At 67.8% G+C, this 57,671-nt stretch carries 40 protein-coding genes (1 of these 40 running past the window's edge); 15 read left to right on the forward strand and 25 right to left on the reverse strand.

Features of this window, described 5'->3' with window-relative positions:
* Positions 1–103: 103 nt before the first annotated feature.
* The 6 genes from FBZ89_RS22020 to FBZ89_RS22050 all read right to left on the reverse strand — a co-directional run bounded on the left by FBZ89_RS22020 (position 104) and on the right by FBZ89_RS22050 (position 9,811).
* The gene (locus FBZ89_RS22020) at positions 104–712 is read right to left on the reverse strand and encodes an ECF-type sigma factor (protein WP_145752210.1); all 609 of its coding nucleotides are present in this window, start codon (positions 710–712) and stop codon (positions 104–106) included.
* 172 nt (positions 713–884) lie between these two features.
* A complete protein-coding gene (locus FBZ89_RS22025; RefSeq protein ID WP_145752213.1) occupies positions 885–1,898 on the reverse strand; it encodes a helix-turn-helix transcriptional regulator in 1,014 nt (337 codons plus the stop codon).
* A gap of 123 nt (positions 1,899–2,021) precedes the next feature.
* Positions 2,022–4,871 (reverse strand): serine/threonine-protein kinase, encoded by a 2,850-nt coding sequence (locus FBZ89_RS22030; RefSeq protein ID WP_145752214.1) that lies wholly within the window; start codon positions 4,869–4,871, stop codon positions 2,022–2,024.
* A gap of 145 nt (positions 4,872–5,016) precedes the next feature.
* On the reverse strand, positions 5,017–7,062 hold the full coding sequence (locus FBZ89_RS22035; protein ID WP_145752216.1) for an alpha/beta hydrolase domain-containing protein: 2,046 nt from the start codon (positions 7,060–7,062) through the stop codon (positions 5,017–5,019).
* 56 nt (positions 7,063–7,118) lie between these two features.
* Positions 7,119–8,303, reverse strand: coding sequence for an AGE family epimerase/isomerase (locus FBZ89_RS22040; RefSeq protein ID WP_145752218.1), 1,185 nt, complete (start codon positions 8,301–8,303; stop codon positions 7,119–7,121).
* Positions 8,304–8,584: 281 nt separating this feature from the next.
* Complete coding sequence (locus tag FBZ89_RS22050; RefSeq protein ID WP_145752222.1) at positions 8,585–9,811, reverse strand: ROK family transcriptional regulator; 1,227 nt, start codon at positions 9,809–9,811, stop codon at positions 8,585–8,587.
* A 390-nt stretch (positions 9,812–10,201) separates the two neighbouring features.
* Between FBZ89_RS22050 and FBZ89_RS22055 the strand changes: the two genes are divergently transcribed.
* From FBZ89_RS22055 to FBZ89_RS22075, 5 genes are all read left to right on the forward strand, one after another.
* Positions 10,202–15,067 (forward strand): alpha-2-macroglobulin family protein, encoded by a 4,866-nt coding sequence (locus tag FBZ89_RS22055; RefSeq protein WP_145752224.1) that lies wholly within the window; start codon positions 10,202–10,204, stop codon positions 15,065–15,067.
* Between the two features lie 56 nt (positions 15,068–15,123).
* On the forward strand, positions 15,124–17,169 hold the full coding sequence (gene pbpC, locus FBZ89_RS22060; protein ID WP_246172453.1) for a penicillin-binding protein 1C: 2,046 nt from the start codon (positions 15,124–15,126) through the stop codon (positions 17,167–17,169).
* Between the two features lie 73 nt (positions 17,170–17,242).
* The gene (locus FBZ89_RS22065; protein WP_246172456.1) at positions 17,243–18,904 is read left to right on the forward strand and encodes an alpha-L-fucosidase; all 1,662 of its coding nucleotides are present in this window, start codon (positions 17,243–17,245) and stop codon (positions 18,902–18,904) included.
* 171 nt (positions 18,905–19,075) lie between these two features.
* Positions 19,076–20,407: a beta-1,6-N-acetylglucosaminyltransferase gene (locus tag FBZ89_RS22070; RefSeq protein ID WP_186457506.1), complete on the forward strand. Its 1,332-nt coding sequence runs from the start codon at positions 19,076–19,078 to the stop codon at positions 20,405–20,407.
* Entirely contained in the window at positions 20,400–21,329 is a 930-nt protein-coding gene (locus FBZ89_RS22075; RefSeq protein WP_186457507.1) for a glycosyltransferase family 2 protein, read from the forward strand. The genes FBZ89_RS22070 and FBZ89_RS22075 overlap by 8 nt, the downstream gene beginning before the upstream one ends.
* Before the next feature lie 211 nt (positions 21,330–21,540).
* Here the strand turns inward: FBZ89_RS22075 and mgrA are convergent, their stop codons facing one another.
* The 4 genes from mgrA to FBZ89_RS22095 all read right to left on the reverse strand — a co-directional run bounded on the left by mgrA (position 21,541) and on the right by FBZ89_RS22095 (position 26,995).
* Positions 21,541–22,584, reverse strand: coding sequence for an L-glyceraldehyde 3-phosphate reductase (gene mgrA, locus FBZ89_RS22080; protein ID WP_145752229.1), 1,044 nt, complete (start codon positions 22,582–22,584; stop codon positions 21,541–21,543).
* Between the two features lie 150 nt (positions 22,585–22,734).
* Positions 22,735–24,435: a methyl-accepting chemotaxis protein gene (locus FBZ89_RS22085; protein ID WP_145752231.1), complete on the reverse strand. Its 1,701-nt coding sequence runs from the start codon at positions 24,433–24,435 to the stop codon at positions 22,735–22,737.
* 196 nt (positions 24,436–24,631) lie between these two features.
* Positions 24,632–26,314, reverse strand: coding sequence for a methyl-accepting chemotaxis protein (locus tag FBZ89_RS22090; RefSeq protein WP_145752232.1), 1,683 nt, complete (start codon positions 26,312–26,314; stop codon positions 24,632–24,634).
* Positions 26,315–26,527: 213 nt separating this feature from the next.
* On the reverse strand, positions 26,528–26,995 hold the full coding sequence (locus FBZ89_RS22095; protein ID WP_145752234.1) for a MarR family winged helix-turn-helix transcriptional regulator: 468 nt from the start codon (positions 26,993–26,995) through the stop codon (positions 26,528–26,530).
* A gap of 146 nt (positions 26,996–27,141) precedes the next feature.
* On the opposite strand from FBZ89_RS22095, the gene FBZ89_RS22100 reads away from it, so the two are divergent.
* The 4 genes from FBZ89_RS22100 (at position 27,142) to FBZ89_RS22115 (ending at position 30,583) form a co-directional block, all read left to right on the forward strand.
* Positions 27,142–27,525 carry a tautomerase family protein gene (locus tag FBZ89_RS22100; protein WP_145752236.1) on the forward strand — a complete coding sequence of 128 codons (384 nt, stop codon included), beginning with the start codon at positions 27,142–27,144 and terminating at the stop codon, positions 27,523–27,525.
* Positions 27,522–28,217 carry an SDR family NAD(P)-dependent oxidoreductase gene (locus FBZ89_RS22105; RefSeq protein ID WP_145752238.1) on the forward strand — a complete coding sequence of 232 codons (696 nt, stop codon included), beginning with the start codon at positions 27,522–27,524 and terminating at the stop codon, positions 28,215–28,217. Before FBZ89_RS22100 ends, FBZ89_RS22105 begins: the two co-directional genes overlap by 4 nt.
* Before the next feature lie 136 nt (positions 28,218–28,353).
* Positions 28,354–29,691, forward strand: coding sequence for an LLM class flavin-dependent oxidoreductase (locus FBZ89_RS22110; RefSeq protein ID WP_145752239.1), 1,338 nt, complete (start codon positions 28,354–28,356; stop codon positions 29,689–29,691).
* Between the two features lie 220 nt (positions 29,692–29,911).
* Positions 29,912–30,583 carry a hypothetical protein gene (locus FBZ89_RS22115; RefSeq protein WP_145752241.1) on the forward strand — a complete coding sequence of 224 codons (672 nt, stop codon included), beginning with the start codon at positions 29,912–29,914 and terminating at the stop codon, positions 30,581–30,583.
* A gap of 38 nt (positions 30,584–30,621) precedes the next feature.
* Here FBZ89_RS22115 and FBZ89_RS22120 read toward each other — a convergent pair whose 3' ends face one another.
* Complete coding sequence (locus FBZ89_RS22120) at positions 30,622–31,458, reverse strand: oxidoreductase (RefSeq protein ID WP_145752243.1); 837 nt, start codon at positions 31,456–31,458, stop codon at positions 30,622–30,624.
* A gap of 136 nt (positions 31,459–31,594) precedes the next feature.
* Here FBZ89_RS22120 and FBZ89_RS22125 point away from each other — a divergent pair, with 136 nt between their 5' ends.
* A complete protein-coding gene (locus FBZ89_RS22125) occupies positions 31,595–32,494 on the forward strand; it encodes a LysR family transcriptional regulator (RefSeq protein WP_145752245.1) in 900 nt (299 codons plus the stop codon).
* Positions 32,495–32,499: 5 nt separating this feature from the next.
* On the opposite strand, the gene FBZ89_RS22130 is transcribed toward FBZ89_RS22125, so the two are convergent.
* The 5 genes from FBZ89_RS22130 to FBZ89_RS22150 all read right to left on the reverse strand — a co-directional run bounded on the left by FBZ89_RS22130 (position 32,500) and on the right by FBZ89_RS22150 (position 38,981).
* Complete coding sequence (locus FBZ89_RS22130; protein ID WP_145752247.1) at positions 32,500–33,018, reverse strand: hypothetical protein; 519 nt, start codon at positions 33,016–33,018, stop codon at positions 32,500–32,502.
* The gene (locus FBZ89_RS22135) at positions 33,015–33,731 is read right to left on the reverse strand and encodes a hypothetical protein (protein ID WP_145752249.1); all 717 of its coding nucleotides are present in this window, start codon (positions 33,729–33,731) and stop codon (positions 33,015–33,017) included. Before FBZ89_RS22135 ends, FBZ89_RS22130 begins: the two co-directional genes overlap by 4 nt.
* Positions 33,732–33,826: 95 nt before the next feature.
* Positions 33,827–35,494 carry a 2-isopropylmalate synthase gene (leuA, locus tag FBZ89_RS22140; RefSeq protein ID WP_145752251.1) on the reverse strand — a complete coding sequence of 556 codons (1,668 nt, stop codon included), beginning with the start codon at positions 35,492–35,494 and terminating at the stop codon, positions 33,827–33,829.
* 557 nt (positions 35,495–36,051) lie between these two features.
* Entirely contained in the window at positions 36,052–38,202 is a 2,151-nt protein-coding gene (locus tag FBZ89_RS22145) for a TonB-dependent siderophore receptor (protein ID WP_145752253.1), read from the reverse strand.
* Positions 38,203–38,357: 155 nt separating this feature from the next.
* Positions 38,358–38,981 (reverse strand): TetR/AcrR family transcriptional regulator, encoded by a 624-nt coding sequence (locus FBZ89_RS22150; RefSeq protein ID WP_186457508.1) that lies wholly within the window; start codon positions 38,979–38,981, stop codon positions 38,358–38,360.
* 116 nt (positions 38,982–39,097) lie between these two features.
* Here FBZ89_RS22150 and FBZ89_RS22155 point away from each other — a divergent pair, with 116 nt between their 5' ends.
* A complete protein-coding gene (locus FBZ89_RS22155) occupies positions 39,098–40,081 on the forward strand; it encodes an MBL fold metallo-hydrolase (protein WP_145752256.1) in 984 nt (327 codons plus the stop codon).
* Between the two features lie 58 nt (positions 40,082–40,139).
* Here FBZ89_RS22155 and FBZ89_RS22160 read toward each other — a convergent pair whose 3' ends face one another.
* The 4 genes from FBZ89_RS22160 to FBZ89_RS22175 form a co-directional block, all read right to left on the reverse strand.
* Positions 40,140–41,096, reverse strand: a complete 957-nt coding sequence (locus tag FBZ89_RS22160) for a hypothetical protein (RefSeq protein WP_186457509.1) — start codon at positions 41,094–41,096, stop codon at positions 40,140–40,142.
* A 65-nt stretch (positions 41,097–41,161) separates the two neighbouring features.
* Positions 41,162–43,195, reverse strand: coding sequence for a S9 family peptidase (locus FBZ89_RS22165; RefSeq protein ID WP_145752259.1), 2,034 nt, complete (start codon positions 43,193–43,195; stop codon positions 41,162–41,164).
* Positions 43,196–43,322: 127 nt separating this feature from the next.
* Positions 43,323–44,894, reverse strand: a complete 1,572-nt coding sequence (locus tag FBZ89_RS22170) for a S10 family peptidase (protein ID WP_145752261.1) — start codon at positions 44,892–44,894, stop codon at positions 43,323–43,325.
* 155 nt (positions 44,895–45,049) lie between these two features.
* Positions 45,050–45,772, reverse strand: a complete 723-nt coding sequence (locus tag FBZ89_RS22175; protein WP_145752262.1) for an SDR family NAD(P)-dependent oxidoreductase — start codon at positions 45,770–45,772, stop codon at positions 45,050–45,052.
* A 96-nt stretch (positions 45,773–45,868) separates the two neighbouring features.
* Here FBZ89_RS22175 and FBZ89_RS22180 point away from each other — a divergent pair, with 96 nt between their 5' ends.
* Entirely contained in the window at positions 45,869–46,261 is a 393-nt protein-coding gene (locus tag FBZ89_RS22180; protein ID WP_145752264.1) for a winged helix-turn-helix transcriptional regulator, read from the forward strand.
* Positions 46,262–46,426: 165 nt separating this feature from the next.
* Here FBZ89_RS22180 and FBZ89_RS22185 read toward each other — a convergent pair whose 3' ends face one another.
* Complete coding sequence (locus tag FBZ89_RS22185) at positions 46,427–48,022, reverse strand: S10 family peptidase (RefSeq protein WP_145752266.1); 1,596 nt, start codon at positions 48,020–48,022, stop codon at positions 46,427–46,429.
* 82 nt (positions 48,023–48,104) lie between these two features.
* A complete protein-coding gene (locus FBZ89_RS22190; RefSeq protein WP_342780643.1) occupies positions 48,105–49,079 on the reverse strand; it encodes an NAD-dependent epimerase/dehydratase family protein in 975 nt (324 codons plus the stop codon).
* A gap of 97 nt (positions 49,080–49,176) precedes the next feature.
* Between FBZ89_RS22190 and FBZ89_RS22195 the strand changes: the two genes are divergently transcribed.
* The 3 genes from FBZ89_RS22195 to FBZ89_RS22205 all read left to right on the forward strand — a co-directional run bounded on the left by FBZ89_RS22195 (position 49,177) and on the right by FBZ89_RS22205 (position 52,096).
* On the forward strand, positions 49,177–50,076 hold the full coding sequence (locus FBZ89_RS22195; protein ID WP_145752269.1) for a LysR family transcriptional regulator: 900 nt from the start codon (positions 49,177–49,179) through the stop codon (positions 50,074–50,076).
* 104 nt (positions 50,077–50,180) lie between these two features.
* Entirely contained in the window at positions 50,181–51,032 is an 852-nt protein-coding gene (locus tag FBZ89_RS22200) for a 2,4-didehydro-3-deoxy-L-rhamnonate hydrolase (RefSeq protein ID WP_145752271.1), read from the forward strand.
* A gap of 236 nt (positions 51,033–51,268) precedes the next feature.
* The gene (locus FBZ89_RS22205) at positions 51,269–52,096 is read left to right on the forward strand and encodes an NAD-dependent epimerase/dehydratase family protein (RefSeq protein ID WP_145752273.1); all 828 of its coding nucleotides are present in this window, start codon (positions 51,269–51,271) and stop codon (positions 52,094–52,096) included.
* Here FBZ89_RS22205 and FBZ89_RS22210 read toward each other — a convergent pair.
* From FBZ89_RS22210 to FBZ89_RS22220, 3 genes are all read right to left on the reverse strand, one after another.
* Positions 52,093–53,523, reverse strand: coding sequence for a S41 family peptidase (locus tag FBZ89_RS22210; protein ID WP_186457510.1), 1,431 nt, complete (start codon positions 53,521–53,523; stop codon positions 52,093–52,095). The genes FBZ89_RS22205 and FBZ89_RS22210 overlap by 4 nt on opposite strands.
* Positions 53,524–53,675: 152 nt before the next feature.
* Positions 53,676–55,451 carry an ankyrin repeat domain-containing protein gene (locus FBZ89_RS22215; protein ID WP_186457511.1) on the reverse strand — a complete coding sequence of 592 codons (1,776 nt, stop codon included), beginning with the start codon at positions 55,449–55,451 and terminating at the stop codon, positions 53,676–53,678.
* Between the two features lie 209 nt (positions 55,452–55,660).
* On the reverse strand, positions 55,661–57,671 hold the 3' portion of the coding sequence (locus FBZ89_RS22220; RefSeq protein ID WP_145752278.1) for a class I SAM-dependent DNA methyltransferase. Its footprint extends 1,427 nt past the window's final position; only the last 2,011 of its 3,438 coding nucleotides appear in the window; its start codon lies off the right edge, out of view; its stop codon occupies positions 55,661–55,663.

Here is a 57,671-nt window from a genome sequence, read left to right on the forward strand (position 1 = left end):
GCCCCCGCAACCAAGCACAAACCCCCGCCCGCGTAAGCCGGCGGGGGTTTTGATTCTGGGCCCCTTGGGCGATCGGATCGGGACAAGAACCGGCCAGTGACGCTCAGGCCGGTTCCAGCCGGGCCTTGTCGCCAGCGCCAGCGCCCTCTTCGGCATCCATGGACAGGGTGTGCAGCAGCCACGCGCGGGCTTTGGTCCAGTCGCGGCGCACGGTACGGTCGGTGATGCCCAGGGCTTGGGCGGTTTCCAGTTCGCTATAGCCGGCGAAGAAGCGGCATTCCACCACCCGCGCCAGGCGCAGGTTCAGGGCGGCCAGACGGCCCAGGGCGTCGTTCACTTCCAGGATGCGGGCGTCACTCTCGGGTGACCCGTGTGCCAGCAGGTCGTCGTCCAGGGGCAGGGCGGCGGCCCCGCCGCCCCGCTTGGCCGCCAGGCGATCACGGGCGCGGTTCACCAGGACATGGCGCATGGCCAGGGCCGAGGCGCGCAGGAAATGGCCGTGGTCGTTGAAGCCGGCGGTCCCGCGCAGCTTCAGATAGGCTTCATGAATCAAGGCCGTGGTCTGCAGGGTGTCACTGGCCGGCAGGCGCCGCCGTTCCCGTCGCGCCAGGCGGTGCAGATCCTCATAGAACAGCGGCAGCAGGGCGTCGGCCGTGCGGACGACGTCGGGATCATCGCTGGGGACGATCAAATCCTGGAGGGTGTCGGACATCGGGTCGGTGGGGCAGGGCGGCAGTGACATTGGGATGCGAGGGACATGGGATGCGGCGGATAAACGCCACAGAACTAGCATAGCCACACTCTACTGCGGTGCGCCAACATCCGCGCCGCTTCCGATGGCAGACGCCCGTTTGGTCAAGCCCGCCCCATGATCCGCCCCCGTCTTACCGCAGGTCACGCCGCCACGCCCCGGGCGGCTTGCCGACATGCTGGGTGAAGACGCGGGTGAGGTGGGACTGGTCACTGAAGCCGCAGACCATGGCGATTTCCACCAAGGGCATGGCGGATTCCGCCAGCAGGCGCTTGGCATGTTCCAGCCGGCAGGCCGTCAGCCAGCGGTGCGGCGTCTCCCCCACCGACTGGCGGAAGGCCTGCAGGAAATAGCCGGGCGACAAGCCCAGCCCCATCGCGATTTCCCGCAAGGATCGTCCATCCCGGATGGAGGCCAGCAGCATCTCCTTGGCCAGCCGTTCCTGGCGCGGGCTGAGGCCGCCCCGCATGCGGACCTGCTGTTCCAATCCGCCATAGCGCTGGGCGATGTGGGTGCAGAGCGCCAGGATGACGTGTTCCACGAAGAACGCCCCGCCGGTGCTGTTCTTCAGGGCGGGCAGCAGGCAGGCACCCAGGCGCAAGGCATCCTCGTCCACCTTGCCGTCCGGGCAGGCCAGGGTGGAGATGAGCCGGGCGTCATAACGCCGGGACAACTCGTTCAGCGCCGCCCGGGGCACGCAGATCGCCAGCATGTCGAAGGCGGTGGTCATCAGCCAGCGCGGCTGTTGTTCCAGGTGGACGATGGAAACGCCGCCGGCGGCATAGGCGCCGATGGACGCCTCCCGCCCCTCCCGCCAGGCGCGGTGGTGAAGCAGGGGAACCAACTGCAGCAGGACAAGGAAGGTGTCCTCCGGATCGAACGGCAGGGTGGGACGGTGATCGTCAGACGGCGAGTGCAGGCGCGTGACGTTGAGGCTGGCGTCGGCGTGACGGCAATCCACCGACAGGCGGGGGCCCGCCGGCAGATGAAAGCGCCGCGCCAACTGGGCGATCTGGCCGCTGGTCTTGTAGCTCCCGAGGCCGGCGCTGTCGCTGACGGACAAGTCCGCGGCATCGTCGGCGGGAAAGGCGTGGGGCAAGCTCAAGGCGGCCGCGGGATAGTCGGCCTGAAGGGCGGGATACGACATGTCCGGGACTTCCTTCCAGGTGGCGCCGAGGTTTCTTTGCTGGGCACTCTGTTCGGCGGGTGAACACACCCGAAGGAAAACCCGGTGGCCGGATCAAACCGGACAGGGGGGCATATAAATTTTTTAATGCGGCTGGTTTTCCCTCCCGGCGGCGGCCATCGCGTCCTGCGCCTGGCGGATGAGCGGGCTGTCCGGCGCGTCGGTGCGCTGGGCGTCGGCCAATGCCGCGGCCGCGTTTTGCGCGGCGCCCGCCCGGTCGCCGGCGGCCAGGCGCACCGCGCTGCGGGTCAGCAGCAGGCGGGTGTGGATGCGGACATCGTGCGCCGCGCGCAGGCCATCATAGGCGGCCTGGGCGCGTTCGATGTCGGCTTTCGCCTCCGTGACCTTTCCTTGGCCCAGCATCAGTCGCGCCCGCCCGGTCCAGGCGAGGGTCGGCGTGATGGATGTGAGGCGCAATTGCGCCTCATCACGGATGGCGTCGTCGAACACCCGCGCCGCGTCCTCCGCGTTCCCCTGGGACAGCAGGTACCATCCCCACTGGCCGCGCAGATCCTGCGTGTCCTGGCCGTTGGGTTCCTTGGCCATGTTCTCCGCCAGCAGCTGGGACAGCAGCACGCGCGCGTCATCCCGGCCCAGCTGGGCGCTGGCCAATGCCAGCGCCAATCTCAGCCGCCGCATGTCGCGTGGGTCATCGGGCTGGCTTTCAAAGATGGGCCGTAGCCGTTCCAGGATGGGTAGCGCGTCGGCCGCCCGGCCTTCCGCCGTCAGGCTGTTGGCGTACAACAGCTGGACCTGGGCGGCGGTGGTGCGGATGTGGGGCGAATCCGGTGTGGGGTTGTCGCGGATTTGCGCCAGCAGCGTCTCGTAAAGCGCCAACGCCTCGGCGCGTCGGCCCAGTTTGTGCAATAACTTCGCGCGCTGGGCCAAGGCGAACCAGTAAGAGGGACCGACGCCCCCCGCCGCCAAGGCCAGGGGGCCGGCCCGCTCATAATTCCGCAGCGCTTCCCCGGTACGTCCCAGGCGCTCGAAAACGATGGCCTGGTTGACCAGGATGGGAGCGAGTCCGACGCCGTCCGCCCCGTCGGTCGCCAACCGATGATCAAGGGCTTTCTGATACAGCCCCGCCGCCACGGCATAATCACCCGTCTGCATGCGCAGGATCGCCGCGTTCTGCAGGGCCCGGATATAGTCGGGGTCGTCGGGCGCGCGGCGTTCATAGAGCGCGACCGCATGGTCCAGCGCCTGCCGCCGGGCCGACTGGCTGTCGGGTCCGCTTTTCAGCAAGGCTGCCTGCGCCATCCACCACTGGGCGCGATATGCCGTCTCGTCGCGGCCGGAGGTGCGCAGCATGGTGTCCAGGGTCGCCATGACCTGCCGCGCCTTGCCCATGTCGTAAGCGGTGATGGCACCCCAGGCCTCGTCAAACAGGGAGTCGATGACGACGGGATGATCGTTACCGTATAGCTTGCGGCCCAGGTCGGTTCGTTGGGCGGCAATCCGGGTGGCGCTTTCGGCGTCGTCCAGTGACTGATAAAGCTGACGGGTGATGCCATACAGCTCCAGGGCCAGGCCGGGGTCTTGCGCGAATTCCCGCGCCACCCGGCGCGCCCCCAGATCCACCAGCTTTTCCGCCGGTACGTCGCGTCGGCGCCGGTCGGTGGGGAAACCCGCGTCGGTGGCGCCGAACAGGCTGACGACGAAGGCCTTGATGGTCTCCGCCCGGGCCACAGCCTTTTGAGCGCGCGAATACTGCCAAGTGACCCCACCCAAGCCGCCCAGCACGGCCAGGGCAAGCAGTCCGGCGGCCATCAGGGGCAGGCGATGGCGCTTCATGAAGCGGCCCAGGATGTAGCGTCGGGAACCCGACCGGGCGGAGACCGGCAGGCCATCGCGCATGCGCTCCACATCGCGCGCCAGGGCATCGACGGTCCCGTAGCGCTGGGCCGGTTCCTTGCGCAAGGCCTTGGCGACGATGGCGTCCAGGTCGCCCACCAGCTTCCTCACCGGCACCGGCGGGGGACCATCGGCCCGCGCGGCGAATTGGGACAAGGGCGGCGGCACCTCCTGCAGAGCGGCGCGGACGGCCAGCGCCAGCGGCATGCCCTCCAGCGTCCACGGCCGCGCGCCAGCCAGCAACTCATAGAGCAGCATGCCCAGGGCGTAGGCATCGGTGGCGGTGCTGACCGGGCCGCCCAGCAACTGCTCCGGCGCGGCATAGCCGGGGGTGAGGGGGGCCAGCAGGGTTTCGGGGGCGCCCCCGTCGCCGGTGACGATGCGCTTGGCGATGCCGAAGTCCAGCAGCTTCACCTGCCCCTCGGGCGTCACCAGGACGTTGCCGGGCTTCAGGTCGCGATGGACGATCAGGTTGCGGTGGGCATAGGCCACCGCGTCGCAGACGGCCAGGAACAGCGTCAGGCGGCCGTCCAGCCCAATCCCGCGATCGCGGCACCAGGCGGTGATGGACTGCCCCTCCACCAGTTCCATGACCATGTAAGGCTGGCCGTCATGCAGTCCGCCGTCCAGGATGCGGGTGATGCCCGGATGGTCCAGGCGCGCCAGAATCTGCCGTTCCGCCTGGAAACGGTCGATGTGCTCCACCGCATCGCGCCGGATGAGTTTCAGGGCCACCTGCTGCTCGAAATGGCCGTCGGCGCGTTCCGCGCGATAGACCTCGCCCATGCCGCCGCGGCCGATCGGCGCGATCACCCGATAGGCGCCGATACGCTGGCCCGGCGACAGCCCGGTGAAGGGCAGCGGCGCGATGCCGTCGACCGGGCCGAGGCAGGCCGGCCGGTCCAGCCACGTCTCGTTCCGCCCCGCCTGCGCCAGCAGGGTGCGCAACTCGGCCAGCATGATGGCGTCGTCGCCGGCCAGGCGCAGCAAGGCCGCCGGGCGGTCGCTCGTGGGTAAATCCAGCAACTGATCCAGCGCCGCCTCGATCTGGGGCCAATGGGTCTTGGCGGTCAGCGACATGGATATCCCTTTCCGGTGAACAGCGGCAATTTTCCACCATATCCGGGTAGGAACATTGAAATCCCTAGATTATTCCGGAAATGAGCGTTGCGCCCGGCGAAGCGATTCTTACCATCGAACGCTCTGGTCGCGGCGAGGGGGCGGCTCATCCGGGAAAGAGATAGCCGCAGCCGGTATCGGCCGGATCGTGGGCCATGATGCGATCATAGAATGCGCCCTGGTCGGCCAGAAGGCTGTCCGCCTCCTCCGCCAGCACCCAGCCGGCGGCCACCTCGCGGGCGATGGCGGCCTGCGCCTTGGCCAGGAAATCCTGGCGGCTGGCGTAGCGGGCGGCCAGCGAGGGCCGGGGGTCATGCGCCGCCGCCCGCTCCGCCTCCGTGCGGGCGAAGGGCACGAAGGACCCGTCGAAGCGGGTTTGGTAGGCGCCGAAGCCGGTCTCCGGCGCCCGCAGGTTCCAGCCGGTGTGGGTGCCCAGCGGCACCTCCAGCTCCACCTGCCGGATGCCGCCCCGGTCGTTGCCGTCGGCATCGGGGGCGGGCACACGGGTGGGGTAGGGCTGGCCCCGCGCCGGGGGCACGGTGTCGGCGATGCCCTGGCCATAGCGCGGCCCGAAATCCAGGCGCGGTGGCATCAGGGGGCTGAGCGGCGGGGTGAGGCCGGGCACCTTGGCGAAGGCGGCCTTGTAGGCGTCGGCGGTGACGAGGGTGCCGTCGGCCAGCGTGGGCACGGCGCTGTCCGGCGGCGGCGCCTTGCCCTGCACCCAGTTGTCCAGCGCCACCACCAGCGCGCGTTCCACCGGGTAATGGTTGGTAGTGTTGACGCAGGCGGTGTAGGGCCAGCGCTCATGGCTGCGGCCGACATAGTGCTGCGATCCCGCCAGCATGTAGATGCGGGCGGACGGGTCGATGGCGGCGTCCGCCGTGCCGTCCGGCGTGATGTGCAGCAGGGAGGCCGAACGGTTCCAATATTCCGCCGAGGTGTTGGCGAAGATCATCTTGGGCAGCGGTCCGGCCGCCCGCGCGCCGTCCAGCAGGGAAGCTGTTTGTTTCGTTACCGGATCGGTCGAGGGCACGGTGGTGAAGGGGAAGGCGTCGGAGAAATAGATCTGCTCCACCAGCGGGCTGAAGTGGCGGGTGGCCATACCGAAGCGCTGGTTGAAGGCGCCCTTGCCGGCGCCGGGCACCTGGGCATAGGCGCCATCGAAGGCCGGGCGGCCCTCCTCATCCCGGTTCCAGCCATTGTAGAGCATGGTGTCGATGACGCGCCCGGACTGCGAAATGCCGAAGATCAGGGCCCGGTCCAGCGGCTGTTGCCCGGCGAAGGGTTGGGTCTTGAAGAAGGACAGCAGGTCACGGATGCCGGCCAGGCCCACGCCCACCACGTACGGATCGCGGGAGGGGACGACCACCTCATAGATTTTGCCGGTCTGGAAGCCGCCCTCCATGCGCACCTCCACCGGCAGGCCGCCATCGGGGTTTTCCACGAAGGCCCAGGCGTCGCGGGCGATGGCATGGCGGGGCGCATCGGGGGCATCCCGCTCCGTCAGCACCGCGTCGGGGGCGCCTTCGGTGGCGAAGGGGTAGGGGACGCCCTTCATGCCGACGTAAGCTGCGGTCTCGGCCGGCTTATCGACGATGAACTCATAGGCCGCCTTGCCCAGGATGGGCTTGCCGTCCTTCTCCCGGGCCACCGGCGGCTTCAGGATGAAGGGCTTGTCGCCTGGCCCGCCCCTTTGAACGTCCCAGGTCCAGCCGGACCACAGCAGGGTGTAGCCGCGCTTGAAGAAGAAGCCGTTGCCGGTATCGGCCAGGGTGGTGGGGTCGTTGTGCGCCGGAACGTGGCCATTAACCTGGCCCAAGGCCGCGATGCCGCCCCGGTTGTTGACGTCATAGAACAGGGCGCCGTTGCGGCCGGCCGCGTTGGCGGGACGCAGCATCAGGAAGTCGGTGGCGAAGACGACATGGCCGTGGCCGTCCTTGGGCGCCAGGCCCAGATCGGTGATGCGCGCGTTGGCGGGCAGGGCGGGGTCCAGCGCGATCCAGGCCGTGCCCCGGATCTTCTCATAGGGGCCAACGGTGCCGAAGGGGACCCCGTCGGCCAGCACCGTGCGCTCCGTGATCTCCACCCGCTCCACCGCCGCCAGGGCGGGCGTGGCCGTCAGCAGCCCCATCAGGACGATCAAATGCCGCATTGTCGCTGCCCCAGTTATTGCTTGTGGCGCGAGGCTAATGCGGCGCCCGGCCGGGATCAACCGGGATAGCCTGCCGCGGCCAGCGCCCGGTCCAGTTCCTGGATGGCGCAGACGATGTGGTAGAAACTGCTGGCGGGGGCGGCTTCCTCGACGAAGGTGCCGTCGGGGTTCAGGCGGTCGCGCCACAGGCCCTTCACCGGGGTGTCGAAGTACTTCATCAGGCCGCGCCCGCCGTTGGCGGCCATGGTCCAGTAGGTGTCGCTGCGGTCGGCGTCGTCGCGGGTGGCCAGTGCCGCCAGCACGGCGCACTTGATGCGCTCCGTCTGCGGCCACAGGCGGGCGACGGGATCGTGGGGGGTGAGGTCGTCCAGCAGGGCGTTCATGGCCACGCCCCGCGCCGGGTCCACGCCCGGCCCCTCGCCCACGGCGATCATGCGCCAGGCGGCGTCGGCGGCCGCCTTGCTGCCGGTCAGCGCCGCCCAGCGCAGCATCAGCCAGGACCATTCGAACTGGTGTCCCGGCTCGACGATGCGGCCGGACGTGCCGGCCTGGGGCCGCCAGTCGCCGTCGAAGAATTCCTTCAGCCCGCCCATGTCGTCGTCGATGAAGCGGCTGAGCGCCAGGCCCACGATATCTTCCGCCAGGTCGCGCCAGCCGCCGTCGCCACCCTGCTCCATCCAGGCCAGCGACGCCTCCAGCATGTGCATATGCGGGTTGGACAGCAGCGGCAGGGTGCGGGGATGGCTCTCCTCGAACCCGCCCTGGGGGTGGTGCAGGGTGTCCAGCAGGCGCTGGCGCAGGGCCACGGCCATCTCCTCGGGCGTGCGGCTCTCCGGCGTGGCGCTCTGCGCGGCGGCGAGCGCGAACAGGGCGAAGGCCTGGTCGTACAGCACGACGGTGTCGTCCAGCGCGGTGCCGTCCGGCGCCACCTTGGTGCGGAACAGGCCATCGGGCCGGCGGTAGTGGTTCAGGAAGAAGGTCAGGCCATGCTCCGCCGCCTCGCGCACCGGGCCGTTCCAGCCGGACTTGGCGGCTACGGAATAGGAATAGACCTGGCGGGCCTGCACCCGGGCGCGGCGCGCGTCGTTGGTCGGCTTGCCGTCCAGCCCCAGCTTCTCATGGAAGCCGCCGTTCACCCGGTCCGCCCCCACCTCCCACCACAGGGGATAGGCCCGCTCCACCAGCCAGGCCTTAAGCTGGCCACGCACGGCGGCGGCGTCGAGGAGGGCGGCTGAAGGCATGGGAACGCTCCTTGAAAACCTGGGATCGGCAAGTCTGGAATCTGGCGGACCAGAGGTGTGCGGCGCCGCGCACGCCCGATGAATCGCCCCAGCGGGCGGGAGCGTCTTTGGCGTCCCCCGGGTTGATGAGCAAGCGCCGGCGTACAGCCGCGCCGATCTCACTCATGAGGCCTCGGCCGGCCAACGGCCACACATGGGGGCAGGACCATAACGCGGCATTTTAAAGATGAAAATTGAAATATTAGTCCGATAAAACCTAGACCCCGCCCCGGTTGGTGCTGTCACGCGGCGGCCGTCTTCATCAGGGCGGTGCGCGACGGCAGCAGGCGGTCGTTGAAGGGCAGGATGGCGGCCCCTACCGCCGGCGCGTCCATGGCGGTGGCGGCCCGGTAGACCGGGGCGATGACGGGGATGGTGCCGGCATGGGCCTGCAGCCGGTCGGTGATCAGCTGGGCTAGGCGATCCAGCTGGGTGGTGGGCAGGCGCCCGCCCAGGAAGACGGCTTCCGGGTTCACCAGGCAGCTGACGGCGATGATGGGCACGGTCAGCAGCTCCGCCGCCAGGTCCAACCACTGATCGACCAGGGCCTGGCCGGCGGCATCCAGGCCAGCCAATTCGTCCGGCTGGCTCAGCGGATAGCCGTTGGCCTTGAGGAAGGTGAACAGAGCGGACAGCGATACCGCCTCCTGCAAAGAGGTCGCCGGCGTGCGGGGGGAGGAGACGGGCAGGAAGCCGATCTCACCGCTGCGGCCCTGGGCACCGCGGAAATACTGCCCATCGATGACCATGCCGCCACCCAGGCCCCGGCTGATCAGGATGTAGAAGAAGCTGGGATCGTGCAGGCCGTGCCCAAACTGCAGCTCACCCAGGGCCGCCGCCGCCGCGTCATTTTCCAGGAAGACCGGCAGGGGCAGGATGGCGGAGAACAGCCGGGCGACGTTGACGGTGTTCCAGGCCTCATAGCTGGCGGGGCGGTTGGGCAGGTTCACCCGCCCCAGATCGTCGGGCATGGCGACCCCGATGCCGACGATGCGGTCCTGCGGGAAGGTGCCGCCGGCCTGCAGGGCGTCCACCTGTTCCTTGAAAAAGGCGGCCACTGTGTCGGGCAGGGGAAAGTCCACGTCCAGGGTGGCGCGATGGCGCACCTGGCCCAGAAGGTCCAGCACCAGCACGGTGACATGGTCGCGGTCGATATTGACGCCGATGGAGTAGCAGCCGTCGGGGTTGATGGCCAGGCGCATGGCCGGCTGGCCGCGCGCGCCGTGCAGGCGCCCCACTTCCATGATCAGGCCGTCGTTCAGCAGGCGCTTGGTGATGTTGGCGATGGCCGGCGCCGTCAGGCCGGTGATGGTGGCCAACTCAGCCCGGGTGATGGGGCCGCTGACGCGGATGGCCTGCAGCATGACCCGCTGGTTGTGATCCCCCGCCCGCTCCAGGTTTGTGCCCGACAGGCTGGCGCCCAGCGACGGGTGCAGGTCGGCGGTGCGGGAGGGCACGAGCGCGGACATCCGGGCAATTCCTTATTTAAATTTACAAGTTTATGGGCCGGGATGGTGGGGCATCGTCCGTCTGGACACAATGCGCATTTTCAAGGACGCCCACATCGGGGGCGCTCACTGCGACTCCGTCCTGGAAGCCAGGGTGGGACAGGCCCCCGCCGTCACGTTTCCCACCCGCCAAGCCCGCTTTCGGACCGCCCAGGGCGACTTTCATGCGTTTAGGGTCGCGGCCCGCAGAACGGCAAGCTGGCTGCGCGTCATAACCCTGATGGCGATACCCTGATGGCGATGAACGCCATGATTGCGGATCCGCCTTGACGCCGCCACGAAGCCGCCGCAACGATCGAGCGGCGCGGCACTTCCGCCGTCCGCATCCTCCCTCATATCCCGGGGTCTCGCATGAGACGCTGTGCCGCGTTCGTCGCCCGCCTGGTCACCGCCGCCCTGGCCTTGGCCGCCCCCCTCGCGTGCGCGCCTGCGCTGGCCGCCGGGCCCCTGGCGCCCTCGGGCAACCTGGCGCAAAGCGACACCGACGCCACCGGCGCCTGCGTCTGGTTCAACGGCGCGCTGGCCGAGAACCACGGCGACCTGTCGGGCTTCGTGGCGGTGGAGCCGGCGGGGGACGTGGCTGTCACCGCCAATGACCGCCAGCTGTGCGTCAGCGGTCTGGAGCCGGGCAAGGCCTACACCGTCACCGTCCGCGCCGGCCTGCCCGCCGCCGACGGCAACACCCTGCCCAGGAACCTCACCTTCCACCTGACGATGCATGACCTGCCGGGCAGCGTGCGCATCGCCGGCACAGGCTACGTCCTGCCGCGCGTGGGCAACGCCGGTGTGGCTGTGGAGACCGTCAACATCACCCGGGTGACGCTGGGCCTCTATCGCGCGCCGGAAACGGCGCTGGCCAACCTGTCCCTGAACCAGGACCCGACGGGTTGGAGCGTGGAGAGCCTGGTGAACGACAAGGTGCGGCCCGTCTGGACCGGCACCATGGAAACCAAGGGCGCGCAGAATAAGCGGACCATCACCAACTTCCCCCTGGACCAGGTGCTCAAGGACCGCCAGCCCGGCGCCTATCTGCTGGTGGTCGAGGATGAAAAGCTGGCCAAGGACCGCGACAACGCGACCTATGACCAGCGTGAGGCCCGCACCGCCGCCCGCTGGCTGGTCGAGACGGACATGGCGCTGACGGCGCTGACCGGGGGTGACGGCCTGACGGTCGTCGCCCGCTCCCTGGCCAAGGCCACGCCGCTGGCTGGCGCCCGGGTGGTGCTGCTGGGCCACGATTCCGGCACCTTGGGCGAAGCCAAGACCGATGGCGATGGCATCGCCCGTTTCCCCATCGGGCTGCTGCGGGGCAAGGGCGGAGCGCGCCCGGCGCTGGTGGAGGCCTTCGCCGGCGGCCCCTCGCTGATCCCCTTCGCCAGCACGCCAACCGACTTCGCGGCGCTGTCGCTGGAGCGGGCCGCCTTCGACTTCAGCGCCCGGGGTGCCGACGGTCGCCCGGACCCCGGTCCGCTGGACGCCTATGTCTATACCGAGCGCGGCGTTTACCGGCCGGGCGAGACCGTGCACGCCGCCTTCGTGCTGCGCGACGCCCAGATTCGCACCGCCGCCGTGGACATGGTGGCCGCCGTGGTTCGCCGCAGCGACGGGGTGGAGGCCGCCCACCTGACGGCCAAGCTGAGCAGCGGCGCCGGTACCGTCGATATTCCCATCAGCGCCGCCGCCCCGCGCGGCGAATGGACCATCAACCTGTACGTCGCCGGCGGTGACGCGGTGGTCGGCAGCGGGACCTTCGACGTACAGGATTTCGTGCCGGAGCGGCTGAAGGTCGCCATCGGCAAGCCCGCGACCCCGGCGCTGGCGGCGGGCCAGCCGGCCACGCTGCCGGTGGAGGCGCGCTTCCTCTACGGCGCCGCCGCCGGCGACCTGCCGGTGGGGGGCGAGGTGCGGCTGGAACGCGACCCCAAGCCCTTCGCCAAATGGTCCGACTTCGCCTTCGGCCGCGACGATGACAAGTTCGAGCCGCAGACGGCCCCGGCGGTCGATACCCACACCGACGGCGCCGGCAAGGCGGCGGTGGAATTCCCGGTGCCGGAGGCCGGGACCGCCACCGCCCCCCTGCACGCCGTCATCACCGCCGCGGTGGTGGAGCCGGGCGGGCGGGTGACGCGCGACCAGACGGCCCTGCCGGTCACCTATCGCGCCGGCTTCGTCGGCATCCGCCCCCTGTTCGCCAACCACCGGGTGCGGGAAGGAGGCAGCGCCGACTTCGACATCCTGGCGGTGGACGCCGCCGGCGTGCCGCAGGCGGCCAAGGGTGTGCGCTATACGCTGGCGCAGGCCGACCGCCACTACACCTGGTACCGCAGCGGCTTCCAATGGTCGTACAAGACCAGCGTGCAGTACCGGACGGTGGCCAACGGCACGCTGGACCTGGACGGCGCCAAGCCGGCGCGCATCAGCCAGCGCCTGGAGTGGGGCGAATACCGCCTGCTGGTGGAAAACCCGGCCACCGGCGCTGTCACCACCCAGTCCTTCTACAGCGGCTGGTACATGGCGGGCGCCAGCACCGACGCGCCGGACGTGGTACCCACCGCCCTGGACAAGGCGGCCTACGCGGCGGGTGAGACGGCGCACCTGCGCATTGAGCCGCCCTTCGCCGGGCAGATGCAGGTGGCCGTCGCCGGGCAGGAGGTCCGCATCCTGGCCACGCGCGCCACGGGCGCGGAGCCGGTGACGGTGGACATCCCGGTGAAGGCGGAGTGGGGGGCCGGCGCCTACGCCCTCATCTCCTTCATCCGGCCGGCGGACAAGGATGTAGGCCACCAGCCGGTGCGGGCCGTGGGCCTGGCCTGGATCCCGGTGGATTCCGGGGCCAAGGCGCTGGCGGTCAGCCTCGACGCGCCCAAGACCCTGCGTCCCCGGCAGAAGGTCGACGTGCAGGTGACGGCAGTGGGGGCCAAGGCCGGCGCCTACGTCACCGTGGCGGCGGTGGATGAGGGCATCCTGCAACTGACCCGTTTCCGCAGTCCCGACCCGCTCGCCCATTTCTTTGCCAAGCGCAAGCTGGGGGCGGAGATGCGCGATGATTACGGCCGCCTTCTGGAAAGTCAGGCGGGGCAGACCGGCGTGCTGCGCCAGGGCGGTGACGGCGGTTCGCCCGGTGGGGTGGGCCTGCCGGTGGTGCCCACCCGCACCGTGGCCCTGTTCTCGGGCCTGGTGGCGCTGGATGACAAGGGCCGCGCCAAGGTCACGCTGGACATCCCCGACTTCAACGGCAGCCTGCGCCTGATGGCGGTGGCCCTGGACAAGGAGCGCATGGGCATGGCCGAGGGCGCCATGACGGTGCGCGACCCCGTGGTGGCGGAGGTCATCCTGCCCCGCTTCCTGGCGCCCAACGATACCGCCGCCGGCACGCTGCTGCTGCACAGCCTCGAAGGGGCGGCGGGCGACTACCGCGTCACCCTGACGGCGGACGGCGCCCTGAAGCTGGCGGGGGATGCGAAGCGCACCATCACGCTGGCATCCGGCCAGCGGGTGGTGCAGCCGGTGGCCCTGGCGGGCGGTCCGGCCGGAATCGGCGGCCTGACCCTGGCGGTGGAGGGGCCCGGCGGGTTGAGGCTGGAACGGTCCTGGCCCATCACCATCCGCCCGGCGGAGGCGCCCATCGTCATGGCCGAGCAGCGCCAGCAGGCCCCGGGTGAGGCCTACACCCTGCCGCCCAACCTGCTGGACCTGTTCCTGCCCGGCACGGGCAGCATCGCCCTGTCCTATTCCAACCTGCCCGGCATCGACGTGCCCGGCCTGATGAAGGATTTGGACCTCTACCCCTATGGCTGCACCGAGCAGACCACCAGCCGCGCCCTGCCGCTGGTGGCCTTCCGCGACCTGGCGCGCCAGTTGGGGCTGGAGGGCAATACCAAGGACCCGGACAACCGGGTGAACACGGCCATCGACCGGCTGCTGCAACGCCAGGACAGCACGGGGGAGTTCGGGCTGTGGTCGGCGGGCGACGGCCTGGGCGGACCCTGGCTGCAGATGTATGTGTTCGACTTCCTTACCCGCGCGCGGGCGGCCGGCTATTTCGTGCCCGACGTGGCCATGCAGTCCCTGGCCGATTGGGTGACGCAGGCGACCGACCGGGGCGTGGACGCGCGGGGGGCGGACGGGGAGGCGATGGTCTACGGCCAGTACCTGCTGGCCCGGGGCGGACACGCCACCCCGGCCAACTTGCGCTACATCCACGATGTGACGGCGGAGCAGCTGTCCAACGGCCCGCTGGCCTACGCCCAGCTGGGCGCCGCCCTGCTGGCGGCCGGTGACAAGGCGCGGGCGGAGGTGGCGTTCGAGCGGGCGCGCAAGCGCCTGGGCCAGGGCTCGCGCGATTATTACAGCAGCCCGCTGCGCGACGCCGCCGCCACCCTGGCGGTGGCGGCCGAGGCGGGCAACGCCCCCCTGCAGGAAGCGGCGCTGCACCTGGCGCTGATGGGGCTGAAGGAGCCCTGGTATTACAACACCAACCAGAAAAGCTGGCTGCTGCTGGCCTCGCAGGCCATCCTCGCGAAGGGGCAGCCCATTTCCCTGACCACCACCGGCTATGCCAAGGCCGCCACCGGCCGCGCGCTCAGCTACAGCCCCACGCCGGCGCAGCTGGCCGCCGGCTTCGGCGTGGTCAACAGCGGCACGGCCGCCGTCTGGCGCACGGTGCAGATGCGCGGCGTGCCCAAGGAAAGCCCGGGCCCGGTGGCGGAGGGCATCAGCCTGACCAAGGAGGTCTACACCATGGACGGCAAGCCCGCCGGCACCGACCACGTCGCCCGCAACACGCGGCTGGTGGTGGTGCTGAGCGGCGTGCTGCAGCAGCGTGTGAAGCGCACGCTGGTGACGGTCGATCCCCTGCCGGCAGGGTGGGAGATCGAGAGCGTGCTGCGCCCGGCCAAGAAGGGCGCAAAGGCGCTGGACTGGCTGAAGAACCTCAGCCGCGCCGCCGTGGCGGAGGCGCGCGACGACCGTTTCGTCGGCGTGCTGGACGCGGGCCAACCCTCCTGGATTTACCGGGACGAGGATGAGGACGAGGATGGCGGCGGCGAGGCGGACGAGGATACCGGGCCCAGCCAGAACTTCCGCTTCGCTTATGTGGTGCGGGCGGTGACCCCGGGGCAGTTCGCCCTGCCGCCGGCCTCCACCCAGGACATGTACGACCCGGCGGCCATCGCCCGCACCACGGCCGGCCGCACGGTGGTGGACGCCGTGCCGTGACGCCGGAGTGGCGTTCCCGGCTGGTCCGGCGGGGGCTGGCCCGCTGGGGGAGGAGCTTGGGCATCGCGGCGCTGGCGCTCGCCCTGCTGGTCGTGGTGCTGGACCGGCTGTTCCCGCCGGACCTGCGGCGCTGGCAGGAGCGGTCCACCCTGGTGACGGACGAGAACGGGGAGGTGCTGCGCGCCTTCATCACCGATGACGGCGCCTGGCGGCTGCCCATGACCGCGGCGGAGGCCAACCCCACCTACCTGGCGCTGCTGCTGGCCTATGAGGACCACCGCTTCTATCACCATCCCGGTGTCGATCCGCTGGCCCTGGCGCGGGCGGCGGGCCAGGCCCTGCGCCATGGCCGCGTCGTCTCCGGCGGGTCCACCCTCACCATGCAGGTGGCGCGCCTGCTGGAACCGCGCCCCCGCACCGTGGTGTCCAAGATGGTGGAGATGGCCCGTGCCCTGCAGCTGGAGGCGCGCTATTCCAAGAGCGACATCCTGGGCATGTACCTGACCCTGGCGCCCTTCGGCGGAAACTTGGAAGGCGCGCGGGCGGCGTCGCTGGCCTATTTCGGCCGGCCGCCGGCGGCGCTGACCCCCGGGCAGGCGGCCTTGCTGGTGACCCTGCCGCAATCGCCCACCAAGCGCCGGCCGGACCTGGCGCCGGCGGCGGCCCGTGCCGGGCGCGACGCCCTGCTGCGCCGCATGGCGGCCAAGGGCGTGCTGAGCCGCCAGGCGGCGCGCGAAGGCATGTCGGAGCCGCTGCCGACAGACCGCCGCCCGCTGCCCTTCCTGGCGCCCCACCTGGCCGACCGCCTGCGCCGGGCCGCGCCGCCGGGCAGCGTCATCGCCAGCACCCTGGACGCCGGCCTGCAGCGGCGGGTGGAGGCCACGGTACGCGGGACCCGGGATACGCTGGAGCCGGCGGCGGAGGTGGCGGTCCTGGTGATGGAGATCGGCAGCCGCAAGGTGCGCGCCTATGTCGGGGGCAGCTTCACCGGTCCCTTCGGCCAGGTGGACATGGCGGCGGCGCCACGCTCGCCCGGGTCGGCGCTGAAGCCCTTCCTCTACGGCCTGGGTTTCGAGGCGCTGCCGCTGCACCCCGAGACGCGCATCAACGACGTGCCTACCGTGTTCGGCGACTACGCGCCCCGCAATTTCGACGGCGGTTTCCATGGCCTGGTCACGGTGCGCGAGGCCCTGCAGCAGTCGCTGAACGTACCGGCGGTGAAGGTGCTGGACCGGCTGGGCCCCGCCCGCTTCCTGGGACGCCTGCGTGAGGTGGGGGCGCAAGTGGTGTTGCCCCGGCCGGACGCGGCCCCCGGCCTGCCCCTGGCGCTGGGCGGCCTGGGGCTCAGCCTGGCCGATCTGACCAATCTCTATGCCGACCTGGGGGATGGCGGCCAGGCCCGACCGCTGCTGCTGACGCCGTCCGAGGCGGCGGGGCCCAAACGGCCGGCCAAGCGGCTGATGGGCGCGGTGGCCGCCTGGTACGTGGCGGACATCCTGTCGGGCACGCCCCGGCCGGATGGGCGGGCGGCGGTGGGCGGCCGCTGGGTCGCCTATAAGACGGGCACGTCCTACGGGTTCCGTGACGCTTGGGCGGTCGGCTTCACCCCCACCCATGTGGTGGGGGTGTGGGTGGGGCGGCCGGACGGCACGCCCCGGCCCGGCGCCGCCGGCCGCGACATGGCGGCCCCCCTGCTGTTTCATCTGGTGGACCTGCTGCCCGACCGGGGCACGCCGCCCGAGCCGCCACCCGGGGTGCTGGAGGCCGGGCCCGGCCACGCCCTGCCGCCGGCCCTGGCCCTGTTCGACCGCGGGACGCCGGGTGGCAGCCTGGCCGCCGCCGCTGCCCCGCTGCGCATCGCCTTCCCGCCGGATGGGGCGGAGGTCGAGCGCACGCCCGGCCGCGACGGCGCGCCCGTGCCGGTGCCGCTGGAGGCCCTGGGCGGGCGGCCACCGCTGCGCTGGCTGGTCAACGGCCTGCCGCTTCCGGACAGCGCGACGGGGGAGGGGGCGGATTGGATTCCCGACGGCATCGGTTTCGCCGATATCGCCGTCATCGATGCCGCCGGCCAGCGGGCCAAGGCGACGGTGCGGGTTCGCTGAGCGGCGCGGATGTGCGAGGCTGGGCCCCCTTGGTGATGACGGCCCGTTGATGATGCAGGAGGACCACCGACCCATGACGCCCCCCTCCCGCCGCCGGCGCCGCCCGTGGCGCGCCATCGCGCTGCTGGCGATGATCGGCCTGTCGGCCCCAGCCCTGGCCCCCGCCCTGGCCCAGGGTACGGCCCAGGGTACGGCCCCCACCGCCGCCGCGCTGACCCCGGCGCAGATGGACGCGGCCTGGCGCCAGGGCTCCGCCAAGGCGGCGCATGAGCGCGAGGTTCTGCTGAGGAAGGTGGCGGCGGGTGACACCGCCGGGCCCTTCCGTCCGGACTGGGAATCCCTGCGGACCTGGCGGGTGCCCGAATGGTATGCGGATGCCAAGTTCGGCATCTTCATCCATTGGGGCGTCTATTCCGTGCCCGCCTTCGGCAGCGAATGGTATTCGCGCCGCATGTACATCCAGGGCAGCAAGGAATATCGGCATCATCTGGCCGTTTACGGCACCCCGGACAAGTTCGGCTACAAGGACTTCATCCCCTTGTTCAAGGCGGAGAAGTACGATCCCCGCGCCTGGGCCGCGCTGTTCCGCGCGTCCGGCGCCCGCTATGTGGTGCCGGTGGCGGAGCATCATGACGGCTTCGCCATGTACGCCACGCGCTTGTCCGACTGGTCGGCCCTGCGCATGGGGCCCAAGCGCGACCTGATCGGCGACCTGGTGCGGGCGGTGCGGGCCCAGGGCCTGCACCTGGGCCTGTCCTCACACCGGGCGGAGCATGACTGGTTCTTCGGCGAGGGGCGCAAGATCCCTTCCGACGTGAACGACCCGCGCTACGCCGACTTCTATGGCCCGGCGGAGGCGCGGCTGACGGCGGAGGACACGGGAGACACCCAGCTGACGGGTGACTTCACCTACGTCTCGCAGGCCTGGCTGGACGACTGGACGGCGCGTACGGCGGAGTTGGTGGAGGATTACCACCCCGATCTGATCTATTTCGACTGGTGGATCAGCCACCCGGCCTTCCGCGCCACCCTGCCCAAGTTCCTGGCCTATTATTACAATACCCAGGGGCGACATGGCGCCTCGGCGGTGGTGAATTACAAGGAAGGGGCGCTGGCGGCGGGCAGCGGCGTCGCCGACGTGGAGCGGGGCCTGATGCCGGACATCCAGCCCCGCGTCTGGCAGACCTGCACCTCGCTGGGCGATTACAGCTGGGGCTATATCGAGGGTGAGCAGTACAAGTCGCCGGAGCGGATCATCCACCTGCTGGCCGACATCGTGTCGAAGAACGGCAACCTGCTGCTGAACATCGGTCCCCGCGCCGATGGTACCATCCCGCAGGAGGCGCAGGACAGGCTATTGGCCATAGGCTCGTGGCTGAAGACCAATGGCGAGGCGATCTACGGCACACGCCCCTGGTATCGATACGGTGAGGGACCGGCCCAGATGACCGCCGGTTCCTTCAAGGAAGGCCAAACTGACAAGCCCTTCGGGCCCGAGGACTTCCGCTTCACCACCAGGGGCGACACCCTCTACGCCATCGAGATGGGCTGGCCCGAGGATGGCCAGGCCTTGATCCATGCCCTGCCGGCGGGAGAGCCGGTGAAGGCGGTCACCCTGCTGGACGGTGGCGCGGGCACTGCCGTGCCCTACCGCCAGGACGGGGACGGCCTACATCTGGCTGTGCCCAAGCGGGCGCCGGGCGACTACGCCTACGTCTACCGTATCGAGCGCTGAGGTGCTGACTCCGACGCCTGACGGCGTGGCGTCGCCGACCGTGTCGTCATCGACGCCGCCGGCCGGCGGGCCAAGGCGACGATACGGGTGCGTTAGCTGGCATCCGGCGGGCGATTGGTTTTATAAGGCGTATGGATGGACCTTGAACGGGTATGCGGGAACAGCGGCCTCATGGCGAATTGCTACTTCATCAGCTGTCACCGCGCGCAGGATCACGTCGCCGACCTGTTCCGCTTTCTCTATCGGCCGGACCACCTCTACGTCATCCACTGTGATCCCAAGGCACCGGCCCCGCTGCGCGATTTGGTCGCCCGGCTGGCGGCGTGTTTCCCCAATGTAGTGTCGTTGCCGGCGCAGCCCTACAGCTGGGGCGGCTATTCCATGGTGACGACCCTATGGCGGGCGCTGGAGGCGGCGCTGGCCCATGCGCCGGACTGGTCGCATTTCTTCTGGCTGAGCGAGCAGCACCTGCCCCTGTTCGCGCAGGAGGATACGCGCTGGACGCTGGAGGCCGGCTGTTCCTACAGCGATGCCGCCCCCGTGGCGGGCATGTGGTCGGGCGGCCAGGCGGATGTGCTGCATCGCTTTTCCCTGAACTTCCGAGAACTGCCCGGCGTCGGCGCCTTTCCCACCGGCCCGCAAGCCGTCGACTGGACGATGCCGCCGTACCATGGCAGCAACTGGATGGCGCTGGATCGCGGTGTCTGCGCCCTGATGCTGGAGCGCGCGGGGCCGGCGGCGGACCTGTTCGCCCATTCGGTGCAGCCGGATGAAACCATGCCGCAGACCCTGCTGATGGCCGCCGCGGCGGAGGGGCGGGCACGGGTGCGGGGCTGGAACCCGACCTACGTCGCCTGGCCCAACCTCTGCGGCAATCCCGACATGCTGTGCACCATGGACAACGTGGCCGCCGCCCGGGCGGAGGGGCGGCTGTTCATCCGCAAGCGTCCTCCCGTGATGCCGGAGGCGATGCGGGCGGAGGTGGAGGCCATGGCCGCCTTCAGCGACGCGGCGCTGATGGAGCGCTTGGGGATGGCGCCGCCAATGCCGGAGACGCGAGCGGCCCTTGCGGGACCGTTGATGGCGCGTGTGGCGGCCCTGGCGGCCGGTCGGCAGGGCTATGTCGTGGAACGGTTCGACTGTGCCGAACTGAACAACGTGCCCGCCTTCTACGTCACCATGAGGCCGCCGGCGGGTCCCGCCACACCGCCGGGCCTGCGACTCTGCGTCCTGTCGGAGGATATGCGCACCTTCAAGGTGCTAATCGTTGTGCGCCCGCCGCCGGACGGGGACTGGGCGCCCGTCGCCGTGGGACCGCATCAGGCCTATCCGCTGCGCTTGCGGGTCTACGGCCTGTTTCTGGAACGGGAGGTGGCGGTGGCGGAAGAGGCGGATGCCGGTTTCGTCATGCTGGGCGACGACGGTGACTTGGTACCGTTGGACGACACCATCCGCCGCTATCTGCTGCATATGGATGCGCTGGCGGGGCCGCCCGATGCCTGAGGGCGCGCGCATCACCCTGTGCGCCATCGTCAAGAATGAGGGCGACTTCCTGCTGGAGTGGGTGGCGTACCATCGGCTGATGGGTGTCGGCCGCTTCGTCATCTATGACAACGGCAGCATGGACGGCAGCCGTGACCTGTTGGATCGCATCGCTGCCCGGGCCGGCATCACCGTCATCGACTGGCCGTCGGCGCATGGCGGCGATGTCCTGTCCTTTCCCGAGGCCCGCGACCTGGTGCTGTCGCTGACCGATCCTCGGGACTTCAACTGGTGGGGCGACACGGCGGTGGGCCCCCAGTTGCGGGCCTACAATCACTTCCTGGCCTATTATGGGGCGGAGGCGGACTGGGTGCTGTTCATCGACGCCGATGAATTCGTCGTCAGCCGCCAAGGCCTGTCGTTGCCGGCGCTGGTGGCGCGCTATGCCGAGGATCCGGCGGTGGGCGCCGTCGCCCTCAACTGGCGCTATTTCGGTTCCAACGGCCTGCTGGAACCGGATGGCCGCCTGGTGATCGAGCGTTTCACCCGCTGCGCCCCCGTGGTCTTCAGCGGGCATGTGCACATGAAGACGCTGGGGCGGGTGTCGGCGCTGGACCGCATGCTCATCCATTCCGGCCGTCTGCGGGACGGATACTGTCAGGTGAACGACATAGGCACGCCGGTGGATCTGCGCGATTTCGCCTTCACGCCCACCATTTCCCACGCCCAACTGTACATCCACCATTATTCCGTCAAGTCACGGGCGGAGTTCGCGCGCAAGCGGGCGCGGGGGCGCGCGCCCTTCCCGGATGGCCATGCGCATAAGCGTGAGGGGTTGGACGATGAGTATTTCCAGCGCCAGGACCGGAATGAGGAGGAAGACCTGGCGCTGTTCCATCGCGTGGAGGCCGTGAAGGCGGAAATGGCGCGCCTGCTCGGCTAAGAAGGCGCCGCTTTCAGACAAAATATCCGTAAGGCGTGCAAGAGCGCCGGCCGCCACCTGGGGTAGCTTTCCCTTGCGGCGACGGGATGTCCCCCCCACTCCCCATCACCCCGTCGCTTTCCTCCCCATGGGCGGTACCTGCGGCCCCCCGCCCGCACCGCCATCCTGGATGCCCGCGCCCCGTCCGAGGCGCGGGCATCTCTTTATTCGCTTACTCCGGCGTGCTGGCGTCGGAGGAGCGCTGCCAGATGTTCAGGCCGGTGTCGATGGCATGGGTGTCGATTTCCGCCAGTTCCGCGTCCGTGAACGCCAGGTTCTTCAAGGCGTCCAGGCTGTCGTCCAACTGGGCCACGGTGCGGGCGCCGATGAGGGCGGAGGTCACGCGGGGGTCGCGCAACACCCAGGCGACCGCCATCTGGGCCAGGGTCTGGCCCCGCCGCTCGGCGATGGCGTTCAGGGCGCGCACATGCTCCAGCGCCTCGGGCGTCAGCAGGTCTTCCTTGAACGACCCGCCCTTGGCGGCGCGGGCGTCGGCCGGAACGCCGTTCAGGTACTTCTTGGACAGCAAGCCCTGCGCCAGCGGGGAGAAGGCGATGCAGCCGATGCCGCTGCCCTCCAGCGTCTCCAACAGGCCGCCCTCGATCCAGCGGTTCAGCATGGAGTAGCTGGGCTGATGGATCAGGCAGGGCACCCCCATCTCCTTCAGCAGGGCGGCGGCCTTGGCTGTCATGTCGGCTGAGTAGGAGGAGATGCCGACGTACAGCGCCTTGCCCTGGCGCACCACCTGGGCCAACGCGCCCATGGTTTCCTCCAGCGGCGTGGTCGGATCCACGCGGTGGGAATAGAAGATGTCGACATAGTCCAGGCCCATGCGGCGCAGGCTCTGGTCCAGGCTGGAGATCAGGTATTTGCGCGATCCGCCGATGCCGTAGGGGCCGGGCCACATGTCGTACCCGGCCTTGGTGGAGATGATCATCTCATCCCGGTAGGGCTTGAAGTCCCCGGCCATGACGCGGCCGAAGTTCTCCTCGGCCGAGCCATAGGGCGGGCCGTAGTTGTTGGCCAGGTCGAAGTGGGTGACGCCGCGGTCGAAGGCGCGGCGCAGGATGGCGCGGCCGGTCTCGAAAACGTCGGCGCCCCCGAAATTGTGCCACAGGCCCAGCGAGATGGCGGGCAGATCCAGGCCGCTGCGCCCGCAGCGGCGGTAGGGCATGGCTTCGTAACGGTCGTCGGCGGCGCGATAGAGGGACTGCATGTCTCAGGCTCCAGCTAAGGGGCGGTAACCGGTGGCACCATACGGGCATCGCCGGCGCCCTCCAAGGCGGGAGTTGGTTAATGCCACTTGGTCGCGAGCGAAGGGGGAAACCTGGGCCGCGACTGCCGCCGTCCGGCGATGGAGGGCGTCCTAAGCCGCCTTCACCCCGCTGATGAACGTGGCGATCTCGCGGTTCAGGGTTTCGGCCCGACGGGACAGCTGGCCCGAGGCGTCGACGATCTGGCCAGCGGCGTCGCCGGTGGTGATGGCGGCGTGGTTGACGTCGGTGATGGTGGTGGAGACGTCGCCCACGCCCTGCGCCGCTTCGTTGACATTGCGGGCGATCTCATTGGTGGCGGCGGTCTGTTCCTCCACGGCGGAGGCGATGACGACGGCGATTTCCGACAGGGCGGCGATGGTGCCGTTGATATGGTCGATGGCACCCACGGTGCGGCCGGTCAGGGCCTGAATCTCCGCGATCTGGCCGGTGATCTCATCCGTGGCCTTCGCGGTCTGGGTCGCCAGCGATTTCACCTCGTTGGCGACGATGACGAAGCCGCGACCGGCGTCGCCGGCGCGCGCCGCCTCGATGGTGGCGTTCAGTGCCAGCAGATTGGTCTGCGCCGCGATGCCGGCGATCAGCTGGGCGATGCCACCGATGCGCCGGGCGGCCTCGGCCAACTGGGCCACGGTCGCGCGCGTGTCCCCCGCTTCCTCCTGCGCCCGGTCGGCGATATCGCGGGAGTGGCTGACCTGCTGCGCGATCTCCTTCACCGACAAGGCCAGTTCCTCGGTTGCCGCCGCCACCGTCTGCACGTTCAGCGCCGCCTGGTGCGAGGCGTCGGCGACCGCGCCGGAACGCTGGTTGGTTTGGTCGGCCAGACCGGCCATGGATGTCGCCGTCGCTTCCATCTCCGTTGCGGCGCTGGCCAGCATGTGCACCAGGTCGGCGGATCGTGTCTCGAAATGAGCGACCAGGCCCTCCAGCGTCTCAGCCCGGCGGGCCTTGGCCTGCTGCTCGGCGGCCTGGGCGGCGCGGAGGCGGTCCGCTTCCCGCGCATTGTTGCGGAACACCAAGGCGGCTCGGCCGATGTCGCCGATCTCGTCGCCCCGGTCGGCGCAGGGTACCTCGGCCTCCAGCTTGCCGTCGGCCAGGTTGCGCAGGCTGTCCACCACCAGGGTGATGGGGCGCAGCAGGCCATGGCGGGCCACCAGCCAGCCCACCGCCAATCCGGCGGTGATGCCCAGGGCCGCGAACAGAACCATCAGGCGGGTGGCCAGCCTGGCCGCATGCTGCGCGTGCTCGTTCACGGCGACGGACCTGTGTTCCAGCGTATCGACCAGCGCCTTCATCTTGTCCTGCAGGGCGGCGACATGGGTGCGGGAGTCATGAATGGCGTCCACCAGGCCGGCCCGCATATCCCCACCACCATCCTGTGCCCGGCCCCGTGCCCGGCGCACCTTGTCGAACAACGCCTCCATCACCGGCGCATAGTCGGCATAAGCGGCCCGCACCGCGTCCAGTTGCGGCCGCTCATCGGGGGTGACCAGCTTTTCCAGGGCGTCCAGCCGCCCCCGCAGCGTGGCCGTCGCCACATCCTTGGCCTTGACCGCGTCCTCCCACTCCTCCGGCAGGGCCAGCGCCCGATACTCCAGACGGTTGATGGTGGACAGTTCCCGGCTCATGCGGGCGCTCAGGGTGGCGGCGTTGCCGGCGGCTTGGATTTCGGTGGCGTTGTCCGCCATGGTCCGCAGACCGATCAGTCCGGCGGCGGCGATGCCGCCCGCCGCCAGGGCCATGGCGGCGACGATGATAACGATTTTCCATAAGATGCGGATATTGGAAAACATCAAGCCCCTCCGAGCGGTCAAGATAAACCGGAGTATCGGGCGGCAACCTTAAGTGGATATTAATTAATGCATTAATGTCATGTATTTGGCCGACGGGGCTTCCTCTCTTCCTGTTCTCTCGGGAGGGGCCGCTGGCCATCTCCAACGCAAAGGCCGGCGAGGGGGCGCCTCTCGCCGGCCTTCCTACATCCCAGCCTCAAGCCGCCTTGATGGCGGCCAGGAAGCGGCTGACGTGGCTCTGCAGCACGCCGGACTGTTCCGACAGGTGGTGGGCGGCCCCCAGCACCTGGGTGGCGGCGACGCCGGCCTGGCCGGCGGCCTCCGTCACGGCCCCCAGCGCATCGGCGACCCCCTGGGTGCCGGTGGCGGCCTGGCCCACGTTGCGGCTGATCTCCGTGGTCGAGGCGCCCTGCTGTTCCATGGCGGCGGCGATGGAGGTGGAGATGCCATTCACTTCCTCGATCACCGCGCCGATGGCCTGGATGGCGGTGGAGGTGCGGAATGATACCTGCTGCACCGCTGTGATCTGGGCGGCGATGTCCTCCGTCGCCTTGGCCGTTTGGTTGGCTAGGCCCTTCACCTCCGCCGCCACGACGGCGAAGCCCTTGCCGGCCTCCCCGGCGCGCGCGGCCTCGATGGTGGCGTTCAGCGCCAGCAGGTTGGTCTGCTCGGCGATGGTCTGGATCAGGGTCACCACCTCGCCGATGCGCTGGGTGGCGTCGGTCAGTCCGGCAACGGTGGCCATGGTCTCGCGCGCGTCCTGGCTGGCACGGCTGGCGATGGCCTGGGCATGCACCACCTGACGGTTGATCTCCGCGATGCTGGCCGCCATCTCCTCCGCCGCGGCGGCCACCGTCTGGACGTTGGCGGTGGTCTGGTCCGCGGCGGCGGCGGCGCTGGCCGACTGGCGGTTGGTCTCCTCCGCCACGCCGGACATGCTCTGCGCGGCGCTGTCCAGTTCGGCGGCCGCCCCGCTGAACTGGTGCAGGATGTGGGAGGATTGCCGGTCGAAGTCGCCGACCAGGCTGTCGATGGCGGCGACGCGGCGGGCCTTGGCCGCCTCCGCCTCCCGCTGTTCGGCGGCCAGGCGCTCGGCCTCCACCAGGCCGTCGCGGAACACCTGGACGGCGCGCGCCATGGCGCCGATCTCATCCTGCCGGTCGGCGCCGGGGATGGCGGTGTCCAGCTGCCGCTGGCTCAAGCGCGTCATGACCGCTGTCAACTGACGGGTGGGCCGGCCGGTGGTCAGCACCGTGACGGCGCCGGCGGCAAGGGCCACGGCCAGCGCCAAGCCCAGCGCCAGCAGCGTGCCCAGGCGCGAGATACCGGTGGTGTGGTTCAGCAGGGCGTAGGCGTCCTGGCCGGCGCGGTAGTTCAGGTCCGCCGCCTCCGTCAGCACCTTGACCAGGGCGCGGGTCTGGTCCCGGTTCTCGCCGGCGTACAGCTTCAGCGCCGTTTCCCGGTCGCCCTTGTGCAAGGCATCGATGACCTGGGTGGAGGAAGCGAGGAACCGCGGCCACAGCGTGTCGAACTGGTCCATCTGCGGCCGCTCGATGGTAATCAGCGGGTCATAGGCCCGGCGGCCCTTGGCCACGCGGTCCAGTTCTTGGGTTACCGTCTTTTCCTGCTCGGCCCGCGCCGCGTCATCGGTGGCCAGCAGCATGCCTTGCTGGAAGCGCCGGGCCTCCAGCACGCCCTGCAGCAATTCATTGCTGGCGACGATGGAGGGCAGGGCGTCGGTTCCCAGGTCGGCGGCGGCCGCCTCGATGCGGGACAGGCGCTCCAGGGCGAAGAGCCCCAGGCCCAAGGTCACCAGCAAGATCAAAGCGAAGGCCGAGACTATACGGGTGCGCAAGGAAAGATCAACAAGACGCGGCATGGCTGCTCCTGAAGCGGATTGCGCTGGGGCCCCTGTCCATTTTCCACAAGAGATACCCCTTTATAGGGGGAGGACATGGGGTGAACCTGTCCAATTGCCACCCCCGTTAACCTCGTATCCCGTCGCGTACCGGTGGGCTGCGGCGTTCTGCCGCTATATTGCTATTAATTACATGGCATTTTATTCAACTACAACTGGCCGAGATTTGCGGCTTTACTCGGCCGGTTCCGCCAGTTCGGCTGTTTCCACCTGGCGCAGCACGGCGCGCAGGGTCAGGGCGTTGTCGCTGCCGAAGGCGTGCTCGAACCGCGCCTGCGCCGCCGTCCACAGCGGCTCGGCCTGGGCGATCAGATCCCGCCCCTCCGACGTCAGCACCAGGACACGGCGGCGCTTGTCCGCCGGTGTGATGGTCAGGCGCACCAGGTTGCGCTTCTCCAGCGGGCGCAGCAGATGCCCCAGGGTGGACCGGTCCATGGCCAGCAAGGCTGCCAGGTCCTGGATGCTTTTGGGGCCGTGGCGGTTCAGGCGGGACAGGATGGAGTACTGGTTGATGCCCAGCCCTGTGGGCGCCAAGGCCGCGTCATAGAACTTGGTCAGGCGGCGGGAGGCCTGACGCAAGGCGGCGCAGTTGCATTGCGTGGGTTCGGACGGGTCGGCGGCGAGGGGAGCAGTGTCAGGCATGAATGGTCCTGGTGGAAACGGGCGCCAGCCTATCAGGCGCGCCTGTGGCTGCGCTGTCAACGATCATATGGGCAATTACCCGTAAATGCGGCATCCTCGTGTTTGGGCATCCCGTCGAGGGGCGCCCACAACCGGAGGAACACCCCATGCCGCTCGCCCGTATCGACCTGGTCAAAGGCAAGTCCGCCGAATACCGCCACACCATCGGTGAGGTGATTTATGAGGCCATGCTCAGCACCTTGAATGTACCCAAGGACGACCGTTTCCAGATCATCACCGAACATGGGGACAGCGACTTCGTGGCCGACCCGACCTATATGGGCATTCATCGCACCCGCGACACGGTGATCATCCAAATCACCCTGAACCAGGGCCGCACGCTGGAGGTGAAGAAGGCCTTCTACAAGGCGGTGGCCGATGGCCTGCACGCCCGGTTGGGGCTGCGGCGCGAGGACGTGTTCATCAACCTGGTCGAGGTGCCCAAGGAGAACTGGTCCTTCGGCAACGGCGAAGCGCAGTACGCGTCATGAGTGGGAAATCAGCGCTGATTGTTGGCGCGGGCAAGGGGATCAGCGCCTCTTTGGCCCGCTTGCTGGCGGCGGAGGGTTACCGTGTCGCCCTGGCCGCGCGCAACACGGGCAAGCTGGCCGAGTTGGTGGCGGAAACCGGGGCCCGGGCCTACGCCGTCGATGCCGCCGAGCCCGAGGCGGTGGTCCGCCTTTTCGAACAGGTCGACACCGACCTGGGCGTGCCGGAACTGGTGGTGTTCAACGCCAGCGCCCGCGCGCGTGGGCCGGTGCAGGATCTGGACCCCGCCCAGGTGCTGGAGTCCTTGCGCGTCTCCGCCTACGCCGGTTTCCTGGTGGCTCAGGCGGCGGCGGTGCGCATGCGCGTGCTGGGTCGGGGCAGCATCCTGCTGACCGGTGCCACCGCCAGCGTGAAGGGCCTGGCGGGCTCGACCCCCTTCGCCATGGGAAAGTTTGCTTTACGCGGCATGGCGCAAAGCCTGGCACGCGAGCTGGCGCCGCAGAACATCCACGTCGCCCATTTCGTCATCGATGGCGGCGTGGCCAGCAGCTGGTCCAAACCCGGGGAGGAGGGGCCGGCGGACAAATGGCTGGATCCCGACGCCATCGCCCGGGAATACCTCCACATCCACAATCAGCACCGCAGCGCCTGGACCTGGGAGGTGGAACTGCGCCCGTGGGTCGAGAAGTTCTGACAACCAACCATTCCCGGCGCCACTCAATGGTCTCCCACTCAATGGTCTCCCACTCAACGATCTCATTGAGAAGACTCGTTTGTGTGGCGCCGGTCCCACCCAGATGCTGACCGCCTCGATTTCACCGGAGGCGATCATGAGTGCGGGCAAGCAGTTGAAACTGGGTTTCATCCTTCACGGCGTCGGCCGCACCTGGGGTGACTGGCGCCACCCGGACGCCCAGCCCGACGCCAGCACCAACTTCGCCTTCTACAAGCGCCAGGCGCAGGTGGCGGAGAAGGGGCGCTTCGACTTCCTGTTCGTGGCCGACAGCGTCTATATCACCGAGAAATCCAGTCCCCACTATTTGAACCGGTTCGAGCCGCTGACCATCCTGTCGGCACTGGCCGGCGCCACCAGCCATATCGGCCTGGTCGGCACCCTGACCGTCAGCTACAGCGAGCCTTATAACGTGGCGCGTCAGTTCGCCTCGCTGGACCATATCAGTGGCGGGCGGGCGGGCTGGAACGTGGTCACCAGTTGGCTGGAGGGCAGCGCCGCCAACTACAGCAAGGCCCAGCACCTGGCCCATGACCAGCGCTATCGCCTGGCGGCCGAATACCTGGACGTGGTCCAGGGCCTGTGGGACAGCTGGGAGGATGATGCCCTGGTCCATGACAAGGAAAGCGGCGTCTTCTTCGATCCGAAGAAGCTGAACACCCTGGACCATAAGGGGGAGTTCTTCCAGGTGAAGGGGCCCCTGAACATCGCCCGATCGCCCCAGGGGCAGCCAGTGATCTTCCAGGCCGGCGCGTCGGAGGACGGCAAGAACTTCGCCGCCAAGCACGCCGACGCCATCTTCGTCGGCCAGGATGATCTGGCGGAGGCGCAGGCCTATTATGCCGATGTGAAGGCGCGGGCCGCCGGCTTCGGCCGTGACCCGGAAAAGGTCTTCATCCTGCCGGGTGTGGCGCCGGTGGTGGGCGCCACGGAAGCGGAGGCAGAGGCGAAGTATCAGGAACTGGCCAACCTGGTGTCCATCGAGAACGCCCTGTCCATGCTGGGCCGGCCGTTCAACGACCATGATTTCAGCCGGTACGACCTGGATGCACCCTTCCCCGACGTGACGGCCGTCGGCCTCAACAGCAACCAGAGCAGCGTGTTGAAGATCATCAGCGCCGCCAAGCGCGACGGCCTCACCCTGCGCCAGGTGGCCCAGCGCTTCGCCACCCCGCGCGGCAACTTCGTCGGCACGCCGGAACAGGTGGCCGACAAGTTCCAGCAATGGCTGGAGGCCAGGGCCGCCGACGGCTTCGTCTTCTTCGAGGCGCTGCCCAAGCAACTGGACCTGTTCGTGGAGACGGTGGTGCCCATCCTTCAGGACCGCGGCCTGCTGCGGCGGGAGTATGAGGGCGAGACCTTCCGGGACAATCTGGGGTTGGAGGTTCCGGTCAACCGCTTCACCGCGCGCAAGGCGGAAAAGGGCGCGGCGTAGGCTACGGACAAAAGGGGGCGCTGGGGAGGGGGCGCTGGGCAGGGGGCGCTGGGCAGGGGGCGCTGGGCAGGGGGCGCTGGGCAGGGGGCGGTTTGCACGGCACCGCCTGCCCACCCCTTCGCGAGATTTTTGACCTCACGAAAAGTTGTATCTATCCGGAGACATTGCGCTGCCGCCCTTGGGATGGACATGCTGCGCCATCCATAGAGGGGAGTGGCTTATGGGCAAAGCATATGCTGTCGGGACTGTTGTCGCCGCCATGCTGGTGGCCGGTCCCGCATTCGGACAGGCGACCGCCCGGCCTTGCGGCATGGATGAAGCGGCCGGCCCCGCCTGCCTGATGGCCCACCAGAACATCGCCGCCCTGCCGGACGGCGACATATATTGGCACCTGGACACCTTCCCGTCCAAGGCGGCGGCGGAGGCGGCGGCCAGCAAGACAGGCAGCGTCGTCGCCGCCTTCGGTAAGGTCTGGCTGTTCACCATTGAAGGGAGAGGATGGCGGCCCCCGCAGGGCGGCACGCATGTGGCGGACATCGGGCCCCTGCCGGTGACCTCTGCCGCTTCCTATTCGGCGGAATATCTGCGTTCGGTCTTTACGCCCGGCATGACGGCGCCCCTGCACGTGCATTCGGGGCCGGAGGCCTTCTATGCGCTGACCGGGGATACGTGCCTGGAGACGCCGGCCGGTGCGCGGCAGGAGCGGGGACCGGGTAACAGCCTGGTCATCGAGGGCGGCCCGCCGATGCTGCTCATGGCCATCGGCACAGCGCCGCGCCGTGGCTTCGCCCTCATCCTGCACGACGCCACCCGGCCGCCGACCACCCTGATCCAGGACTGGCAGCCGCAAGGGCTGTGCGCGCAGCAGTTCGCGCGCGATCAGGCGCAATAGCGACGGGGCGGTCCTGGTCGAAGGACCGCCCCGTCTCCTCACGCACCGGCCGGAAAGTCGGTGGACAGCGCCACCTCCCGCCACTGCGCCAGCTCGCCGGCCACGAAGGCGTTCTTCTTCTCGATGGCCGCCACCGTGTCGCTGCCCAGTGGCAGGCGCACCGGTGGCTGCGGCGCGTTCGCCAGGGCGATGAAGGCTTGGGCCAGGCGGGCCGGGTCGCCCGGCTGGGTATGGTTGGCGCCGGCGGCGAAGTCGCGCATGCCGCCCACCGTGGCGTGATAATCCTCGATCTGCGCCTTGGTGCGCGACAGCGACTGGTCATCCAGGAAGTCGGTGCGGAAGAAGCCGGGCTCCACCACCGTGGCATGGATACCCAGGGGGGCGACCTCGAGCGCCAGCGCCTCGGTCAGGCCTTCCACCGCGAACTTGGTGGCGCAATAGGGCCCCCAGCCGATGAAGGACTGATAGCCGCCGATGGACGACAGATTGATGATGTGGCCGGAGCGCTGGCGGCGCATGTGCGGCAGCACGGCACGGGTCACGGCCAGCAGGCCGAAGACGTTGGTGGCGAACAGGCGTTCCACCTCCGTCCCGCTGGCTTCCTCCACGCCGCCCAACAGGCCATAACCAGCGTTGTTCACCAGGATGTCGATGCGGCCGAAGGTCTTGACGGCTTGTTCCACGGCCGCCCGGGCCTGCGCCTCGTCGGTCACATCCAGCTTGGCGGCCAGCAGGCGGGGATGGGCGCCGAGACGGGCGGTGACGGTGGACGGGTCGCGGGCGGTGGCGACGACGGCGTCGCCGACGGCCAGGGCCTGTTCGGTGATCAGGGCGCCGAAACCCCGGGACGCGCCGGTGATGAACCAGACACGCATGATGCTCTCCTTCGCTTGGGGGCCGGGGCCCATCGCCGCCGGCTGACGAAGGGCAAGCTAGCGCCGTAGCTCTGATGAATTAATCCAGGGAATTTGCGTTAGGCTGATGAGGTAATTTCATCAATAATACCGGCCCATGAAACGCATCGATCCGGCGGAGCTGTCCGTCTTCCTCGCCATCGCCACCCATCGCAGCTTCCGCAAGGCAGCGGTGGAACTGGGCGTGACACCGTCCGCCCTCAGCCACGCCTTGCGCGCTATCGAGGAACGGCTGGATCTGCGCTTGGTGAACCGCACGACCCGCAGCGTCGCCCTGACCGAGGCGGGGGAGCGGCTGTACGCCCGCATCCGCCCGGCTTTCCTGGACATCCATGACGCCATCGAGGATTTGAACAGCTTGCGCGGCCAGCCCGTGGGCACCCTGCGCCTGAACGCCTCGCAGGCGGCGGCGCGGCTGGTGCTGCTGCCCCTCGTGCTGCGCTTCCTGGCGGTCTTCCCCGACGTGCGGGTGGAGATGGTGGTGGACGACGCGCTGGTCGACGTGGTGGCCGGCGGTTTCGATGCCGGCGTGCGCTTCGGCGAAAGCATCGCCGGCGACATGATCGCGGTACCCCTGGGCCCCCGGCAGCGCTTTGCCGTGGTGGGATCGCCTGCCCATTTCGAACGCCATCCGGTGCCGGCCAGTCCCCATGACCTGCGAACCCAGCCTTGCATCCGCTACCGCTTCCTCAGCGGCGCGCTCTATCGCTGGGAATTCGAGCGGGCAGGCGAGGCGTTGGATGTGGAGGTCAACGGCCCCCTGACCCTCAGCGACCAGGACCTGATGGTGGACGCCGCCATGGCCGGCACGGGCCTGGCCTATGTGTTCGACGCCCGCGTGACCGACCTGGTCGCGTCCGGCCGCCTGGTGCGGGTGCTGGAAGACTGGTGCCCCTATTACCCCGGCCTGTTCCTCTATTACCCCAGCCGCCGGCACCTACCCGCGCCCTTGCGCGCCTTCATCGACTTCGCGCGGGCGCCGGGGCCGAAAAAGTAGTGGGTTCAGCTGATGCGAGAGAATAAGTCAGCTGGTGGCTCTGGCAGGTCTGCGATGCCGCGACAAGGAATATTCGCTAATGATGCCATGGCCTTGACGCCCGCATCATCGGATAAAATTTCTGTAGACCGATGGACAGCGGCTGTCGCGACGATTTGTAAATCAAACTTAACCCGGTGCCGGCTGACGTGTTCACGGAGGGCCTGCATTCGTCCTTTCCAATGCAGGCCCATAATTAGCGACGTTTCGATAGCCGCCCGATCATCGAAGTTCTCAATTTTGAAAACTGCCATGCGGCGAATGGCTTCCAAATATGATGGGGCCGCCGCGCCGGTCCTGGCTAGCGTTTCGGCGAGCACCGGAGTTGGGATAAGGATTTTCGTCCTTTGTTTCGCCAGTTCTGAGATGAAAAGCTGTACGCGGCCGGAAGCATTCGTGACCAGCTGTCCCGTACCTGGATCAATGGGAGGCGCGGACTTAGGGTCGAGCATGTAGGTAAAGACAGACGTGTCCAGCGTGATCAACTGCTCTCCTCGTCTTTCCGCAGCTCGGCCCAGTCGGGCCCATCGCCGAATGCACCCAAGCCGCGAAGCTTCTCCAGCGCCTCGGCTAAGGATAGGTCGTCCAGCGTTTCAATAGTGGATGCGGTGAATCTGGTTAGTTCCCAAATACCCGCAGGCGTCCTGCACCATCCCCCATTTCCTGCAACGCGGAGGGTGGCGCCAAAAAGATGCGATGCCATTTCCCGTGCTAGCGTTCGGTTGCAACTTCCGCTCCAAATCCGGCCGCCATCGGCCAGATGAAAATGGACGGTCTTATCCCGGCCACCAATGCGAATGAGCTGTCCTTGAATGGTGGTCGGCTGTTGCAGGAGGCTAATAGGGTCGGTTTGAGGGACCTTACGGCCGGGGAACTCCAGAACATTGGTGTCGCTGCCAGACAGGAGGCCGACACCTTGGTCCTCGCGTAGCAGCTTATTTAGATTGGCGACCGATTTCTGAATTTCCGATGGAATCTCGCCCGCACGAATGCGTTCCATTTGGATGTCAATTCTGGGAGCCGTGGGTTCATCCGCCCACGCCACAAGCACGGCGCTCCCAGCCTCGACGCGCGTAAAGTGAAGACCGGGCTCGTCGCCCAGAATTTTACTCACTTCCGTCAGGTACGCGACAAGACGGCCCAGAGACAGTGTCTCGGGCCGCAACGTGTCGATGGAGAAGCGGTACTCGACTTTCATCACTCAATCCTCCGCATTCGGGAATTATACGTCAAACGTCTATTTCCGCGAGCGGATTGACGGGCGCCGAAAAGCCTTCGGCACCCGTCGATTGATCACCCGGCGCCGTTGGCGGCGCTGAGCACGGCGCGGACGGAGGCGGTGGCGATGTCGGTGTCGATGCCCACGCCGAAGACCTTGCGGCCGTTGCCGGTGCGGCACTCGACGTAAGCCGCGGCGCGGGCGTCGCCGCCGTGGCCGATGGCGTGTTCCTGGTAATCGACGATGTCCAGGTCCACGCCGCAATCGGCCTTCAGCGCGGCCAGCACGCTGGACAGCAGGCCGTTGCCCCGGCCGCTCACGCTGCGTTCCTCCCGGCCCACGCTGATGCGGCCGACGAACATGCGCTCCCGGCTGCCGGCGGCGCCGGTCTCCTGATAGTCGATCAGCTCGAAGCGCTGCAGGCCCGTCAGGCAATAGGTGTCCTGGAAGATGGACCAGATGTCGGCGGCGGTCATCTCCCGGCTGGTCTCATCGGCATAGCCTTGGACCACGCGGCTGAAATCGATCTGCAGGGGGCGGGGCAGCTTCAGGCCCTTGTCCTGTTCCAGGACCCAGGCGATGCCGCCCTTGCCCGACTGGCTGTTGACGCGAATGACCGCCTCATAGCCGCAGCCCAGGTCGGTGGGATCGATGGGCAGATAAGGCACGTCCCAGATCTGGTCGTTGCGGCCGGCCTGCGCCGCGAAGCCCTTCTTGATGGCGTCCTGGTGCGATCCGGAGAAGGCGGTGAACACCAGCTCACCGGCGTAGGGGTGGCGGGGGTGCACCGGAATCTGGTTGCAGTACTGCACCGTCTGGACGACCGACTGGATGTCGGAGAAGTCCAGGCCCGGGTCCACGCCCTGGGTGTACAGGTTCAGGCCCAGGGTCACCAGGTCGACATTGCCCGTGCGTTCCCCATTGCCGAACAGGCAGCCCTCGACACGGTCGGCGCCGGCCTGCACCGCCAGTTCCGCCGCCGCCACGCCGGTACCCCGGTCGTTGTGGGGATGGACGCTGACGATGACGCTGTCGCGGCGGCTGATCTGGCGGCAGAACCGCTCGATCTGGTCGGCGTAGATGTGGGGGCCGGCGGCCTCCACCGTGGCCGGCAGGTTCAGGATGACGGACTTGTCCGGCGTGGGTTGCAGCACGTCCAGCACCGCCTCGCACACCTCCAGGGCGAAGTCGGGCTCCGCCGTGCTGAAGGTCTCGGGCGAGTATTCGAAGATCCAGTCGGTCTCGGGATACTTCTCCGCCTGCTCGCGCATGATAGTCACGCCCTTGACGGCGATATCCTTGATGCCGGCCCGGTCCATGCCGAAGACGATGCGGCGCCAGGCGGGGGAGATGGCGTTGTACATATGGACGATGGCGCGGGGGGCGCCCCGCAGGCTTTCGAATGTGCGCTCGATCAGGTCGCGCCGCGCCTGGGTCAGCACCTGAATGGTGACGTCGTCGGGGACCTTGCCGCCCTCCACCAGGCCGCGGACGAAGTCGAATTCCGTCTGGGAGGCGGAGGGGAAGCCGACCTCGATCTCCTTGAAGCCGATCTTCACCAGCATGTCGAAGAAGCGCTGCTTCTTCTCCGCGTCCATGGGGTCGATCAGGGCCTGGTTGCCGTCGCGCAGGTCGGTGGACAGCCAGCGCGGCGCCCGGGTGATGGCGCGGGACGGCCAGGTGCGGTCAGGCAGGTCGGCGTGGGCGAAGGGGCGGTACTTGGTGGAGGGATCGCGCAACATGGTCAGGGCGTCTCTGCTGCTATGTATTCAGTCGGGGAAGGTGAATACGGCCAGATCTACAGCCGCCGGATGGCCGTCAGGCCCGGCGACCGCCGATAAGGAGCAGGCGCAGCGCGGGGGCGCTGGCGACGGCTTTGGCTTTGTCAGAGAGGCCCATCAACGGGGCGGTGTGACACGACATTTGGATACTCACGAACCTTGCGCAAACTTATGACGAAATCCCCGGTCCTCTCAGGAGGCCGGGTTCATAAGAAGCAGCAGGGTGGTCGCGGTGTCGGTCATGATGCGCAGGATAAAAGCGGCATCCGGTCGGCGTGTCAAGCGAACACGCTCATGAAATTTCAATAGCGGCCATGCCCCGGCATCAAAGGGTCGGCGCCGGTGCGCTGGCGACAATCTTTGGTCGCCCGCTCAACAAAGCCGATGACGGGAGGGATACTCCCGTCATCGGTAGCCCGCGACCGCGGGCGCCGGAGCGAGCACCGCAGGAGCGGAACGAGGACAGCCAAAGGCCCGGATGGGCCTGCCGGCGCTTGAGGAAAACGAACACCTACAACTTATAAATCAAGCGTAGCCGAGAAGCGCACGGTGGCCGGCATGCCCGAGTAGAGCGTGGGGCCGCCGGTGGCCCAGTAGCGCTCATTGGTCACGTTGTCGGCGTTGACGCGCAGGGTCAGGCCATTGCCCTGCACCTGGGTCTTGTAGCTGGCGCCCAGGCTCAGCGTCGTATAGGCGGGCAGGGTGGCGCGGTTCTGGGCATCCGCCGCACGGTCGCCGGTGTAGTAGACGCCGGCGTTCAGGCCCACGCCGTCCAGGAAATCCGGATGGTATTCCGCGAAGATGGAACCGGACCAGCGCGGCGTGTTCTCCACCCGCCTGCCATCCTGGTAGACGCTGCCGGTGTTCTCCTGAAGGGCGTTCAGGTACTGGCCGCTGACCATGATCGACAGGTCGGGCAGCACCTCCCCCTGGACGGAGGCTTCGACGCCCTGGTGGATGGCCTGGCCGTTCAGGACGTAGGTGTTGTGGATGTCGGTATAGGCCAGGCCCCGGTCGATGTGGAACCAGGCCAGCGACATCATGGCGCCGGCCACCTCCATGCGGCCGCCCACCTCCACCTGCTTGCTGACGATGGGGTTCAGGATGCTGCCGGCGTTGGTGGTGCCGTCGGGTGCTGTGCCCGCACTCTCCAGCCCCTCGATATAGGTCGCGTACAGGCTGGACTTGGGCGTCAGCTTATAGACCAGGCCGGCCGTGGGGGTGACCGTCTGCACGGCGTAATTGCTGGTGGCGGAAGAGGTGTCGTAATCGACATAGCGGGCGCCGGCGATCAGCAGCCAGCTTTCGCCCAGGTGCGCCATGTCCATGATGTAGCCGCCGGTGTCGATGTTCACGCTGCCCGGCTGCAAGCGGGTGGTGGTGAACTTCAGCGTGTCGTAGGCCACGTCCACGGGATCGTACAGGTTCTGCTTGATCGCGGTGTAGGACTGCTGGTGCTGGTCCTCCTGCGTCTGGCGGTTGCGGCTGAAGCCCACCAGCAGTTCATGGCTGATGGGGCCGGTGTCAAGCTTGCCCGACACCTCCAGCCGCAGGTTCTGGTTGCGGTATTCCTGGTCCGGCGTGTAGGTGCCGCTGATGGTGCCGGCGCCGGTGGCCAAGTTGACGCCACCGAGGTTGGCGATGGTGCGCTGCCGCCGGGTGGAAGCGACGCCGAACTCCGCGCGGGCCGACCAGTCGTCGGTGATGGCGTAGTCGGCGCGGCCCACCACGTTGGTGGCCCAGGTGTTGTAGGGTGCGTTCAGCGGCGCGAAGCGCAGGCTGGGGTCCGGGATGGACGGCAGGATGATGGTGCCGCCGTTGCCGCCCTTGGCGCCGACGGCGGTGGGCAGGGTGATGCCACCCGGCTCATCCATTTCGCGGCGGTAGTATTCGGCGTCCAGCTTGAAGGTCAGGCGCTCGCTGGCGCGCCAGTCGAAGGCGCCGCTCATCAGCCAGCGCCGGCCGTCCACGTCGTTCACCGGCGTGCCGATGCGCGAGGCGTAGCCGTTGATGCGGGCGCCGTATTCGTTGTGGTCGCCGAACTCCCGCCCGATGTCGAAGCCGCTGCCGAAACTGCCGTTGTTGTCGCCGTTCAGGGTGAAGCTGGTGACGGGGTCGGATCCCGCCCGCTTGGTCACCACGTTGACGATGCCCGACGGCGTGCTGATGCCGTAGTAAAGCGCCGACACGCCCTTCAGCAGCTCGACCCGCTGCTTGTTCTCGATGGGGATGGGACCCAGGTTGATGATGGGCAGCGAGCCGTTCAGGCGATAATTGGTGCGCGCGTTCATCAGCACGCCGCGTGAAACGAAGTTGTTGCTGGTCAGAGGACTGGTGGCCTGCTGTGTCACGCCGGGCGTGTTGCGCAACGCGTCGTCCAGCCCCTGGGCGCCTTGGGCGTCCAGCAAGGCGCGTGGCAGGATGGATACCGTCAGCGGCGTGTCCAGCAGCGACTGGTTCCGGAAGGCGCCGACCTGCACCACCTCCGCCTTGAACGAGGGGGCCTGCGTGCCGGTCACGATGATATCGTCCAGGACCTTTTCCTGGCCGGCGTCGGTGGTGGCGGCCGTCGTGTCCACGGCGGCGTCCATCGCCTCCGTGGCCTGGGCCCGCAAGGGGGCATGCATCGCCGCCAATAGGGCAAGCACCGACACGGCGCACTTTTTCATCGTGTTTCCATTATTCAGTCAGGATCGGTTGGCACCCTGATACTGATAATGAGAAACGATCGCAATATCGATTTTAACAAGATCGTTAGGCGCTTTTGGCAGGGGTGGGCATGGACCGGCACCCGGATCGATCAGGTCAGGAAGGGGGTGGCGCCTCAAAGTTCGTGCAGATTGGAAGCGGGCTGATCCCTTTCCAACTCCGCAACAACTTCCCGAGCGGCCACTTCCGCCCGCCCGCGAATGTCCTGCTCCGACGGAGCCGGCAGCCCGAGTAGCACGCGATAATCATCGAGACCGACCAGCTGCTCGAAGAAATCATGGCCGATCTTGCGCCGTCGCTCCACCGGCATACCGGATGTCTCGGCCCGAGTTGACAGAAAAGCCTCTAGCCTTTCGACGTGCGCGTTGATCAGGCCATTGTAAGCCAGCTCGCCAAGATGCGGAAATCGTCGTATCTCGGTCATGACGACCCGAAGCAGGTTCGTCGTCTTCGCGCCGCGAATGCGCTCCTGGAACATCACGCCGACAAATAGAAGAATGTCCGCGAGCGGCTTCTTCAAAGCATCCTCGATCTTGGCCGACTCTTCCATATCGACCGGATGACAGGCGCTTTCGATCACCGCAGCGAAGAGATCGTCTTTGGTTCGAGCATGGCGGTACAGCGTCATGATTGAAACGCCAGCCTCACGGGCGATGCTCTCCATTCCACTGCCGGCATAGCCGTCCCGCACGAACGCTTGTTCGGCGGCCGCCACGATTGCGGCGCGCTTACGCGCCATCACTTTCGCTCTCGGATGATCGGGGGACCAATCCCTCATGCGTGTTGACTCCTAACGATAGTCGCAATTATCGTTATAGCGATAATGTGCGCTATTGTTACACGAAAGGCAGATCAATGGCCCAGGCTATCGAAGGCGGGAACGCGCTCCTGGCGCGGATGCGTCGCCGCCCGATCAACAGCACGCTGATCGGGCTCGCGATATTGCTCTTGGTGGTGCTGCTCTGGTTCGCCTGGACTTTCGCTCCGATCCGGCTCGATGTGCCGCAAATCGATGTCGGGGCGCTGCCGCCGGCCACGCCTCCGGCGGCCATGTCGATCAGCGTGATGCCGACAGGTACATATGAAACCCCCGCGGCGTTAGCATTTCGGGGCGGTTCGTGGAGCGAGACTCGCGCATTCGCCGCGAGCGGCGTCCTCGTGCGGCATCCCAAGGGGAACCTGCTGATCGACACTGGGTTCGGGCGGAACGTCGAGCAGCAATTGAAACTGCTCCCCTCGCTCCAGCAGTCGCCTCACCACCTTGGCACGCCCATCATCGATCAGTTGGCCAAGGGGTCTGGCGACACGATTACCGCGATTATTCCGACCCATGCACACTGGGATCACATCAGCGGCGTGGACGATTTCCACGGCATACCCGTGTTGGTAGACGAAGTCGGCCAGCGCTTTATCGGCTCGCATGGTGAGGGCACCGAGGTGCTCAACAGCTTCCAGGGGGTCACCTATCAGGCCTATCCCTTCGACGGCGGCCCCTATCTTGGTTTCCCAAGCAGCCATGACGTATACGGCGATGGCTCGGTTGTGATCGTACCGTCACCCGGCCATACACCGGACTCGGTCGTCGTTTTCGTCAACCTGCCTTCGGGAAAGCGCTATGCCTTTGTCGGTGATCTCGTTTGGCAGATGGAAGGGCTGACGCGGCCAGCGGAGAAGCCTTGGATGATGCGGTTCCTGATTGGCGAAAACCGCTCCGAAATACAGACAGCCATCGCGCGCATCCGCGCCGCAACCACGCTCTATCCGCAGATCACGGCTGTTCCCGCGCATGACGGTCGTGCGTTCAGCTCGATCGCCATCTACCCAGAGTCAACCCGCTGACGAGGCAAAAGTCGTTTGGCTCAAGAAAGCGCCGGATGCGGGGCTAAATCGGCATGGATTATTTCGCCGCTGGAGTCCCGCCGTCCGGGGCGAGGATGCTGGCCTTGAGGCTGTCCAGCATGTGGGTGGCGATGGTGGCGCGCTGCAGGCTGCCCACCGCGTCCGGGGGGACGGAATAGAGCCCTTCCAGGTAGGCCCTGTCCGCCGGGCTCAGCGACCGGACCCGCTGTGCCGATGGGCAGGCGTCGGTGAACAGGCTCAGGATGCTGGGCAGCGGGTTGCACTGTCCCACGGCGCTGGCGGGCTGGGCCAGGACCAGCATGGCCAGATAGTCGGCCAGGCTGCCGAACGTCTCCCCCTCGATCTTGGTGGTGTCCACGATGACGACGATGTTGTCGAAGACGCTGGCCATGTCGTGGGAAAGCCGGCTGCCGCCGTTGCCGTGGAACTGTTTCCTCAGGGGATCGTCGGGGTTCATGCCCGGGGCGTAATAGGGGTCGTCCACCACGGTGACCGCGCCGTCGCGCACGGCCGTCACGTACCAGGCCTGGATGGCCTGGGTGACCTTGCTCACGGTTTTGGTCTGGTTGACGAAGTGATAGCCCAGCAGGAATGAGCGTTTGTCCGCGACGGCATCCATCACGGCCTGGGGCGCGTCGGAGAAGATGATCTCGATATCACGCTTGCAGCCGTCCCGCGTCGGCGCGCCCACTTGCCCCGCCACCGTCTTGATGCGGGTGGTGAGGAAGGCGGCCACGTCGGCCGGCACGTTGATCGCCTCCGGACAGACGGGACGTTCCCACCGGGTCAGCTGGTTCAACCGGGGGGAGGGGTGGCCGTGGTCCTGGACGAAACCTTCCGTCGCCTGGGTCAGCGTCTCGGCGGTGAAGCGGTTGCCGGTGATGGTGACGGTGGGTGGGCTATCGGTTATGGCGGGCGTATCGGCTGCGGTTTGCGCCGCCGCCGGCAGGGATAGGGGCGGCAGGGATAAGAAAAGAAGCAGGGCCGCCGCCATGCCCGCCCGATGTGTCCCTGTCCGTCCCACCGCCATACCCATCACCCCTTTGTCCCGTTACACGCTTACTTCGCCGCCAGCGCCGCCTGCAGTCCCGGCGTGAACTGCGCCCCGTCGGGCACGGTGATGGTGGAGCCCTTGAAGGCGGCGCCGAAGGGTTCCGCCCGGCCGCCCAGGCAGGCGCCCAGGAACTGTTCGGCGGCGGCGTTGAAGGCGATGCTGTTCTCCGGCCGGGCGAAGCCGTGGCCCTCGTCGGGGAACAGGATGTAGGTGACGGGGATGTTCTTTTCCTTCATCGCCTTCACGATCTGGTCCGACTCCGCCTGGTTGACGCGGGGGTCGTTGGCGCCCTGGCCGATCAGCAGCGGCTTTTTGATGTCCGCCGCCTTGAACAGGGGGGAGGCGTCGTGCAGCAGCTGGCGGCCGTCCTCCGTGGTCGGGTCGCCCATGCGCTTGTAAAACTGCTGCTTGCCCGCCTCCCAATAGGGCGGGATGGTCTTCAGCAGGGTGGCGAGGTTGCTGGGGCCCACGATGTCCACGCCGCAGGCGAAGGCGTCGGGGGTGAAGGTCAGGCCTGCCAGGGTGGCATAGCCGCCGTAGGACCCGCCCATGATGGCCACCTTGTCCTTGGTGGTGATGCCCTGCTTGACCGCCCAGTCGACGGCGTCGATCAGGTCGTCATGCATCTTGCGGCCCCATTGCAGGTTGCCGGCGGTGATGAAATTCTTCCCGAAGCCGGTGGAGCCGCGATAGTTGACCGACAGCACGGCATAGCCGCGGTTGGCCAGCCACTGGTGATAGCCGTTGTAGCCGTAGCCGTCGCGCGCCCAGGGGCCGCCGTGGACGAACAGCACCAGGGGCAGGGGCTGGTCGGGATGCCCATCGCCCTTGCCGTCTGTGCCCGCCGGCAGGGTGAGGTAGGAAACCAGCGTCAGCCCGTCGCGCGCCTTGATCTCCACCGGGTGCATGGCGGCAAGCTCCGCGCCCTCCAGCTCCGGCCGGTTCACGAACAGCTTAGTCAGGGTCTGGGCCGCGCGGTCATAGCGGTATGTCGCTGCCGGCGCCGTGACGGGGTCCACCACCACGGTCCAGGCGCTGTCGTCGTCGGTGCGGCTGGTGATGTGGATGTCGCCCTTCAACTGGGCCTTCAGGTAGTCCAGATCACCGCCGATCTTGGGATCCAGCGCCGTCCATTCCGTGCGCACGTATGTGGCGGCATAGGCCTGGACCACGCCGGTCTTGGGGTCGGTCAAGGTCTCGCTGATGTCGGCCTTGGAGCTTTGCCCCACGATGCGGGTGGCCCCGGATGCCGCGTCCTGGGCGATCAGGGCGGCGGTGTCGCGGTCGCGGCTGTCGATCCAGTACAGGGTCTTGCCGTCATCGGTGTAGCCGGCGGGGGCGGTGCTCAGGCTGTCGTCCAGCCCCACGCTGGCCACCGGCGTCGCGTCGATCTTGTCGCCGGCCATGCGGAAATAGTCGGACCCGCCGTCGGGCCGCGACTTGGCCGCCAGGCGCAGCTTCAGGGACTCGTCCGCCACGAAGCCGGCGTAACCCTCATTCTTGAACACCAGGGTCAGCTTGCCCGTGGGCAGATCCAGGCTGTAGACGTCGAACCACTTGGGGTCACGGTTGTTCAGGCCCACCAGGATGCGGTTCTTGATGCGCCGGCTGGTGCCGACGATGTCCACGCGCGTCTTTTCCTGCGGCGTCAGGGTGCGCTGTTCGCCGGTGACGACATTCACGCCGTACAGCACGAAGTTCTCATCCCCGCCCTTGTCGTTGACGAACAGGATCATCTTGGCGTCGGGCGACCAGAAATGCTGGCGGATGGGCCGGGTCTTCTCCGCCGTCAGGGCCTTGGCCTTGGTGGGGTCCCCGGCCGGGGCCACCCAGATGTTCATCACGCCGTCGCGCGGCGCGATCCAGGACAGCCACTTGCCGTCGGGGCTCAGCTTGCCCTGGGTACGGCTGGGGTTGCCGAAGAATTTGGCGCGCTCGATCAGGGGGGCGGCCGGGCTGGTGGCCGGCGGGGGCGGGGCCGCCGCCGCGAGAGAGGTGGTGCCCAGGATCACGGCCAGCGCCAGAGCGGCAGAACGCATCGCTTACCCCCAATCGTTGTTGGCCGCCGGCATCCCCGGGGGAACGCCGGCGGCGGAATGGACCGAAGATGGGGCCAAGCCCATCACCGGGCAAGTGCCTGTTGGGCCAGGGTAAAGCGGTCCGCTCTTATGCGCCGCCCGAGGTAGCCTTATCGTAGAAGGCATCCAGATCGACGACCAGCTGCTTCAGCGCATCCGGGTTCAGGTAGATCATGTGCCCGGACGGATAGTACTTGAACGTCACATTCTTTCGCTGCGCCGGTTCCAGCGCCATGTGGTTGATGTCGTACTCCGTGTTGAAGAACGGTGTCGCCATGTCGTAATAGCCGTTCAGCGACAGCAGCTGCAGGTGCGGGTTCTGGCGCATGGCCAGGCTGAGGTCCAGCGCCACGTCCGGCACCTCCAGCTTGCCGACGTTCGGCACCTTGTGGTGCCAATCCCACTGGTCGTTGGCCTCGTCGGAACCCGGGCGGTACTCCAGGTCCGTCTTGTAGCCCAGGTCGCCGGCCAGGTAGGCGCGCAGGCTGGAGATGAAGGCGCTGTTGATGGCGCTGTCGGACGGGTCGTACTCCGGTCCCTCGCCGGCGGCATCGGTGTCCACGCCCAGGAAGCGGCTGTCGAAGCGGCCCACCGTCTGCCGCTTGTCGCGCAGCAGTTCCTTCTGGAAGCGGAACAGATCGATGCGCAGCTTGGCCCGCTTCAGGTAGTCCGCCGACAGGCCGGTGAAGGTGGCCAGCTGCTTGGCCACCGCATCCTCCTCCTCCGCCGAAATGGTCTGGCCCTTGGCCAGGGCGGCGGCGTAGGGGCCGCGTGCGAAGACCCGCGCCTGTTGTACAAAGGCGGCCAGGTCGGCCGGCTTGTTCGGGATGCGGTTGTGGTACCAGGCGGTGGCGGCGTAGCTGGGCAGGAAGGCGATGTAGCCCTCGTCATAGCCCGGCTGCAGGATGCCGTAGTTCAGGATGGACGAAAGCAGGATGACGCCGTTCAGATCCATGCCGTCCTGCTGCAGCCGGTTGGACAGGGCCGCCGACCGCGTGGTGCCGTAAGACTCGCCGAACAGGAATTTGGGCGAGTTCCAACGGTTGTTGAGAGTGACATAGCGGCCGATGGCCCGGGCGAAGCCGTCCACGTCCTGGTCCACGCCCCAGAAGTCCTTGCCCTTGGCCTCGCCCAGGGGGCGGGAATAGCCGGTGCCGATGGCGTCGATGAACACCAAGTCGGTTTTGTCCAGCAGACTGTCGTCGTTGGCGGTGAAATTGTAGGGCGCCGGCGCGTTGCTGTCCGGGCTGGCCGTGCGCACGCGGATGGGCCCGAAGGACCCCATGTGCAGCCACAGGCTGGCCGAGCCGGGACCGCCGTTGTAGAGGAAGGTCACCGGCCGCTTGGCCGCCGGCGCGCCCTCGGCCGTGTAGGCGACGTAGAAGACGCTGGCCGTGGGCTTGCCGTCATTGTCGCGGATGGTCAGGGTGCCGGCCGTCGCCTGGTAACGGATGCTCTTGCCCTTGATGGTGACGGTGTGCGACGTGGTCTTGGCCATCTCGGTCACCGGGGCGCGGGCGGTGGCCGCCTCGATCTGTTCCGCCACTTTGCCCTTGGGTGCGTCGTCCTCGCCCCCCTTGTCCTTTTTGTCGTCAGCCCATCCGGCCACGGCGACGGAAGTTAGAAGCACCGCCGTCAACGCCACGATCGTCTTACGCATCCCCAAGCTCCCTGTTGCGGGTTGTCATCAAATTGTTTGATGTTTGATGACAAGCCCGCTGTCCAGCCCGTTGCGCTGGGGAGCGACATGATGCCCTGGGGCGGACGCCGCGTCGGCGAGGGTCCGCGCCCATGTCGTTCGGCAGACGGCGCGGATCAGACCTGCGCCATGCCGCCGTCGACCGGCAGCTCGGCCCCGGTGATGAAGCTGCTTTGGTCGCTGGCGAGGAACAGCGCGGCCGAGGCCACTTCGTCGGCACGACCCATACGGCCGAGCGGGATCAGCTTCATCAGCGTCTCGCGCACCTCGTCGGATGCCGCCGCCATCATGGCGGTGTCGGTTGGTCCTGGTGCTACGACGTTGACGCGGATGTTGCGGGGCGCCAACTCGTTGGCCCAGGTTCGCGCGAACGAGCGCACGGCGGCCTTGGTTGCCCCGTAGACGCCATAGCCCTTGGTGCCGATCGCGTCGGCGATCGAGCCCACCAACACGATCGAGCCACCATCCGGCATGATCGCCGTCGCAGCCTTGGCGGCGAACAGCAGCGTGCGCACGTTGAGGCCGAAGGTCCGGTCGAAATGATCCTCGGTGATGTCGTCGAGGGTCGCGAACTCGGAGATGCCCGCGTTGACGGCGAGCACGTCCACTCGTCCGGCCTCGCTGCTCACCGCCTCGAAGAAGGCGGCGAGCGCCGTCAAATCGGCAGCATCGACGCGGCGCGCGCGCAGCCTGCCGGCCCCAAGCTCAACCTCCCCCTCTTCGGCGCGGCGACTGGTGGCGTAAACTGTGGCGCCTTCCGCCGCGAACCGCTCCGCGATGGCGCCACCGATGCCGCCATGGCCGCCAATCACGACGGCGATTTTTCCTGAAATGCTCATACGTCCTCACATCGCTGGTGATGACGAACAGATATCTTTTCTATATCTAATTACAAGAACGCACCTGATGGTGCTCAGATATCGAGGTGTATACCCATGTCCAAGGACGTGCTCGAACTGCCGCTTGATGTCACCGCGACGCGGCCCATTCTCGAACAGATCGCCAACAAGTGGACGGTGCTGATCCTGAGCGTCCTCTGCACGCGGCCGGCGCGGTTCAACGACCTCAAGCGCCGCCTCGACGGCATCACCCACAAGGCTTTGTCTGAGGCATTGAAGCGTCTGGAGCGTAGCGGCCTCATCAGTCGCAAAGTCCTGCCGACGCAGCCTATCGGTGTCGAGTACACAATTACCGATCTTGGCTGCTCGCTACGCGAACCCTTTGCCGCCCTTTACAATTGGTCGCTCGCCAACGGCTCCGCGCTGGAAAAAGCGCAGCGTGCCTATGACGTCTCGAGAAGGGACGGAGGGTTGGAAGGGGAGATTTAGAGTAGATCACCGAAAGGTGAAGTCGCCTTTCGGCGTGAAGCTGCCCGCAGACAGACTCAGCTATAGCCGGCTGCGTCTGATTTGATGCAGACGGCTATAGCAACCAGGGGGCATGCCGCCTCCTTCGCACCCTCCGGTGGGGGCCGCCCCGGCGTCGGCGCGATCCTACGGTGCGGCAGGGGCGGCCTTGTCATAGAAGGCGTCCAGGTCGGCCACCATCTGCTTCAGGGCGTCGGGGTTCAGGTACACCATGTGACCCGAGGGGTAGTACTTGAAGGTCACGTTCCGGCGCTGGGCCGGTTCCAGCTGCATGTGGCCGATGTCGTATTCCGTGCCGAAGAAGGGCGTGGCCATGTCGTACCAGCCGTTCAGCGACAGCAGTTGCAGGTGCGGGTTCTGGCGCATGGCCTGCGCCAGGTCCAGGGCCACGTCCGGCATCTCCATCCGCCGGTTCTCGATCTTGTGGTGCCAGTCCCACTGGCCGATGGCGCCGTCTGCGCTGCGGCGGTAGTCCAGGTCGGTCTTATAGCCCAGGTCACCGCTGATGTAGGCACGCTGGCTGGAGATGAAGGCGCTGGTGACCGCGTTGGAGGAGGCGTCGTACTCCGGCCCCTCGCCGGCGGAATCGATGTCCACGCCCACGAAGCGGCTGTCCAGGCGACCCACCGTCTTGGCCTCGTCGCGCAGCAGCTCTTTGCGGAAGCGCTGCAGGCTGACGCGCAGCTTGGCCTGTTTCAGGAAGGGGACCGACAGGCCGGTGTAGGCCGACAGCTGCTTGGCCACCGCGTCCTCCTCCTCCGGGGTGATGTCCTGGCCCTTGGCCAGCGCCACGGTGTAGGGGCCACGCGCGTAGTCCCGCACCTTCTGCAGGAAGGCCGGCAGGTCGGCGGGCTTGTTGGCGATGCGATTGTGGTACCAGGCGGTGGCGGCGTAGCTGGGCAGGTAGGAGACGAAGATGTTGTCGAAGCCCGGCTGGCGGATGCCGTAGTTCAGGATGGACGACAGCAGCACGACGCCGTTCAAATCCATGCCGTCCTGCTGCAGCCGGTTGGCCAGCGCGGATGAGCGGGTGGTGCCGTAGGACTCGCCGAACAGGAATTTGGGCGAGTTCCAACGGTTGTTGATGGTGACGTAGCGGTTGATGGCGCGGGCGAAGGCGTCCACGTCCTGGTCCACGCCCCAGAAGTCCTTGTCCTTGGCGTCGCCCAGCGGGCGGGAATAGCCGGTGCCGACGGCATCGATGAAGACCAGGTCGGTCTTGTCCAGGATGCTGTCCTCATTGGCGGAATAGACATAGGGCGCCGGCGGGGTGTTGTCCGGCGCGCTGGTGCGCACGCGCACCGGCCCCAGCCCCATGTGCATCCACAGACTGGCGGAGCCCGGGCCGCCGTTATAGAGGAAGGTCACCGGCCGCTTGGTCGCCGGCGCACCCTCCGCCGTGTAGGCGACGTAGAACACGCTGGCGGTCGGCTTGCCGTTGTCATCCCGGATGGTCAGGGTGCCAGCGGTTGCCTGGTAGCGGATGCTCTTGCCACGGATGGTGACGCTGTGGGCGCTGCTCTTGGCCGTTTCCACGATGGGCGCGCGGGCGGTGGCCGCCTCGATCTGCTCCGCGATCTTGCCGGCCTTGGGCCCGTCCTCGCCGCCCTTGTCTTTCTTGTCCTCGGCCCAGCCGTGGGTCGCCACGCCGGTCATCAGCACGGCGGCCAGCGCCGCCGCCACCCATTTCGCCGTCCGGTTCGCCCCTGCCATCTTTTTCATTCCCTGCTCCTGCCCATGGATTTTGTATCCAATAAAAATTTGATGGTGGAAGCAGGTACGTTTGTCCAGCCCTGACCCTGCGTTACGCCGGCAGGCAGCCCGCGTCCGTCAGCGTCGTGGCCACGGCCTGGTCCAGCGGCGTGTGCGGTTCCGATCCCAGGAAGGCCTTGAGCTTGGCGTTTTCCAGCCGCACCGGCCGCTGCCACAGATAGCGCATCTCGCGCACCTCGCGGAACATGGTGACGAAGGGCGATGCCAGGGTCACCAGCCACCAGGGGAAGGTGGTGATCGTCGGCTGCCTTCCGCCCCGTGCCACCACCACGCGCTGGATGGCGCGGGCCATGTCCACGCCCGGCTCCAGCCAGTGGCCGCCGAAGTGGAAGGTCTCGAACGCCGCCAGGTCGCTTTCCCGCGCCAGCAGGCGGGCCACCGTTTCCGCCACGTCGGGCAGGTAGGCCCAGGCGTGGCCGACGTGATGGGGGCCTGGGTAGGGGATCGCGGTCACTGTCTTGCCGGGCTTCACCAGCCCCTGGCTGAACCAACTGCCGCCGGCATGGGGCCCGAAGAAGTCGCCGCAGCGCAGGATCAGGACACGTGCGCCCTCCTGCGACGCCTGGCGCAGCCGGCGCTCCAGCGCCACGCGGATGCCGCCCTTCACCGTGACGGGGTTTTGGGGCGATTCTTCGGTGAGGTCGGGCAGGGCATCCGGCCCGTAATTGTAGACCGTGCCGGGCAGCACGATGCGGGCGCCGACGGCCTTGGCGGCGGCGATGGTGTTGTCCATCATGGGCAGCACCAGCTTGTCCCAGTCCTTGTAGCCTGGCGGGTTCACGGCATGGACGATGACATCGGCGCCGGCGGCGGCCCGGGCCACGTCGTCGGCGTTCATGGCATCGCCCTGGATCCACTGGGCGGTGGCCAGGTCGGCGCGGCCGCCCCGCCCCCTGGCCAGGGCCTTCACCGTCCAGCCATCGGCCAGCAGGCGGGCCGCCACGGCGCCGCCTACGCCGCCCTTGGCCCCGATCACCAGCGCCGTCTTGCCGTTCATCTTCGCCATCTTTTCCTCCGTCCGCGTCAGTGCGATGCCGGGAAGGTGACGGGTCGGGGCATTAAACGGAATTGCGTAATGCTGTTGAATAGATATACATAAATTTATGACTAAGCAGGAGCCCGGCTGGGAACTTTATCGCTCCTTCCTGGCGGTGCTGCGCGAGGGCAGCCTGTCGGCGGCGGGGCGCGCGCTGGGGCTGACCCAGCCCAGCGTCGGCCGCCATGTGGAGGAGCTGGAGCGCGCGTTGGGCGCCAGCCTGTTCACCCGCTCCCCCCAAGGCCTGACGCCGACCGAAACGGCACTGGAGCTTCGCACCCATGCCGAGGTGATGGCCGCCGCCGCGGCCGCCCTGCTGCGCGCGGCGTCAGGACCGGCCGATGAGGTGGCGGGCAGCGTGCGTGTCACGGCCAGTGTGGTGGTGGGGGTGGAGGTGCTGCCCCCTATCCTGACCGCCTTCCGCCGCGACCATCCCAAGGTGGCGATTGAGCTGTCCCTGTCCAACGAGACGGAGGACCTGCTGCGGCGCGACGCCGACATCGCCGTTCGCATGGTGCGCCCCACGCAGGGCGCGCTGGTGGCCCGGCACTTGGGCGTCATCGCGCTGGGGCTTCATGCCCACCGAAGTTATCTGGAAACGCACGGCACCCCGGCCAGCTGGGACGATTTGGCCAACCACAGCCTGATCGGTTTCGATACCGAAACGGCTGTCATCCGCACCCTGCGCGCCCGGGGGCGGTATTTCGGCCGTGAGCATTTCGCTTTCCGCGCCGACAGCGACGTGGCCCAGCTGGCCGCCATCCGCGCCGGTTTCGGCGTCGGCATCTGCCAGGTGGGGCTGGGGCGGCGGGACCCCGATCTGGTGCACCTGCTGCTCGGCACCCTGGGCTTCGACCTCGACACCTGGCTGGTCATGCATCCGGACCTGAAGTCCAGCCGGCGCGTGCGTCTGCTGTACGATCATCTGGCGCTGGGCTTGGCGGATTATATCCGCAACGGCCAGTAACGCGGGGGGCGCCATGAAAGGATCGGCATTGCCAGCGGTGTCAGATTGGAAGAAAACTGCGACCGCTAACAGAGCGCCTTTCTAATCAGGGACAGGACTTCCCCATGAAGCTGCTGCGTTACGGCCCGGTGGGCCAGGAGAAACCCGGCCTGCTGGATGCCGCCGGCCAGATCCGCGACCTGTCGGGCCATGTGGCCGACATTGGCCCCGCCCAGCTGTCGGCCGAGGGCTTGGCCGCCCTGGCGGCGCTGGACATCGCCAGCCTGCCGGTGGTGTCCGGTAGCCCGCGCCTGGGCGTGCCCTACACCGGCATCGCCAAGTTCCTGGCCGTGGGCCTGAACTACGCCGACCATGCCGCCGAATCCAACCTGCCCCTGCCCAAGGAGCCGGTGCTGTTCACCAAGGCCATCAGCTGCCTGAACGGCCCCAATGACGATGTCGTGCTGCCCAAGGACAGCGTGAAGAGCGATTGGGAGGTGGAACTGGGCATCGTCATCGGCAAGACCGCCCGCTACGTTGATGAGGCGGACGCCCTGGGCCATGTGGCCGGCTACGTCCTGGTCAACGACGTGTCGGAGCGTGAGTACCAGATCGAGCGCGGCGGCACCTGGGACAAGGGCAAGGGCTGCGACACCTTCGGCCCGGTCGGCCCCTGGCTGGTGACGGCGGACGAAATCGCCGACCCGCAGAACATCGACCTGTGGCTGGACGTGAACGGCGCCCGTCGCCAGACGGGCAACACCAGCACCATGATCTTCGGCGTGGCGACGCTGGTCAGCTACATCAGCCGCTTCATCACCCTGCAGCCGGGCGACCTGATCACCACCGGCACCCCGCCGGGCGTGGGCATGGGCGTGAAGCCGGAGCCGGTGTACCTGAAGGCCGGCGACGTCATGCGCCTGGGCTCCGACCTGCTGGGCACGCAGCAGCAGACGGTCGTGGCCTGGCGCCGCTGAGCCTTTCGAGCCGCGTTCGACGCTCGGCGGCATGGGGCTATGACCCATGCCGCTGTAGGCCCCAAGTGGGGCCGCCGGAAGTTTCCGGGGAACGTAGTGGACTGGAAACTGAGGAAGCCAAGCCGACGGATGTCGGCGCCCGGCGACTGAGGGGACGTTTGAGCGGTCACGATCAAACGTCGCTGGTATAAGCGGGGGCGGGGCGACCTGTCCCCGTTTTGCCGTGAGGGGCCCCCATGCGCATCCTGGTCACCGGTTCCTCCGGCCCGCTGGGCGCCGCCATCGTGCGCCAGGGGCTGGCGCGCGGCTGGGCGGTCACGGGGCTGGACATCCGGGCGGGCGCCACCACCACTATCGAGGCCGACGTGGCGGATGCCGACGCGCTGGCCCGGGCGGCCGAGGGCCAGGACGCCGTCATCCACGTGGCGGCCCTGCACGCGCCCCAGGTGGGGCGGCTGCCAGATGCCGACTTCCACCGCGTGAACGTCCAGGCGACGGCAGCGCTGCTGCGCCTGGCGGCCGAGGCCGGGGTGGGGCGCATGGTCTACACCTCCACCACCTCCCTCTACGGTCACAGCCTGGTGCCGTCGCCGGGCGGCCTGGTCTGGGTGGATGAGCAAACGCCCGTCCGGCCGCGCGACATCTATGACCAGACCAAACAGGCGGCGGAGGACCTGTGCGTCCAGGCCGGGTCCGCCTTTCCTCAGGGCCTGGCCATCCTGCGCATCGCCCGCTGCTTTCGTGAACCGGCGCCCCTCCGGGCCGCCCATCGCCTGCACCGGGGGCTCAGCATGGTAGACGCGGCGGCGGCCCATGTGCACGCGGCGGCGGGGACCGTGCCCGGAACCTTCCTCATCTCCGCCCTCACCCCCTTCCGGCGGGATGAGGCCGTGGCGCTGGCGACGGACGCGGCGGGCCTGATCCGCACCCGCCTGCCTCGGGTGGCGGCCCTGTTCGAGCGCCGGGGCTGGGCCCTGCCGGCGCGGCTGGACCGGGTGTACGACGCCGGCAGCGCGGCCACCGTGCTGGGCTTCCGCCCACGCTTCGATTTCTCGCGTCTCTAGGGCGTGGCGCCCGCCGCCTTGGCCAGCCAGGCGCGCTCCCCGGCGTCATCGGCCGGGTTCCCCGTCCAACTCAGGCCCGGGGTGGGGTGGTAGCTGACGTTGGAGCCGCGCGGCCGCTCCACCCAGGCCTTGTGGCCAAACGATATCCCGGCATGGCCAGAGGGCAGAGGCGCCTTGGTCATTTCCATGAAGATGGTGTCGGCGTCGGTCTCAGTGCCCGCTTGGCGCACGTTGGGCAGGGCCAGGAACAAATCCACCAGATCCAGGCAGGCGGACACGCAGGCGCCGTCGGTCAGCACGATGACCTGGCCGCGCAGGGGGTTGGGCGGCGGGCGCAGGGGCTGGTTCCGGCCGGGGGCCTCTTCGGTGAAGGTGGTGCGGCCGGCGGCGATGGCCTCGTCATAGCGTGCCAGCAGGCGCCGTAATATGGCGGCGCTGCCGGTCTGGACGTTGATCTCCTTCATCTGGGGCAGGTAGGCGGCGAGCTGGTCACGATTGAGGCGCGACGCGCGATAGACCACGGGCCCCAGGTCGGGCTTGCCGGCATTTACCATATCCGCGCCCCACAGCAGATTGGCGAGAGCGTACGCGAAGTCTCCGCTTCCGCCCGTGTTGCCGCGCACATCGACCACGACCGTCCGTGCCCGGCGCATGGCTTGGAGATGGGTCTTCACCGCCGTCAGGGTGCGTTTCCATGCCTGATCGCTGGCCATGTCCGGCGCGCCGATCCACCAGCCGTCCTGGCCCCAGCGGCTGAGGCCAAACTGCGCGCGGGCGGGCGGTGCGGGCCTGCTATCCGCCTTCGTCGGACGGTAAGTCAGGGCGTAGGAGCTGGCTGGGCCGCCACCGGACAGGGTGAAGGTGCAGGCTTTCAACGGCGGCAGGAACAGGCTGCCCTCACCGGCCCACAGCAGCCAGAAGGCGTGGCGACGGCGTTGGGAGTCGAGGGTCAGGTCCTGTCCGTTGCGCTCTTGCCGATCATGGGCCAGGGCGGTGGCGGGCACGCCGTCGCAGGCTACCAGCTGGGCGCCGGCCGGGGGCAGGGCCGTGTCGGGCGGATGGTCGGTGACGATGTAGCCGCCGCCGGCCCATGCCAGATTGAAGCCGGGCCAGATGTAGGGACGCTTTAGACGTCCGGGGTCCTTCAGCCAATAGGCGCCGATGTGGCTGTCGCGGAAGCCGCCAGCGTAGAAGCGCAACAGGTCGAAATAGGTCAGTTCATCCCGCACGGCGGGCAGCAGCTTCTTGGCTTCGACCCGCCCGGTTTCCAGCCAGGCGCGGAAGGGGGCGCTGTCCTTCGCCACCACCATGGCCGGATGGTTGGCCACCAGGATGTCATGCATGGCGTCCAGGTCGGTTTCCGCCGTCCGCCGCCAGTCATTGGCATCCGCCGCCAGCGCGGATGTCGTCCAAGCGGCCACCATCATCAGGGCGGCCGCCGCATTCCTACCTAAATGCCCCCCGCCTAAACGCCCCCCGCCCATACACCCTATGCCCACGGTCATCCCCCACTCCTGGTTGCCGATGGCAGTGTGCCGGGGGCGGGTTTTGCCCTCAAAGGCTTAAGTGTCGCAAAGCCTCACTCCCCCGCCGCCATCTCGATCACATCGGCGGCATCGTCCAGGCCCCGGCGGCGGGCGGCCTCGGCCGGTGTCTGGCACAGGGGGTTGCGATAGGTGGGGTCGGCGCCGAAGGACAGCAGCAATTCCGCCAGCTCCACCGCCGTCTCCTGGTTATCCGGCAGGCAGAACAGGCCAGGCTCGCCCGGCCGGTCCTGGCGGTTGGCGCGGTCAGGCTCCTCGGTCAGCAACTCCCGCAGCCGGTCGACCTTGCCCGCGAAGCATAGCCCTCGGAAATTACGGCTGTGCCCGGCCAGGAAATCCACCATATCCCATTGACCATGATAGACGGCGTGGGTGAGGGGGCTGCCGCCATAGCGCCCGTCGAAGGGATCGACCTCCGCGCCCCGGGCGATCAGCAGCCGCGCCACCTCCACCGCGCCGGCATGAGCGGCGAAATGCAGGGCGCGGCAGTTGTGGTCATCGGCCACGTCGGGCGACATGCCCAGGTCCAGCAAGACCGCCACCATGTCGGTGCGACCGGTGTTAAGGGCGACCTTCATCGGGGCGATGGAGCGTAGGAACTCCGGATGCGCCTGGGCCAGCCGGCGCAGGGTGGCGCTGTCGCCCGTGGCGACGGCGGCCACGAACACCTCATCCTCGGTCAACTGCGGACGTGCCGCGCCGTGGCGCACCAGCAGGTCCACCATGTCGGCGTGGCCGCCCATGACGGCATGCTTCATGACCGGCTGGCGGGAGTAGAAGTTGACGTCGTCGGCCTTGGCGCCATGCTCCAGCAGCCATTCCGCGCGGCGCGGGTGGTTGCTGGCCACCGCGTTGCCCAGCAGATAGGCGACGGCGCTACGGGACTTTTCCCCGCCCAGGGCCTCGGGCGCGGGGCCGGTCCACTTGGGCGTCTCTCCCCGCCGGGCCGATTCCGCCCACAGGAACTCCAGCCAGAAGGTGGAATCCTCCCGCAGCGAGGTGTTGTACAGCGCCTGGGCCGCCAGCGGGTCGGCGCCGCGGTTGATCAGCAGGCGGGCGAAGGCCTCGGCCTGAGGGTGGGGGGCCTGGCCGCCCTCACCGTCGCCGATGACCCCGACCAGGGGCGTGAACTCGGGGCTGTCCGACCAGCCGGCGTCCGGGTCGGCGCCAGCGTCCAGCAGCAGGGTGGCGATGGCCAGCGCGCCGGTCTCCTGGGCGGTCTCCAGGGTGGCCTCCAGGGTGGCCTCCAGGGGCAGGCGCGCATAGGCCAGGTGGGCCAGGGGCGTCCAGCCGTCGAAATCGCTGCGGTCGCGCGCCAGTCCGGGGTCCTTGGCCAGGAAGGCGCGCACCGCGTCCAGGTCGTGCGCCGCCACGGCGGTGTGGATGCTGGCCCGCGCGATCTCCGGATGCCGCGCCAGCAGGCGGGCGGCCACGATGCCCCGGCTGCCGCCATCGCGCTCATAGTCGCCCCATTTCCGGGTGGCGGGATTGGTGCCGTAACGGTTGACCGCCTTCTCCAGGAACAGGCGTACGCGCTCTTCCAGGGTGCGGGCGCGGTCGGCCACCTCTTGTGTGAGGGCGGCCCAGGTGGGGAAGCCATGCTCCCGCGCCAGGGCGTGCTGCACCTCGCGCAGCTTGGGCGCCGTGGCATGACCCGGGAACACCATGAGAAAGCGCGCGACGGCGTCGGCCTCACCGGTGCCGATCGCCTTCAGCCAGCGCTTGGCCTCGCGGCGCAGGCCATCGACGCTGGTGCGGGCGCCCAGGGTGCGGGCCGCCAGGGTGCGCGATGATGGGGTGTGAGAAGACATGGGGTGACCTTCCTTCCGAATATCGCCCGATGTCCGCTTCATGGGGCCGGAAGAAGGGATATGTGAGGGACGGTCGAAACCGACTGGGTGGAGGCCAGGCCCCCTTGCCGCGGACAGGTGGCGCCCCAATGCGCACTGGCATTGAGAAGACGTCGAACGCCGCCGGATGTCAACGGGGTGGAAGGACGCGGGAGGCCGTTTGGCTGGACTTACGTCAGGTATCGTGAATGGTCATGGTCCAGCCGCCGTATTTGGCCCAGATCCGCCATGACCTGCAGCACCTCCGCCACCCGGTCACGCTTGGCGCGAGTAAACAGCCGCGCCAAGTCTTCCGCCCGGGCCGGTTGATCCTGTGCGGCCAACGCCCACCTCAGGACACCCACTTGCTCTGGCAGCATCTTGGGCCAGGGGCGGCGGGCTGTTGCCGCCGCCAGCGGCATGGCCTCACCGATGTCCAGATTGCCCTGGACGGTGATGCTGTCGGGTGCCTGATATTCCGGCCGCAACCAGCGGACGTGGCCAGCCTCCTCCTCAGCCGCACGCCGGCGATTCAGCACCACCAGCCGTTCCAGGATGGCCTCATCGTCCAGATCGCGCGGCCAGCCGTAGGCGGCGGCGACCACCCGGTCCAGTTGGTCATGCAGGTCGACCAGAGTGCTGCCCAGCGCCTGTTCGTTCAGCTTTCGGAGGTTGTCATCCAGGGGCCGGCCGCTGCGGATGGCTTCCACCACGTTGTACATACCGGTCAGGGTCAGATCCGGATGCAGGGCTTTCTGCCGCCAACGGTGACGATCGATTTGTTCGGCGACATCGCGGATGCGCTGACGGGTGGTGTGGTCGCAGTCGGGAAAAGGGAAAGGGTCGAAGCAGCGGGTTTTGACATAGACGGGATCGTTGCCTTGGCCCAGATGTCCGCCCGCAGCCAAGGCCCAAACAACGTGAATACGGCTTGAGAGAACGCCAAGAATGAAAGCATCGTCGGATGCGACGTTCAGGAGCTTGTTGTCCGGGAGGACCGATGCGTCGAGGAAAACGAACACTCGATGCTTTGCGGTCTCGACGGTTGATATATATCTTCTGAGATTTTTAATTCCGTTTCGGAGTTCTGTGTTTTTTCTTCCAAACAACCACCAGTTTTCGCGACGATATGTTTCATTGTTGTGGTCACGTTCCGGTTTAACTCTCTCCAGAATCCATTGGAATAGATCAGGAAATCGGTCTTTCACTTCCTGTGCATGAAGCCCATGGAGATCAATGGCCATTAAGTTGCGAGATTTTCCAGCGAGATCTCTTCCATTTAGATACGGCTTAATGTGTTGCTCTATGCCGCCAATTCGTCCAAGTCCAAGTCGACGGCTTTCTTCAAAAGTCAGGATGAAGCCAGCCCCATGAAGAGCGACGCCTCTTGAAGATAAAAGGCCATTGGCAATTAAAGGAGCGGCTGCGGAAACGTTTGCTCCAATTCTAAGGGCCGCAGTGATCGTGCCTCGGCGCTCCCTAGTTTCAATGGCGATATCGCCATGTCCCGTCGGCTTCTCACCAATCACCTCAACCAGGCGACCGGGCTCCTTGCCCCGCTCCGCTACAGTCATTGCGATGCGCACGGCGGCCGCACCCGTGCCGTCGGCCCAGGGGTGGTCTGGCACGGCGTAGACCAGGGACAGGGGCGTTTTGCCCTCCAGATGGGCCTGGACAATGCGTCGGCTGAACACTTGGTTCAGACTGTTGGTGGTGATGAAGCCGAAGCGGCGGGTGCGGCCATCGATTACCGCCTGGGCCGCGCGATGCCACCAGTACATGACGTAGTCGGCGGAGGCCGGTAGGTCCTTGTAGGTGGCCCAGAGGGCTTCGGTATAGCCGTCGCCGAGATCGGCGCGCAGGTCCTTGCCAGCAATGAAAGGTGGGTTGCCCACGATGAAGTCCGCTTCCGGCCAGGATGCTATCTTGGGCTGGATGTAGCGGTACTGCTCCACCCGGGCGGCCTCGTCGGGCACCTGTTCGCCGGTGATGGGGTGGGGCTTGAAGGTTTTGCCGTCCCAGCGGCTGATGGGTCGTTGTTGGGCGTCGCGCTGAAGCTCCTCCCGCTCCCAGGATAGCAGGGCGTCGCACTGGCGGATGTTGGCGAAATTGCGCAGCACCGGCTGGGCTGGCAGGGTCTTGCCCCGCGTGCGGAAATGCCATTGCAGATAGCCGATCCATAGGACCAGTTCCGCGATGACG

The sequence above is a fragment of the Nitrospirillum amazonense genome (assembly GCF_007828045.1).
GTDB lineage: Bacteria > Pseudomonadota > Alphaproteobacteria > Azospirillales > Azospirillaceae > Nitrospirillum > Nitrospirillum amazonense_C.

Excerpts from the sequence above, each read along its gene's own strand:
- FBZ89_RS22020 (WP_145752210.1), bottom strand. The coding sequence starts at position 712 with ATGTCCGACACCCTCCAGGATTTGATCGTCCCCAGCGATGATCCCGAC.
- FBZ89_RS22025 (WP_145752213.1), bottom strand. The coding sequence starts at position 1,898 with ATGTCGTATCCCGCCCTTCAGGCCGACTATCCCGCGGCCGCCTTGAGC.
- FBZ89_RS22030 (WP_145752214.1), bottom strand. The coding sequence starts at position 4,871 with ATGTCGCTGACCGCCAAGACCCATTGGCCCCAGATCGAGGCGGCGCTG.
- FBZ89_RS22035 (WP_145752216.1), bottom strand. The coding sequence starts at position 7,062 with ATGCGGCATTTGATCGTCCTGATGGGGCTGCTGACGGCCACGCCCGCC.
- FBZ89_RS22040 (WP_145752218.1), bottom strand. The coding sequence starts at position 8,303 with ATGCCTTCAGCCGCCCTCCTCGACGCCGCCGCCGTGCGTGGCCAGCTT.
- FBZ89_RS22050 (WP_145752222.1), bottom strand. The coding sequence starts at position 9,811 with ATGTCCGCGCTCGTGCCCTCCCGCACCGCCGACCTGCACCCGTCGCTG.
- FBZ89_RS22055 (WP_145752224.1), top strand. The coding sequence starts at position 10,202 with ATGAGACGCTGTGCCGCGTTCGTCGCCCGCCTGGTCACCGCCGCCCTG.
- FBZ89_RS22065 (WP_246172456.1), top strand. The coding sequence starts at position 17,243 with ATGACGCCCCCCTCCCGCCGCCGGCGCCGCCCGTGGCGCGCCATCGCG.
- FBZ89_RS22070 (WP_186457506.1), top strand. The coding sequence starts at position 19,076 with ATGGCGAATTGCTACTTCATCAGCTGTCACCGCGCGCAGGATCACGTC.
- FBZ89_RS22075 (WP_186457507.1), top strand. The coding sequence starts at position 20,400 with ATGCCTGAGGGCGCGCGCATCACCCTGTGCGCCATCGTCAAGAATGAG.
- mgrA (WP_145752229.1), bottom strand. The coding sequence starts at position 22,584 with ATGCAGTCCCTCTATCGCGCCGCCGACGACCGTTACGAAGCCATGCCC.
- FBZ89_RS22085 (WP_145752231.1), bottom strand. The coding sequence starts at position 24,435 with ATGTTTTCCAATATCCGCATCTTATGGAAAATCGTTATCATCGTCGCC.
- FBZ89_RS22090 (WP_145752232.1), bottom strand. The coding sequence starts at position 26,314 with ATGCCGCGTCTTGTTGATCTTTCCTTGCGCACCCGTATAGTCTCGGCC.
- FBZ89_RS22095 (WP_145752234.1), bottom strand. The coding sequence starts at position 26,995 with ATGCCTGACACTGCTCCCCTCGCCGCCGACCCGTCCGAACCCACGCAA.
- FBZ89_RS22100 (WP_145752236.1), top strand. The coding sequence starts at position 27,142 with ATGCCGCTCGCCCGTATCGACCTGGTCAAAGGCAAGTCCGCCGAATAC.
- FBZ89_RS22105 (WP_145752238.1), top strand. The coding sequence starts at position 27,522 with ATGAGTGGGAAATCAGCGCTGATTGTTGGCGCGGGCAAGGGGATCAGC.
- FBZ89_RS22110 (WP_145752239.1), top strand. The coding sequence starts at position 28,354 with ATGAGTGCGGGCAAGCAGTTGAAACTGGGTTTCATCCTTCACGGCGTC.
- FBZ89_RS22115 (WP_145752241.1), top strand. The coding sequence starts at position 29,912 with ATGGGCAAAGCATATGCTGTCGGGACTGTTGTCGCCGCCATGCTGGTG.
- FBZ89_RS22120 (WP_145752243.1), bottom strand. The coding sequence starts at position 31,458 with ATGCGTGTCTGGTTCATCACCGGCGCGTCCCGGGGTTTCGGCGCCCTG.
- FBZ89_RS22125 (WP_145752245.1), top strand. The coding sequence starts at position 31,595 with ATGAAACGCATCGATCCGGCGGAGCTGTCCGTCTTCCTCGCCATCGCC.
- FBZ89_RS22135 (WP_145752249.1), bottom strand. The coding sequence starts at position 33,731 with ATGAAAGTCGAGTACCGCTTCTCCATCGACACGTTGCGGCCCGAGACA.
- leuA (WP_145752251.1), bottom strand. The coding sequence starts at position 35,494 with ATGTTGCGCGATCCCTCCACCAAGTACCGCCCCTTCGCCCACGCCGAC.
- FBZ89_RS22145 (WP_145752253.1), bottom strand. The coding sequence starts at position 38,202 with ATGAAAAAGTGCGCCGTGTCGGTGCTTGCCCTATTGGCGGCGATGCAT.
- FBZ89_RS22150 (WP_186457508.1), bottom strand. The coding sequence starts at position 38,981 with ATGGCGCGTAAGCGCGCCGCAATCGTGGCGGCCGCCGAACAAGCGTTC.
- FBZ89_RS22155 (WP_145752256.1), top strand. The coding sequence starts at position 39,098 with ATGGCCCAGGCTATCGAAGGCGGGAACGCGCTCCTGGCGCGGATGCGT.
- FBZ89_RS22160 (WP_186457509.1), bottom strand. The coding sequence starts at position 41,096 with ATGGCGGCGGCCCTGCTTCTTTTCTTATCCCTGCCGCCCCTATCCCTG.
- FBZ89_RS22165 (WP_145752259.1), bottom strand. The coding sequence starts at position 43,195 with ATGCGTTCTGCCGCTCTGGCGCTGGCCGTGATCCTGGGCACCACCTCT.
- FBZ89_RS22170 (WP_145752261.1), bottom strand. The coding sequence starts at position 44,894 with ATGCGTAAGACGATCGTGGCGTTGACGGCGGTGCTTCTAACTTCCGTC.
- FBZ89_RS22175 (WP_145752262.1), bottom strand. The coding sequence starts at position 45,772 with ATGAGCATTTCAGGAAAAATCGCCGTCGTGATTGGCGGCCATGGCGGC.
- FBZ89_RS22180 (WP_145752264.1), top strand. The coding sequence starts at position 45,869 with ATGTCCAAGGACGTGCTCGAACTGCCGCTTGATGTCACCGCGACGCGG.
- FBZ89_RS22185 (WP_145752266.1), bottom strand. The coding sequence starts at position 48,022 with ATGAAAAAGATGGCAGGGGCGAACCGGACGGCGAAATGGGTGGCGGCG.
- FBZ89_RS22190 (WP_342780643.1), bottom strand. The coding sequence starts at position 49,079 with ATGGCGAAGATGAACGGCAAGACGGCGCTGGTGATCGGGGCCAAGGGC.
- FBZ89_RS22195 (WP_145752269.1), top strand. The coding sequence starts at position 49,177 with ATGACTAAGCAGGAGCCCGGCTGGGAACTTTATCGCTCCTTCCTGGCG.
- FBZ89_RS22200 (WP_145752271.1), top strand. The coding sequence starts at position 50,181 with ATGAAGCTGCTGCGTTACGGCCCGGTGGGCCAGGAGAAACCCGGCCTG.
- FBZ89_RS22205 (WP_145752273.1), top strand. The coding sequence starts at position 51,269 with ATGCGCATCCTGGTCACCGGTTCCTCCGGCCCGCTGGGCGCCGCCATC.
- FBZ89_RS22210 (WP_186457510.1), bottom strand. The coding sequence starts at position 53,523 with ATGATGGTGGCCGCTTGGACGACATCCGCGCTGGCGGCGGATGCCAAT.
- FBZ89_RS22215 (WP_186457511.1), bottom strand. The coding sequence starts at position 55,451 with ATGTCTTCTCACACCCCATCATCGCGCACCCTGGCGGCCCGCACCCTG.